42 protein-coding genes and 3 tRNA genes are annotated in these 44,553 nt (G+C 71.5%); 22 read left to right on the top strand and 23 right to left on the bottom strand.

Going from position 1 to position 44,553, the window contains the following annotated elements:
- Window positions 1-347: 347 nt before the first annotated feature.
- Window positions 348-590, bottom strand: a complete 243-nt coding sequence (locus tag HNR73_RS40110) for a hypothetical protein (protein ID WP_239122408.1) — start codon at window positions 588-590, stop codon at window positions 348-350.
- A gap of 174 nt (window positions 591-764) precedes the next feature.
- On the opposite strand from HNR73_RS40110, the gene HNR73_RS25040 reads away from it, so the two are divergent.
- A complete protein-coding gene (locus HNR73_RS25040) occupies window positions 765-1,088 on the top strand; it encodes a hypothetical protein (RefSeq protein WP_184790044.1) in 324 nt (107 codons plus the stop codon).
- On the opposite strand, the gene HNR73_RS25035 is transcribed toward HNR73_RS25040, so the two are convergent.
- Entirely contained in the window at window positions 1,085-2,401 is a 1,317-nt protein-coding gene (locus HNR73_RS25035; protein ID WP_184790043.1) for an MFS transporter, read from the bottom strand. The genes HNR73_RS25040 and HNR73_RS25035 overlap by 4 nt on opposite strands.
- Window positions 2,402-2,573: 172 nt before the next feature.
- On the opposite strand from HNR73_RS25035, the gene HNR73_RS25030 reads away from it, so the two are divergent.
- The 3 genes from HNR73_RS25030 to thpR all read left to right on the top strand — a co-directional run bounded on the left by HNR73_RS25030 (window position 2,574) and on the right by thpR (window position 4,391).
- Window positions 2,574-3,326, top strand: coding sequence for a maleylpyruvate isomerase family mycothiol-dependent enzyme (locus tag HNR73_RS25030; RefSeq protein WP_184790042.1), 753 nt, complete (start codon window positions 2,574-2,576; stop codon window positions 3,324-3,326).
- Window positions 3,327-3,438: 112 nt separating this feature from the next.
- On the top strand, window positions 3,439-3,801 hold the full coding sequence (locus HNR73_RS25025) for a hypothetical protein (protein ID WP_239122409.1): 363 nt from the start codon (window positions 3,439-3,441) through the stop codon (window positions 3,799-3,801).
- On the top strand, window positions 3,798-4,391 hold the full coding sequence (thpR, locus tag HNR73_RS25020) for an RNA 2',3'-cyclic phosphodiesterase (protein ID WP_184790040.1): 594 nt from the start codon (window positions 3,798-3,800) through the stop codon (window positions 4,389-4,391). Before HNR73_RS25025 ends, thpR begins: the two co-directional genes overlap by 4 nt.
- On the opposite strand, the gene HNR73_RS25015 is transcribed toward thpR, so the two are convergent.
- Genes HNR73_RS25015 through HNR73_RS25005 form a run of 3 tightly spaced genes read right to left on the bottom strand, consistent with a single transcriptional unit; the run spans window position 4,388 to window position 7,677 of the window.
- On the bottom strand, window positions 4,388-5,746 hold the full coding sequence (locus HNR73_RS25015) for an ankyrin repeat domain-containing protein (RefSeq protein ID WP_184790039.1): 1,359 nt from the start codon (window positions 5,744-5,746) through the stop codon (window positions 4,388-4,390). The genes thpR and HNR73_RS25015 overlap by 4 nt on opposite strands.
- Before the next feature lie 9 nt (window positions 5,747-5,755).
- Window positions 5,756-6,685, bottom strand: a complete 930-nt coding sequence (locus HNR73_RS25010) for an ankyrin repeat domain-containing protein (protein ID WP_184790038.1) — start codon at window positions 6,683-6,685, stop codon at window positions 5,756-5,758.
- A gap of 41 nt (window positions 6,686-6,726) precedes the next feature.
- A complete protein-coding gene (locus tag HNR73_RS25005; protein ID WP_203687026.1) occupies window positions 6,727-7,677 on the bottom strand; it encodes an NADP-dependent oxidoreductase in 951 nt (316 codons plus the stop codon).
- A 148-nt stretch (window positions 7,678-7,825) separates the two neighbouring features.
- Between HNR73_RS25005 and HNR73_RS25000 the strand changes: the two genes are divergently transcribed.
- Window positions 7,826-8,251, top strand: coding sequence for a winged helix-turn-helix transcriptional regulator (locus HNR73_RS25000; RefSeq protein WP_184790098.1), 426 nt, complete (start codon window positions 7,826-7,828; stop codon window positions 8,249-8,251).
- 10 nt (window positions 8,252-8,261) lie between these two features.
- Here the strand turns inward: HNR73_RS25000 and HNR73_RS24995 are convergent, their stop codons facing one another.
- Window positions 8,262-9,191 carry an NADP-dependent oxidoreductase gene (locus HNR73_RS24995; RefSeq protein ID WP_184790037.1) on the bottom strand — a complete coding sequence of 310 codons (930 nt, stop codon included), beginning with the start codon at window positions 9,189-9,191 and terminating at the stop codon, window positions 8,262-8,264.
- Window positions 9,192-9,304: 113 nt separating this feature from the next.
- Between HNR73_RS24995 and HNR73_RS24990 the strand changes: the two genes are divergently transcribed.
- Window positions 9,305-9,739, top strand: a complete 435-nt coding sequence (locus HNR73_RS24990) for a winged helix-turn-helix transcriptional regulator (RefSeq protein ID WP_184790036.1) — start codon at window positions 9,305-9,307, stop codon at window positions 9,737-9,739.
- Between the two features lie 115 nt (window positions 9,740-9,854).
- Entirely contained in the window at window positions 9,855-10,193 is a 339-nt protein-coding gene (locus HNR73_RS24985; protein WP_184790035.1) for a YbaB/EbfC family nucleoid-associated protein, read from the top strand.
- 69 nt (window positions 10,194-10,262) lie between these two features.
- On the opposite strand, the gene HNR73_RS24980 is transcribed toward HNR73_RS24985, so the two are convergent.
- The gene (locus HNR73_RS24980; protein WP_239122410.1) at window positions 10,263-10,820 is read right to left on the bottom strand and encodes an HNH endonuclease family protein; all 558 of its coding nucleotides are present in this window, start codon (window positions 10,818-10,820) and stop codon (window positions 10,263-10,265) included.
- A 299-nt stretch (window positions 10,821-11,119) separates the two neighbouring features.
- Here HNR73_RS24980 and HNR73_RS24975 point away from each other — a divergent pair, with 299 nt between their 5' ends.
- Entirely contained in the window at window positions 11,120-11,857 is a 738-nt protein-coding gene (locus HNR73_RS24975; protein ID WP_184790033.1) for a D-Ala-D-Ala carboxypeptidase family metallohydrolase, read from the top strand.
- 345 nt (window positions 11,858-12,202) lie between these two features.
- Here HNR73_RS24975 and HNR73_RS24970 read toward each other — a convergent pair whose 3' ends face one another.
- The 7 genes from HNR73_RS24970 to HNR73_RS24940 form a co-directional block, all read right to left on the bottom strand.
- Window positions 12,203-12,616 carry a MaoC/PaaZ C-terminal domain-containing protein gene (locus HNR73_RS24970; RefSeq protein ID WP_184790032.1) on the bottom strand — a complete coding sequence of 138 codons (414 nt, stop codon included), beginning with the start codon at window positions 12,614-12,616 and terminating at the stop codon, window positions 12,203-12,205.
- Window positions 12,616-13,014, bottom strand: a complete 399-nt coding sequence (locus HNR73_RS24965; protein WP_184790031.1) for an FAS1-like dehydratase domain-containing protein — start codon at window positions 13,012-13,014, stop codon at window positions 12,616-12,618. Before HNR73_RS24965 ends, HNR73_RS24970 begins: the two co-directional genes overlap by 1 nt.
- A gap of 4 nt (window positions 13,015-13,018) precedes the next feature.
- Window positions 13,019-13,186 (bottom strand): 50S ribosomal protein L33, encoded by a 168-nt coding sequence (rpmG, locus tag HNR73_RS24960; protein ID WP_184790030.1) that lies wholly within the window; start codon window positions 13,184-13,186, stop codon window positions 13,019-13,021.
- A 490-nt stretch (window positions 13,187-13,676) separates the two neighbouring features.
- Window positions 13,677-13,749: transfer RNA gene (locus tag HNR73_RS24955), tRNA-Met, on the bottom strand.
- A 35-nt stretch (window positions 13,750-13,784) separates the two neighbouring features.
- Window positions 13,785-13,857 (bottom strand) — tRNA-Thr (locus HNR73_RS24950).
- Between the two features lie 90 nt (window positions 13,858-13,947).
- Entirely contained in the window at window positions 13,948-16,500 is a 2,553-nt protein-coding gene (locus HNR73_RS24945; protein ID WP_184790029.1) for a putative bifunctional diguanylate cyclase/phosphodiesterase, read from the bottom strand.
- Window positions 16,501-16,550: 50 nt separating this feature from the next.
- Window positions 16,551-16,700, bottom strand: coding sequence for a hypothetical protein (locus HNR73_RS24940; RefSeq protein WP_184790028.1), 150 nt, complete (start codon window positions 16,698-16,700; stop codon window positions 16,551-16,553).
- A gap of 708 nt (window positions 16,701-17,408) precedes the next feature.
- Between HNR73_RS24940 and HNR73_RS24935 the strand changes: the two genes are divergently transcribed.
- From HNR73_RS24935 to HNR73_RS24915, 5 genes are all read left to right on the top strand, one after another.
- Window positions 17,409-18,317: a DUF4132 domain-containing protein gene (locus tag HNR73_RS24935; protein WP_184790027.1), complete on the top strand. Its 909-nt coding sequence runs from the start codon at window positions 17,409-17,411 to the stop codon at window positions 18,315-18,317.
- Window position 18,318: 1 nt separating this feature from the next.
- Window positions 18,319-22,881, top strand: coding sequence for a hypothetical protein (locus tag HNR73_RS24930; protein ID WP_184790026.1), 4,563 nt, complete (start codon window positions 18,319-18,321; stop codon window positions 22,879-22,881).
- Window positions 22,882-22,967: 86 nt separating this feature from the next.
- On the top strand, window positions 22,968-24,089 hold the full coding sequence (locus tag HNR73_RS24925) for an ATP-binding protein (RefSeq protein ID WP_184790025.1): 1,122 nt from the start codon (window positions 22,968-22,970) through the stop codon (window positions 24,087-24,089).
- 5 nt (window positions 24,090-24,094) lie between these two features.
- On the top strand, window positions 24,095-27,433 hold the full coding sequence (locus tag HNR73_RS24920) for a DUF5682 family protein (protein ID WP_239122411.1): 3,339 nt from the start codon (window positions 24,095-24,097) through the stop codon (window positions 27,431-27,433).
- Complete coding sequence (locus HNR73_RS24915; RefSeq protein WP_184790024.1) at window positions 27,433-29,139, top strand: hypothetical protein; 1,707 nt, start codon at window positions 27,433-27,435, stop codon at window positions 29,137-29,139. The genes HNR73_RS24920 and HNR73_RS24915 overlap by 1 nt, the downstream gene beginning before the upstream one ends.
- Window positions 29,140-29,201: 62 nt before the next feature.
- On the opposite strand, the gene HNR73_RS24910 is transcribed toward HNR73_RS24915, so the two are convergent.
- The 3 genes from HNR73_RS24910 to HNR73_RS24900 form a co-directional block, all read right to left on the bottom strand.
- The gene (locus tag HNR73_RS24910) at window positions 29,202-29,963 is read right to left on the bottom strand and encodes a hypothetical protein (RefSeq protein ID WP_184790023.1); all 762 of its coding nucleotides are present in this window, start codon (window positions 29,961-29,963) and stop codon (window positions 29,202-29,204) included.
- A gap of 79 nt (window positions 29,964-30,042) precedes the next feature.
- A complete protein-coding gene (locus tag HNR73_RS24905) occupies window positions 30,043-30,792 on the bottom strand; it encodes a hypothetical protein (protein ID WP_184790022.1) in 750 nt (249 codons plus the stop codon).
- 118 nt (window positions 30,793-30,910) lie between these two features.
- Window positions 30,911-31,666, bottom strand: a complete 756-nt coding sequence (locus HNR73_RS24900) for an SDR family NAD(P)-dependent oxidoreductase (protein ID WP_184790021.1) — start codon at window positions 31,664-31,666, stop codon at window positions 30,911-30,913.
- 76 nt (window positions 31,667-31,742) lie between these two features.
- On the opposite strand from HNR73_RS24900, the gene HNR73_RS24895 reads away from it, so the two are divergent.
- From HNR73_RS24895 to HNR73_RS24885, 3 genes are read left to right on the top strand one after another with little or no spacing between them, the layout of a single operon-like run.
- Entirely contained in the window at window positions 31,743-32,330 is a 588-nt protein-coding gene (locus HNR73_RS24895) for a TetR/AcrR family transcriptional regulator (RefSeq protein WP_184790020.1), read from the top strand.
- A gap of 36 nt (window positions 32,331-32,366) precedes the next feature.
- Complete coding sequence (locus HNR73_RS24890) at window positions 32,367-32,885, top strand: PadR family transcriptional regulator (protein WP_184790019.1); 519 nt, start codon at window positions 32,367-32,369, stop codon at window positions 32,883-32,885.
- Window positions 32,882-33,661 (top strand): alpha/beta fold hydrolase, encoded by a 780-nt coding sequence (locus HNR73_RS24885; protein WP_184790018.1) that lies wholly within the window; start codon window positions 32,882-32,884, stop codon window positions 33,659-33,661. Before HNR73_RS24890 ends, HNR73_RS24885 begins: the two co-directional genes overlap by 4 nt.
- A 55-nt stretch (window positions 33,662-33,716) precedes the next feature.
- Here HNR73_RS24885 and HNR73_RS24880 read toward each other — a convergent pair whose 3' ends face one another.
- From HNR73_RS24880 to HNR73_RS24870, 3 genes are all read right to left on the bottom strand, one after another.
- Window positions 33,717-34,136, bottom strand: coding sequence for a peptidase inhibitor family I36 protein (locus tag HNR73_RS24880; RefSeq protein WP_184790017.1), 420 nt, complete (start codon window positions 34,134-34,136; stop codon window positions 33,717-33,719).
- 399 nt (window positions 34,137-34,535) lie between these two features.
- Window positions 34,536-34,616, bottom strand: a tRNA-Tyr gene (locus HNR73_RS24875).
- Window positions 34,617-34,687: 71 nt separating this feature from the next.
- A complete protein-coding gene (locus tag HNR73_RS24870; protein WP_184790016.1) occupies window positions 34,688-35,161 on the bottom strand; it encodes a GNAT family N-acetyltransferase in 474 nt (157 codons plus the stop codon).
- 159 nt (window positions 35,162-35,320) lie between these two features.
- Here HNR73_RS24870 and HNR73_RS24865 point away from each other — a divergent pair, with 159 nt between their 5' ends.
- The gene (locus HNR73_RS24865; protein ID WP_184790015.1) at window positions 35,321-36,589 is read left to right on the top strand and encodes a prenyltransferase/squalene oxidase repeat-containing protein; all 1,269 of its coding nucleotides are present in this window, start codon (window positions 35,321-35,323) and stop codon (window positions 36,587-36,589) included.
- 3 nt (window positions 36,590-36,592) lie between these two features.
- Here HNR73_RS24865 and HNR73_RS24860 read toward each other — a convergent pair whose 3' ends face one another.
- On the bottom strand, window positions 36,593-38,887 hold the full coding sequence (locus tag HNR73_RS24860) for a HelD family protein (RefSeq protein WP_239122412.1): 2,295 nt from the start codon (window positions 38,885-38,887) through the stop codon (window positions 36,593-36,595).
- 241 nt (window positions 38,888-39,128) lie between these two features.
- On the opposite strand from HNR73_RS24860, the gene HNR73_RS24855 reads away from it, so the two are divergent.
- Genes HNR73_RS24855 through HNR73_RS24845 form a run of 3 tightly spaced genes read left to right on the top strand, consistent with a single transcriptional unit; the run spans window position 39,129 to window position 41,681 of the window.
- Window positions 39,129-39,728, top strand: coding sequence for a winged helix-turn-helix domain-containing protein (locus HNR73_RS24855; RefSeq protein ID WP_184790014.1), 600 nt, complete (start codon window positions 39,129-39,131; stop codon window positions 39,726-39,728).
- Window positions 39,725-40,972, top strand: coding sequence for an MFS transporter (locus tag HNR73_RS24850; RefSeq protein ID WP_184790013.1), 1,248 nt, complete (start codon window positions 39,725-39,727; stop codon window positions 40,970-40,972). The genes HNR73_RS24855 and HNR73_RS24850 overlap by 4 nt, the downstream gene beginning before the upstream one ends.
- 40 nt (window positions 40,973-41,012) lie before the next feature.
- Entirely contained in the window at window positions 41,013-41,681 is a 669-nt protein-coding gene (locus tag HNR73_RS24845) for a DUF4241 domain-containing protein (protein WP_184790012.1), read from the top strand.
- Here HNR73_RS24845 and HNR73_RS24840 read toward each other — a convergent pair.
- On the bottom strand, window positions 41,678-42,121 hold the full coding sequence (locus HNR73_RS24840; protein ID WP_184790011.1) for an SRPBCC family protein: 444 nt from the start codon (window positions 42,119-42,121) through the stop codon (window positions 41,678-41,680). The genes HNR73_RS24845 and HNR73_RS24840 overlap by 4 nt on opposite strands.
- A gap of 384 nt (window positions 42,122-42,505) precedes the next feature.
- Between HNR73_RS24840 and HNR73_RS24835 the strand changes: the two genes are divergently transcribed.
- Together HNR73_RS24835 and HNR73_RS24830 are read left to right on the top strand one after the other, a co-directional pair.
- Window positions 42,506-43,372, top strand: coding sequence for a hypothetical protein (locus HNR73_RS24835; RefSeq protein WP_184790010.1), 867 nt, complete (start codon window positions 42,506-42,508; stop codon window positions 43,370-43,372).
- Window positions 43,373-43,463: 91 nt separating this feature from the next.
- On the top strand, window positions 43,464-44,114 hold the full coding sequence (locus tag HNR73_RS24830; RefSeq protein ID WP_184790009.1) for a hypothetical protein: 651 nt from the start codon (window positions 43,464-43,466) through the stop codon (window positions 44,112-44,114).
- Here HNR73_RS24830 and HNR73_RS24825 read toward each other — a convergent pair.
- Window positions 44,030-44,553, bottom strand: a 524-nt coding sequence (locus HNR73_RS24825; RefSeq protein WP_221331120.1) for a hypothetical protein, incomplete at its 5' end; no start/stop codon positions are given. The genes HNR73_RS24830 and HNR73_RS24825 overlap by 85 nt on opposite strands.

Here is a 44,553-nt window from a genome sequence, read left to right as displayed (position 1 = left end):
CCGCCCGAACCAGCACAGCCCGATCCCATACCCGCCAGGCGGTCTCGTTCGCACCGCCCGAACCAGCACAGCCCGATCCCATACCCGCCAGGCGGTCTCGTTCGCACCGCCCGAACCAGCACAGCCCGATCCCATACCCGCCAGGCGGTTTCGTTCGCACCGCCCGAACCAGCACAGCCCGATCCCATACCCGCCAGGCGGTCTCGTTCGCGCCGCCCAAACCAGCAGAGCAGGTTCCCCGTGTCCGCTCCCAACGCTCTGACCGCCCGCCGTGTCCCGGCTCCGGGTACGCATCCGGCGGTCGCGAAGTACGACTACGCCTCGGCTTACGAGTTGTCGTTGCCGTTTCAGCCGCCGCCGGCGCGGTGGTGGGCGAAGGCGGTGTTCGAGACGATGCCGCCGTGGTTGGGCTGGTCGGTGCGTTCGGCCTGGCGTTTCGGGCTGGGTTTGAAGCTGGGTTCGCCGGAGTCGCCGGAGCTGGTGGCGGGGTGGCCGGTCATCGCCGACAACGGTGTGGAGTTGGTGATGGGCGCGTCGTCGTGGGGGATGGACACGCAGAACATCGTGACGGTTTCGCATGGGCGGGTCATGTGGGTGACGGTGGTCCGTTACCGCAAGCCTCTCGCCCGTCTGCTCTGGGCGTCGGCGACGCCGGTCCATCACTTGTCGATCACGCGGCTGCTGACTCGCGCGGCCCGGTCGTTGACCTAGACGGTCCGGAGGTCCCGGTGGCACGGAAGCGACATGAGCCGAGGCGTTTCCTGGTGGTGGCGCGCACGGCGTCGGGGAACTATCCGCATCCCATCGAGGTGGCGGTGTTTCCGTCGGGCGCGGACTCGATCGTGGCGTTCTCGGTCGGTCCGCATGCCGCGAACGGGGGCGGGCAGGTCCCCCTCGCGAACGTCGTCGACGGGGAGGGTGCGGGGTTGAATCCGGCCTTCGCGGTGGAGTTCGAGGCGGCGGACCTGCACTGGCTGGTCCCGCTGCTCCTGCGTCTCGCGGCCGGGGAGGACGTGTCGGACGAGATCAGGGCGGCCTACCGTGAGCGTCACGGTAAGCCGCCGGAGACGATGGCGATCGGCCGTTAGGCCGCCTTCTCCCACTTGATCCCGTTGGGGAAGCTGACGGTCTCCTGCCCGGGTTCGGTGAACACCAGGTGCGGCCGGGGCCGGCGTTCGAGGGAGACCGCGACGCCGCGGCGGCGGCTGCGGTAGAACAGCGCGGTCAGCCCGGCGAGCAGCGACAGGGCGCCGCCGACCCACAGGCCCGAGCGGGGCCCGAGCAGTTCGGCGAGCCAGCCGACGACCGGCGCGATGATCGGCGCCGAGCCGAGGAACACCATCACGTACAGCGCCATGACGCGTCCGCGCATCCGCGCGGAGACGCCGAGCTGGACGCGCTGGTTGGCGGCCTGGGCGAAGAAGACCATGAGGAAGCCGGTCGGGACGAGCAGGGCGACGGCGATGGCGAAGCTGGGCGCGAACCCGGCGAGGATCTCCAGCACTCCGAAGCCGATGGCCGCGCCGAGGACCAGGTACACGCTGGGCCGTTTGCGCCGCTTGGTGCCGCCGAGGGCTCCGGCGAGCGCGCCGAGGGCGAGGGCGGTGGTGAGCAGGCCGAAGGCGGCGGGTCCGGTCTGGAACTCCTCCTTGGCCATGAGGGCGAGGGTGACCTGGAAGTTGAAGCCGAAGCCGCCGACGATGAGCACGAGCGCGAGGGGCAGCAGCAGGTCGGGGCGGCGCCGGACGTAGGCGAGGCCTTCGCGGACGGTGCCGACGGGGCCGGTTCTGGGCGCGCGGTGGAGTTCGGCGGGGTTCATCATCGCCATGGTCACGACGGTGACGAGGAGGGTGACGGCGTTGATGAGGAAGATGGGCCCGATGCCTATGAGCGCGATGAGGACACCGGCGATGGCGGGGCCGACGATGCGGGCGCTGTTGAAGGTCGCGCCGTTGAGGGCGAGGGCGTTGGGCAGGAGTTCGGGGCCGACGAGTTCGGAGGCGAAGGCCTGCCGGGTCGGGATCTCCTGGGCGCTGACGACGCCGAGGATGAGTGAGAAGGCGTAGATCTGCCACAGCTGGATCTGGCCGCTGATGACCAGGACGGCGAGCAGCGCGGTGAGCACGAACCAGATGGCGTTGCACAGCTGGAGGATCCGGCGCTTGTCGAAGCGGTCGGCGAGTTTGCCGGCGTAGAGCGCGAAGACGAGGGTCGGCGCGAGCTGGAAGGCGGTGACGAGGCCGAGGGCGGCGCCGGAGTTGCCCGAGAGGTCGAGGGCGAGCCAGTCGAGGGCGATGAAGCGCATCCAGGTGCCGATGAGAGCGATCAGCTGTCCGGTGAGGAAGAGCCGGAAGTTGCGTACCTTGAGTGATCTGAAGGTGTCTGCCAGCTGATGTCTCATTGTGGGCGTTACGCCTCCCAGAAGTAGAGAGCCTTACTCGTGAATGCCCACTGACATTAGCGCGCCTACCTCGCAATTAAAAGGGCAATGTTATGACCATCACCCAATGGTGGTCCTTACATATCGGCCAACCCGCCGTTGCCGGTTGCGATGCCGTGTCATGGTGGAGCGCATGGAGTGGTCCCGCTACACCGCAAGTCTGACCGCCGACGCGGCCCGCCTGGCCGAGGTCGTCGACGGTCACATGGACGCCAAGGTGCCCAGCTGTCCGGAATGGACGGTCACCGACTTGGTGCACCATCTGGGGGAAGTCTACGAGCACAAGACGCTGTGCATCAAGCTCGGCGCCGAGCCCCAGCCGTGGCCGCCGGAGCGCGCGGCGACGGCGCCGCTGACCCGGATGCGCACCGGACTCGGGCACCTGCTGGCCGAGTTCACCGGCCGTGAGGCCGCCTCACCCGCCTACACCTGGTACGACCCCGACCAGACGGTCGGCTTCTGGGCGCGCAGGATGGCCCAGGAGACCGCCGTCCACCGCGCCGACGCCGAACTGGCCGCCGGCGTCGCGATCACGCCGATCGCCGAGGACATCGCCGTCGACGGCGTCGACGAGCTGCTCACCATCTTCTTCGCCTGGGCCTTCGCCCGCTGGCCCGAGGAGTGCGCGCCCGTCGTGGCCGAAGGCACCGGCGAGGCCGTGGTGATCGCCACGGGAGACCGCGAGTTCACCGTCCGGGTCACGCCCGAATCGGTCACCGTGACCGAGGGCGACACCCCCGCCGACCCCGCCGTGCGCATCAGCGGCGACCCCACCGACGTCCTGCTCTGGCTCTGGCGCAGGGTTCCCGACGACAAGGTCACCATCGAAGGCGACGCCGAAGAGGCCGAGCGACTGCACCGAATGCTCGCGTCCTTCACCCAGTGAGACCGCTGGACGACGCAAAGGGCTTGCGCACGGACGTAAGCTCAAGTACGTGAACGTGCTACGCGCACTAGTGGTGGTGCTGGCGTTGGTTACGCTGGCCAGCCTTCCGTGCGTGATCGCCTGGTTGGTGGTGAACGCCGACGAGATGACCGAACGCGCCGAGGCAGCCAAACGAAAACTGCCCAAACTCCGCCCGATACCGCAACCGCCGATCGAGGAGATCGCCGCCGAGCTGCGCCGCCTGTCGACGGCGCTCGCCCGCACGAGCTCCGAAGCCCGCAGGGCCGTCCTGCGCGAGGACCGTGACCGGGCCCTGCGCCAGGCCTGCGCCGCTCTCGGCGTCGACCAGCACCTCGACGGCCTCGACGGCCTCGACCTGGAGATCGAACGGGTCCGTGTCACCGGGGCGCTCCAGCGCGCCGGACTGCACATCGACGAGACCCGACGGGAGCCCAACCGCCAGGACCGTCAATGACGACGGCACGGCTGTTCGTCGCCGTCTACCCACCGGCCGAGGTCGTCACCGACCTCGGTCCGGTGGCCGACGGCCTGCACTCGGCACGCTCGCGCCCGATGCCCCACCACCAGTGGCATTTCACCCTTGCCTTCATCGGCCCCGTCGACGGTGAACGCCTCGCCGACGTCCGCGCGGCCCTGAGCACCGCCGCCGCCGAGGTCCGCTACTCCCCGCCGATCCGCCTGCGCGTCGCCGGTGGCGGCACCTTCCAGCGCGACGGGCGCTCGACCGTCCTGTGGGCGGCCGTCGAAGGCGACACCGGGCCCTTGACGGCCCTCGCCGAGACCGTCCGCGCGCACCTGTCGACGCACCGGATCGGCTTCGACGAACGCCCCCTCAAGGCGCACCTCACCCTCGCCCGGCCGGGCGGTTCGGTCAGCGGCGACGAGCTCGCCGCCGACCTGGACGCCCTGAAGGCGTACCGCGGGCCGGCGTGGAGCGTCGGCGAGATCGCGCTCGTGGAAAGCCGCGGCGACAACGGGACCGTGCACTACGAGGTGCTCGACCGCTGGAGCGTGGTGTTAGCGCGGAGGCGACGGGCGGGTTAGGGGCGCGCCAGGAACTCCTCCAGGACCGCGGCGACCTCATCGCGTTCCAGTTCGCGCGCGATCTCCAGCGGCGTGCGCGCCCGCAGCCCTGCCCTGAGCACACCCGGGTCGCCGGGAACCGGGATCCGCGGATCCGCGCCCGCGTCGAGCAGCATGCGCGCCTTGACCGGGTTGACGGCCATCGCGGCGAGGTGGAGCGGGGTGAACCCGTCCAGACTGCGGACGTCGACGTCCCCGGCCGCGTCGACGAGCAGGCGCAGGTTCGCCTCCTCGGCCCCGAACGCGGCCACGTGCAGGGGCGTCAGACCCTTGATGCCCAGATTGGTCCCGGATCCGCGCCGGCCTGGGTCGGCGCCCCTGTCCAGCAGTTCGGCGATGATCTCGGGGCTCCCGAACACGGCCGAGTCGAGCGGGGTCCGCCCGCCACCGCCTTCGGTGCCGACCTCGGCGCCGAAGGCCAGCAGCATCCGGACGACCTCGACGAGTTCGGGACTCCGCGCGCTCGCCATCTGGGGAAGCGGACGGTTCCCGTACTTGTCGCTCACGTTCGGGTCGGCCCCCGCCTCCAGGAGGATCCGCACGAGCTCGGCGGCGATCGGCGCGGCATCGTGGGCTCGCCAGTCGAACCCGTCGAGCGCTCCCGTCAGGGGCGTATCCCCGACCCGGTACTCCCGCCCGAACAACCGTTCCTTCTCCACGAAGGTGTGCAGCGACGGGATCTCGCGCACGACGGCGGCGTTGACGTCGGCTCCGGCCTCGACGAGCAGCTCGACCAGCTCGACCGACCGACCCGTGAAGACGGCCATGTGCAGCGGGGTGATGCCGGTGTCGTTGACGGGGCCCAGCGAGGCTCCCGCGGCCAGCCCTGCGCGCACGGCCTCGATGTCGCCGACGGCACAGCTGCGAATGAAGGCGTACTTCGCGGCGGGTGGGCGCTTGACCTTGATGCCCGCGAGCCGCTCGGAGAGGGTTTCGGCCCACGGAACGGGCTCGTCACCTTCGTGGTCGACGCGGTAGGTGAGCGGGTCGCCGGACGCGGCGGCCTCGTCGAGGTCGACGACGATGTACCACTGTCCCTCGTCGTAGCCGACGGTGTACCAGGCCCGGTCCTCCCGAACGAGACCCTTCTCCGTCTCGCACTCGGCGGGGATGTGCACCTCCCAGCCGAACTCGTCCTTGGTGAGCAGCACGTGCTTCGCGGGCCACTCGACGGCGAGCAGTGCCTGCACCGACGGTGGTACCGGGCGCGGGCCGACGGGCGTGTCGACGATCTGCTCGCCGGGCGCGAAGCCGGCGGGTATCCGGCCTTTGAGCCGGGTGAGCTGCTTGTGGACCTTCGGGGAGAGGTGGGACATCGCGCGATCCTATGTGGACGGTGCGACGGTCTCCCGCATGAGCCGGGCGGCCTCGGCGGCCTGCGGTCCGGGGATGCCTCCGGCGATCTCCAGCGGGGTGCGGCCGACACTGTCCGGCCGTTCCGGGTCGGCACCGGCGGCCAGCAGGAGCGCCACGACCTCGGTCCCGCGCGGCAGATGCCGGGTGAAGAACGGGTGCGTGCTCCACGCGGCGCCGTGCAAGGGAGTGCCGCCGGTGCGCAGGCGGAGACCGCGAAGCCTTTCGTCGCCGACGATCAGGGCGAGCGCGGGCTGCAAGGACGCGACGGTCGCATGCACGTCGGCGCCCGCGTCGAGCAGCGCCGACACGATCTCCGGCGAGCCGCCGCACAGCGCGGCCAGGTGCAGCGGGGTGTAGCCGAGGTCGTCCAGCCGGCCGACCGGCGCGCCCGCCGCCAGGTCCTCGCGGACGGCGGCGAGGTCGCCGTAGGCGCAGGCGCGCGCGAGCCGGTGACGCTCGGCGGGCGCGGGCTTCGCCGTGAACCTCGCCAGCCGCTCCGACAGGCGCTTCGGCTTCGGCGGGCGCTTCCCGCCGGTCCGTTCGACGCGGTAGGTCCACGGGTCGGCCGTCCCGTCGGCCTCGGCGAGGTCGACGACGAGTTCGTGGCCGGAGTCGTCGTGGCCGATGGTGTGCCAGTGCCGCACGGGTTTCAGCAGCTCCGCCGGGGTCTCCCGCGCGTCCGGGAGGTGCGCCTCGTGGAACACTCCGCCGTCCTTGGTGAGCAGGATGTGCCGCGCGGGCCACTCGACGGCGAGGAGGACCCGCAGCGCGGCGGGCAGCGCGTGCGGCCCGGCGGGGGTCGGTGCCTCGGTCGCGGCGGGGACGTCTTCGGGGATCCGGCCGCCGAGGCGGCGAAGCTGGAAGAGCAGATCGGCCGACGGGCCGGGGATGTCGCTCATCGCGGCAGCCTAGCCCGCGCGAGCGACATCCCGGTTTCCGTCTAGGGCAGCAGGACCAGGCGACCGCGCAGGCCGCCCCGGTCGAGCCGCTCGTGCGCGGCGGCGGCCTCGGCCAGCGGATACGTCGCCAGCACGCGCGGGGTCAGCACGCCGCGCTCGACCATCGACACGAGCTCGGCGTAGTCGCCGGGATCGGCTTCGCACCAGACGTTCACGACCCGCACGCCACGCTCCGGCCGGGCCTCACCGGGCAGCGTCACCTGTACGTACACGCCACCGTCCGCGGCGGCGGCTACCGCCTCCTGCCCGACCATCGCCGCGTCGAGCACTCCGTCCACACCGGACGGTGCCACTTCTCGCACCCCGGAGGCGATGCCGGTGTCCCGGGCGACGAACCCGCGTGCGCCGAGCGCGCGGACGGCCGCCTCGTCGGCGGCCGACGCCAGTCCGATCACCTCGATCCCCCGCGCCGCCGCCAGCTGGACCGCGAACCCGCCGAGGCTCCCGGCGGCGCCGGTGACCAGCAGGGTCGCGCCTTCACCGAGATCCAGCAGCCGCAGGGCCTGCAGTGCCGTCAGACCGTTCGACGGCAGCGTCGCGGCGGTCACCGCGTCGAGGCCCTTGGGCACCGGCGCCAGCTCGACGGCGTCGAAGACGGCGTACTCGGCGTAGGTGCCCAAAGGCTTGACCAGCGCACTGTGCAACCCGATCACGCGGTCGCCGACCGCCAGACCGGGTACGCCGGCGCCGATCGCGTCGACTGTCCCGGCCGCGTCATGGCCGAGGCCCGCGTACTCAAGTCCGGCGCCACCCTCGCGCTCGGCCATGAAACCCCGCCGGATCACCGCGTCGACCACGTGCACGCCGATCGCCTCGATCCGCACCCGCACCTGTCCGTCGCCCGCCTCGGGCAGCGCGACATCGGCCGCTTCGAGCGCCTCCGGACCGCCGTAGGACCGCAGCACCACGGCCCGCATCGTCTTCTCACCCATGTGCCGTCACTCCTCAGTGGACTCACCGGCCGGGCGCGCGCCCGGCCGAGCCCCAAGCTATGGCGGCTACTCTCTTTTCGAAAGAAGGAACTCTGAAGTGCCCAACTCCCCCGCGAGGAGTGCCGTGACCACCACCGCGCCGCCCCCGATGCCGGTCCCCTCCCCCGGCGAGCTCCCCGGAGAGTTCGTCTACGACGCAGCACTGCCGAACTGCCCGGCCCGGCAGCTGCTCGACCAGATCGGCACCCGGTGGTCGAACCTGATGCTGATCGCGATGACCGACGGGCCTCGCCGCTACACCGAGCTGCTGCGCTTCGTCCCGGGTGCGAGCAGGAAGATGGTCACGCAGACGCTGCGGATGCTGGAGCGCAACGGAATGGTCGAGCGCACGATCACCCCGACCGTGCCGGTGCGCGTCGACTACGCGCTGACCGGGCTGGGCCGGTCGCTGCTCCCCCTGGTGTGGGCGGTGAAGGTGTGGGCGGAGTCCCATATGGACACCGTGGCCTCGGCCCGCGAGGACTATGACGCGCGAGAGACCCCGCCGGTGAGCGAACTCAACCGGCGGGGCTGACGGCCCCGGCCTAGGGTTCGAGGACGAGCCGGCCGCGCAGTCCGCCTTCGCCGAAGCGTTCGTAGGCGGCGGCGATGCCGGACAGCGGGTAGGTCCCGGCGACGCGCAGGTCGAGGCCCCCCGCGTCGGCGAGGGACACCAGCTCGGCGAGCGCGTGCGGGTCGGCGTGGATGAGGATGTCGTGCACGGTGATGTTCCGCAGGCGCGGGACCGTGCCGACGAGCATGGCGATCCCACCGCCGTTGCGGACGGTGTCGAGGGCGGCGATGCCGATGACGGCGGCGTCGACGGCACCGTCCACACCGGACGGATGGATCTCGCGGACGGCTTCACCGGCGTCCTCGCCGCGCCGGATCACGTGCGCGGCCCCGAGGGAGCGCAGGAGTTCCTTGTCGCCTTCGCCGCCTTGGGCGAGGACTTCGATGCCGCGCGCGGCGGCCAGCTGGACGGTGAAGGCGCCGAGGGTGCCGGCCGCGCCGGAGACGAACAGGGACTGCCCGGCCTTGAGGCCGAGGGCGGCCAGGGCCTGCCAGGCGGTCAGTCCCGGGAGCGGGATCGTCGACGCCTCGGCGGGTGTGGCCGTCGCGGGGGCCTTGGCGAGCTGGCCGGTGTCGGCGATCGCGTACTCGGCGAAGGATCCGCGAGGGGCGCCGACGCGGTCGAGGATGCCGATGACCTGGTCGCCGACGGCGTAGCCGGTGACCTCCGGCCCGACGGCGTCGACCGTGCCGGCGAGATCCCAGCCGAGGCCGGTCTCGGCGCGTGCGGGGGCGTTGCCGACCTGGTGCATGATCCCGGCGGCGGTGGCGACGTCGACGGGATTGACCGCAGCGGCGGCGATCCGCACGCGGACCTGCCCCCGGCGGGGTTCGGGTGTGGCTACGTCGATGACCTGGAGGACCTCGGGTCCGCCGAACGAGTTGATGACCGCGGCGCGCATGTGCACTGCTCCCTTGATGTGGATCACTTCCGGTTACGCGGGCAACGTTATGGCGGCTACTCTCCAACGGAAAGAAGGCACCTGGAAGTGCGTACCCCACCAGGAGGAGAGCGATGCCCACGCTGACGGCCGCCGCCCGGCGCGAGCGGGAACGAGACAGCTACAACGCCTACCTGGCCGAATGCCCCTCCCACAACCTGCTCGCACAGATCAGCAGCAAGTGGGTGACCTTGCTGCTGGCCGCGCTGAGCGCGGGACCGCTGCGTTACAGCGACCTGTCGCGCGCGATCCCGAGCGTCAGCCAGAAGATGCTGACGCAGTCGCTGCGGACGATGGAGCGCGACGGACTGGTCGTCCGCACGGTCACCGCGGCGGTCCCGGTCCGCGTCGACTACGAGCTGACCGCGCTCGGCGGCAGCCTCGTCGGGCTGATGACTCAGGTGAAGGACTGGGCCGAGTCGCATATGGACAACGTCTATGAGGCACGCCGGGAATACGACTCCCGCGCCGCCGCCGAACCGGTCGCGACACTGAACAAGCGGGGGTGAAATACCCGATAGGCGAAATCGCCCACTCGGGCCCCCGATACGACCGAACGTCCACAGTATTCAGTGACTGTCGGGACTAGCCTGGGGCAACACGTCTTTCGAGAAGGAGTACGGCATGGGGGACGTACGCACCACCGTCGAAGAACAGCTCGGTGCCGTCACCGAGTTGCGCGCCACTTTAGGATCCCTCGTCATCGCCGCGTCGAACGCCGACCACTCCGTCGTCGTCCACGTCGACACCAACGGCCGGGTCGCGGGCCTCGAACTCAGCCCCGAGGCCGTCGGACGCGGGCACGAACTACTCGCCGAGGAGATCATGCACGTCATGTGGGCCGGTCAGTGGCAGGTGACCGCCCAGGTGGAACAGGTCGTGCGCGATGCACTGTCGAACGACCCGGAACTCGCCCGCACCATCCGCCGCGCCTACGACCTGCGCGACGACCGCCCTTTGTAGACCGCCGGAACGAGACGGACGGGAGGGCGGCGGCCGCCGCCCTCCCGTCCGGTGCCGGGTGTTTCCTCGCTAGATCGCCGTCTCCACGGTGATCGTGGTGTTCTCACAGTCGGCCGACAGTGTTTCGAGCGCGGACTGCTCGGCCTCGTCGACCGAGAGGCGCCAGCGCAGCTTCACCGCGACCCACTCCTCGATGTACCGACACTGAACCTCGGCGACAGAGGGCATCCACTCCGCCGGGTCCTGGTCGGACTTCTCCTGGTTGACGTTGTCGGTGACCGCGATGAGGTCGCGGTCGTCGCCCAGGTCGTTGGCGTACTGCTCGCGCTGGTCGGCGTTCCAGTCGTAGCCACCGGAGTCCCAGGCCTCGGCGAGCGGGACGAAGTGGTCGATGTCCAGATCGGCGGGCATCGTCCAGGTTTCGCCGTCGTAGTAGGAGAACCAGCTGCCGCCGGACAGCTGGCAGTCACCGGACACGTCGGGTGCCTCGACCGCCTCGGCGATGAGGACCTCGTAGCGGGTGTTGCAGCCGTCGCCGTCCTCGTCGGTCCAGAGTTTGAACAGGTCCCGGTCGTAACCGGTCCGGTCCTCGTCGGCCACCGGCAGCTGGGCGATGGCGTCGTTCAACGGGAGACTGATCGTCTCGGCTTGCGCGGGATTCGATAGAAGCACGCCGCAGGCGGTCAAAGTGACCGCACACAGCGTACCCACCAGTGCTCTCTTCATCGGCGATTCTTTCCTTGTGAGGGAATGGATCGGGGTTCGGGCACGGACGTGTCCCATGATTACGAAGCATTTCCATATCCACAAGTTTTGAAACGTCTAAAGAGGACCCCGCCTACCGGTAGGTAAGTTGTCTTGACACACCACCGGGCTGCGTGAAAACCTTCGCGCACAGATCCCCGCCCAATGGAGGCACCGAGAACATGCGCAAACGCGTCTTACGAGTCCTCTCCTCGATCGTCCTCGCCCTGTCGGCCACGCTCGTCGTGGTCGTGGGCTCGTCGGCACCGGCATCCGCCGACGGTTGCTACACGTGGGGCCGCACCCTCTCGCAGGGCATGAGCGGCGCCGACGTCACCCAGCTGCAGATTCGCGTGTCCGGTTACCCCGGCTACGGTTCCGTCCTCGCCTTGGACGGTTCCTTCGGACCCGCGACGAAGTCGGCCGTCGTCCGCTTCCAGCAGGCCTACGGCCTCGCCGCGGACGGTGTCGCCGGACCGAACACCTTCAACAAGATCTACGCGCTGCAGGACAACGACTGCACGCCGATCCACTTCACCTACGCCGAACTCAACCACTGCAACTCGACCTGGGCGGGCGGCAACGTCTCGGCGGCGACCGCCAAGCAGAACGCCCTGGTGAGCATGTGGAAGCTCGAAGCGCTCCGGCACGCCCTCGGCGACCAGTCCATCCGGGTCACCTCGGGCTTCCGGAGCGTCGCGTGCAACAACGCCGCCGGAGGTTCGGCCACGAGCCGCCACCTCTACGGCGACGCCGTGGACCTCGGCGTCTCCCCGCACTCGCTGTGCACGCTGGCCAAGCAGGCCCGCAGCCACGGCTTCAGGGAGATCCTCGGCCCGGGCTACCCCGACCACAACGACCACACGCACGTGGCCAACCGGTCGAACCAGTTCTGGTCGGCCCCGAGCTGCGGGATCTAACGCGGCGGCCGGGTGTGGGCCGGTGTGTCGCGGACACGGGTCGCGGATGCGACCGGTGATCGCGGCTCCGGCAACGGCTCACGCCCGGCTCAGGCCGACGGCCCCGCCGGAGGTGACGGGCACGGTTCGCGTCCGGCTCCGGTGGCGTGCGGTTCACGGCCGCGATGAACGTGGCGGCCGTTCGCCGGCACTCGCTGCCGTCGGACGGCCGCTGTTCACCGCGAGCCGAGCACGCGAACGCCTCCCGGGCGGTGAGCGAAACACCCCCGTGACAGCAAAAAGCCGAGGCATCAGCCCCGGCCCCGCCTCCGCCGCGCACCCGCGCGGCGGCCTGACATCTCAGTCCTACCCGACGCGCACCGTCGCCCTCGCGGGCGCCAGCACCTTCTCCCCACCGCACGTCACCGTCAGGTTGACCTCGACGGCACCGTCCCCGAGCAGCTTCCGCACGGCACCGGCCACGCGAACCTCGGCGCCGCCGTCGGCCGGTACGACCACCGGCTTGGCGAACCTCGCCGTGTAGTCCTCGATCGAGGCGTCACCGGCCCACTCGGTCACCGCGCGGGCGGCCAGGCCCATCGTGTACATGCCGTGCGCGATCACGCCCGGGAGTCCAGCGGCCTGGGCCGCCGCGTCGTCCTGGTGGATCGGGTTCTGGTCGCCCGAGGCGTCGGCGTAGGCGACGAGATCGGCGCGCGTCACCGTGAAGGCGACGTCGAAGACCTCGGCCCCGACGCTCAAGTCGTCGTACCGCGCCATCAGGCGTCTCCTCGCACGAACAGCGTCGTCCACACCGTCGACACCGGCTCGCCGTCCACGGTCACCTCGGTACGGGTGGTGAGGACGTCGTTGCCGGCGACGGTCTTGATGCTCTCGACGTGCACGAGGCAGCTGATCGCGTCGCCGGCCCGGACGGGACGGACGTGCGCGAAGCGCTGCTCACGGTGCAGGACGCGAGTGAAGTCGAGCCCGAAGTCCGGGTCGTCGATCAGCCGGTCGGCCGCGGGGAGCGTGTGCGAGACGAGGAACGTCGCGGATGCGACGGCCCCGTCCGACTTCGTTCCGAGCGCGGCGGCGAAACCGCCGATCTCCTCGGCGGTCACGACATGCGGCTCGGTCGCCGGGAGGGTCCGCCCGACGTACGAGGTGTTGAGCAACGCCCTAGCGGGTCTCGCGGTGCGCGGTGCTCTTGTTGCAACGGGCGCAGTACTTGTTGAGTTCGAGCCGGTCGGGGTTGTTCCGACGGTTCTTCTTCGTGATGTAGTTGCGCTCCTTGCACTCCACACACGCCATCGTGATCTTGGGTCGGACGTCAGTAGCCTTCGCCACGGCGGAGTGCCTTCCTACTACGGTGGTGCTTCAAGACAGCAAGTCTGACCACCGTGAAGGCGGCCAGCACGCCACTCTACCAGTGGCTCCCGCACCCCCGCCAATGGCGTGCGTGGCGGCCGCCACAGGTGGCCGCGACCACCTCCGACGTCGGCCGCCACGGCGCCGACGAGGGCGGTGGCGGCTCTCAACCGCCCCCGGGGGCGCCGATCACACCCGCACCCCCCGGCGCCACGACCAGGCCCTTTCGGCCTGACCGCACGGGCGCGTAAGACCACGATCGTCATGGACTTCGCCGCCGCCGGCGAGGTGTCGCCGATGATTCCCGCCGGGCCCGCGCCACCCTCCGGCGCCGGGCCGGTCGCCGACCACTCCGGCGCCCCGGCACCGCACGTGTCACCCGCGCCCGCACGGGCGGTCAGGCGACCGCCGCGAGGTCCCGTAGACGAAAAAAGACCCGGCCCGTCTTCTCAGACGTCCGGGTCATCTGTAGCGGTGGGCGGACTTGAACCGCCGACACAACGATTATGAGCCGTTTGCTCTACCACCTGAGCTACACCGCCAAGTGCCGGCCAGATGGCCGGAAGTGGAATTTCAGAGCCCCTTTACGGAATCGAACCGTAGACCTTCTCCTTACCATGGAGACGCTCTGCCGACTGAGCTAAAGGGGCATTTCACCGCCCCAGTGGGGCGCGCCTGGATAAGGGTACATGAGCCCGGCACCCGCGCGAAACCGGGTATCGCCGTGCTTCGCGACGGTCTCAGATCGCCCGCAGCCGGCGCACCGGGTTACCGTCTTCGCCCAGCTCGGTGGCCGGTGCCGACTCCTCGGCCTGGGCGTTGAGCCAGGCTTCGAGACGTTCGGAGGACAGGGGCCGCGAGAACAGGAAGCCCTGCCCGATGTCGCAGCCGATCTCGGTCAGCAACGCCAGGGTCATCTCGCTCTCGACGCCCTCGGCGACCACCGACAGCCCGAAGTGCCGCGAGAGGTCGACCACGGCCCGCACGATCGCGAGGTCGCCGGCGTCGGTCGCCATGCCCTGCACGAAACCCCGGTCGATCTTGACCTCGTGCACGGGCAGCCGTCGCAGGTACGACAGGGACGAGTAGCCGGTGCCGAAGTCGTCGACCGACAGCCGCACGCCCAGCTCGTGCAGCCGGTGCAGCGTCGGGAGCGGACGGTCGGGGTCGCCGACCATCCCGTCCTCGGTGATCTCCAGCGTCAGCCGCTCGGGCGGGACGCCGTACTCGGCGAGGAGCCCGTCGACGACGGTCGGGAACTCCGGGTCCGCGACCGTGCGCGGCGACAGGTTCACCGCGACCGTCAGCGGCCGTCCCTGGATCGCCCAGTCGCGGGCGTGCTTGAGTCCGGCCCGCAGTACGAACTCGGTGAGCCGCGCCAGCTGCCCGGTGTGCTCGGCGACGGGCACGAAGTCCTCCGGCGGCACCTCGCCGTGCGTCGGGTGGTGCCAGCGGGCGAGGCACTCGACGCCCAGCACGGTCCTGCTCGCCAGGTCGATCTTGGGCTGGTAGTGGACCGACAGTTCGCCGGTGTCGAAGGCCCGGCGCAGGTCGCTGGCCAGCCCGAGCCGGCGCACGGAACGCGATTCGAGGCCGACGTTGAACAGCTGCACGCCCGAGGAGACGTTGCGGGCGGCGTAGGTGGCGACGTCGGCGCGCTGGAGGAGACCGTCGGCGGAGTCGCCGTGCTCGGGGTGGACCGCGACACCGACGGCGGCGTCGACGTCCACGTCGAGGTTCCCCAGCGCGAACGGCTGCTGGAGGCCGGTCCGCATGCCACGGGCCAGTTCCAGGGCGCGTTCGGTGTCGGCGGTGCGGAAGATGACGGCGAACTCGTCACCGCCGATCCGGCCGACGTGGGCCGACTCGGGAGCGAGTTCGCGCAGCCGGCGGGCGACCTCGATGAGGAGTTCGTCCCCGGCGGCGAAACCGAGGGAGTCGTTGACCTCGCGCATGCCGTCGACGTCGAAGACGAGGACGGCGACGAACTCGCCGGGGACCTCGCGGCTGATGGACTCTTCGAGGGCCAGCATCGAGCGGCGGCGGTTCGGCAGGCGCGTGAGGGAGTCGTGGTAGGCGTCGAAACGAAGCCGGTCGACGAGGCGGGAGTTCTCCACCGCGACGCCGACGTGCGCGGTGAGGGTCTCCAGGAGCGTCTGGTCGGCGTCGCTGAACCGCATCAGGGCGCTGCCCAGTTTGTTGGTCACCGCGAGGCAGCCGAAGACGACCTTGCCCGACCGCATCGGCACGATGATGGTCTCGCGCACGTGGGTGCCGTCGAGCCTGCTGCGCAGCTCCGGATCGCCGATCTTGTCGCTGACGAAGAGCGTGGCGCCTTCGGCGAAGACCGCGTGGCGGAGGTTCTCGGGCACCGGGCTGGTGTCGATCAGCCCGCGGTCGTCGAGGCGGGCGGAGAGCAGGAGTTCCGGGAAGCGCGCGTCGGCGGGGACCCACACCGTCGCGCTCTCGGCGCCCAGCAGCGAGCGGACGCGGCCGAGCATCACGTCGATGAGGCGGCCGCTCTGGGTCGACTCGGTGACCGCGCGGGTGAAGTCGTTGAGGTCGGACAGCGACCTGCGCTGCTCCTGGAGGCGTGCGAAACCGCGGTAGGCCGCGACGATCGCGGCCATCAGGACGGCGAGGAGCACGCCCGCCCACGGCGTCGACGAGAGGATCAGGATGACCAGGACGCCGAGGATGCCGTTGAGGAGCGTGATCGTCAGCGACGCGACGGTGGAGCGGAGCAGCTCCTCGATCCCGCCCCAGCCTTGCGCGACGGTGATGACCATCGTGACGCAGGTCGCCGTGACGACACCGGAGAGGAGGACCGCGAGCAGCAGCGCCGCCCAGGTGGCCGGATCGGTCGGGACGTCCGGTTTCAGGCCGAGGACGAGCAGGCCCGCACACGCCGCCCCCGCCGTCTGGGAGACGACGTTGAAGACGAACTGGACGAGCCGCTGCCGCCCGGTCACGTAGCGGACGCCGTAGACGACGACACTGGCCGCGAGCCGCACGATCACCGCCCAGAAGGGCGGCAGGAAGAAGAGTGCGAGCACGAAGGGAATGTCGGTCGCGGTGTTGGCGATGGTCTGCCGGCCGATGGTGAACCGGAGCGACACCTGGGTCGTGGCGGCGATCGCCACGCACAGTGCGCCGGCGACCACCCATGCGGGTTCCACCGATCCCCGCCGCCAGGTCAAGGCGACGAGAGCGGCGGCGAGTAGCGCGATGCCGAGCGTGACCGCCCAGGTCGTCGAGGCGTTGTTCTTCCGCCTACCGGCCCGAGCCGTCACGTCCGCCGCCTCCCGTTTAGTTCATCGCTCGGCGTTCGAAAGGCGTCGGTCTACTGCCATTCGAAGTCCGAGTTGGTCGAGACGGCTCCGGTCGCCGATGCGGGCGAGTCCGAGTCGGCGGCCGCACTCACGGCGGCTGCTCCGACGACCGCGAAAGCCACGGCGGCCATGACAACGAGGCGCTTGATGATGCGCGTCATCTCGCTCCTCCTTCTGGTCTTGGGGGGACGTCCATCCGAGGGTGGGCTTAACTTCTGGCCCCGTGCCCACATCGTGTCACAGCTTTCCGCATATCTGAAAGACGGAGCCCCCGCCGTGTGCCGTCGATGAATCAACATACACCTAAATGCCAGGTTTCTCCGCATGCCAATTTTGGCGTGTGGGCGAGCTCTCGCAATGTGTTCGCAGGCAGGTGCCCGGAGTCACCCCGGCCATGTGCGGACAGATCAATACAGGGCAGGCCTTGCGCGCAACACCGGCCTTAGGCCCTTATCTTCCTCGCACGTTTCCTCCGAGTGGTCACAGTGGACCGGCCGTATCCCCGACCCATTCAGGGACCTTGGTGTACAGATCTATATCAATCCACCGGATGACCGACACGGCCGAAAGTCCCACGTGTGCCCGCGAGTTCACGCGGGGTCCGATCCGGGGCGAACAACCACCCGTTCGGACGACCCCGGACGCGTTCCGGCCGGGCGTGGCGAACACGTCACGGTCTTTACCGTCATCTGAACCTTCGCGCCGATCACTCTCGGTCCTTTCGGCGCGTCGCGGAGGGCGCTCCCGGCGGACGCAGAGGCACCGCCCATTCGCGCCCTGTGCATCGGTTCCGACCTGCGCGGGGACCGCCTTCGCTTCCGGCAGCAGCGGAAGACGATCTGTCGGAGGCGCGTGGCACTATGCGTGGCATGCCTGCGAACGACTCCACATCGGACTTTCCCGCCGCCGACGGCGTGACGGGCGAGAGCTGGACCCCGGCCGGTGACGGTTACGAGCTGCGCCTCGACGGCACGCTGCTGCGCTGTCGCAACGCCTCCGGGCGGGAGTTGAAGACGGTCCCGAAGAAGGTCCGGGACTCGACGATCGGGCAGACCCTCCAGGCCGTGCGCGACTGGCTCGTCGAGCACGACCGCGTCTGCCTCGACTCGGTGGAGACCTGGCTGCTGGCGGCGACGCCGCTGCCGGGCCGCCTGATCGCCGAGGTGTGGCCGGACCCGTCCTGGCGGCAGGCGCTGACGAACCTGGTGATCGCCGACCTCACCGAACCGCCGACGGTCGGGCTGCTGCGGGGTGTCGACGCCGAAGGCCGCATCGGCCTGCTCGACCTCGACGCCGAGACCGTCTGGGTCCATCCCGAGCGGCTGCTCATCGCGCACCCGGTGCTCCTTGAGGAGCTCGACGAGTGGCGCGGGCTGGTCGAGGAGCTGGGCGTGCGGCAGGAGATCCCGCAGCTGGCGCGGGACGTGTTCCTCCCGCCGGACGCACTGTCGCCGGAGGTCGCGACCATCATCCGCTTCGCCAACGCGCGCTTCGGCGAGCTGCAGGACGCCTTGAACGTCGCGCAGCGCCACGGTTTCCCGGTCCGGGCGGGCTGGGTCACCTGCCAGGTCGCCGACGCGGGCGCCGCCAGACAGGCCAGATACTGGATCGGCGCCGACGACCCCTGGTCGCCGACCACCACCGGCGAGCTCATCTTCGTCGACGCCGCCGAGGAGCAGGTCCCGCTGGCGCAGGTCGGTCCGATCGCGTGGTCGGAGGGCATCAGGATGGCCGAGTTGATATACGCGGCGCGGTCCAACAGGGAGGGCGAAGCCTGAGATGACCGACACCCCTCCGGTCACCGAGGATCAGGTTCGCGCCCGCCACTACCCCCACCCCGCGATGTCGCGGCCGGTGGTGCGTCTCGTTCCCGACGCCGTCGCCCCCGCGACCGACGTCGAGATGGAGATGCTCGGTTTCCGCGCTCCCGTGATCCACGAGCCGAGTCTCACCGCCCCTCGCCGCCCCCTCGGTTATCCGGGCTGGGCGCTGGTCAACGATCCCGACAACGCCGCCGTGGCCCTGTCGGCGGCCAAGGCGATGCGCACGGCCGCGGCATCGGCGGCGATGAAGCCGTCGATCGCGGTGGAGGCCTACGACAGGATCGGCGCGACGGTGCCGGTCACGCACCTCCCGGCGCTCTACGAGCAGGCCGCGCGGGACTTCCTCGACCGCGGCCGCGAGTACTGGGCGGGCATCTTCTTCAGCAAGGCCCGCGAGGTCGAGATCGTGCACGCCCTCGCCATCGACCCGCACTACCGGCACCTCTCCTATGTCGAGTTCGCGGTCGCGGGCGCGGTCACCGTGAAGGCCTTGAAGGCCTACGCGGGCGAGCTGTCGCACGGCGCGGACCCGAAGGAGGCCTACGACACCTTCCTCGACCTGGCGATGCGCCGCACGAAGGCCGGTGTCCCTCCGTGGACGGGCCTGGTCGTGCAGATGAAGGACCTGGCCAAGAAGGCCGGGATGGACGTCGGCGCCGCCCTTGAGGACATCGCGGCCGACCTGCTGCGGCTCCCGGCGACCCGCCGCGCGCCGGCCGGGTTCTGGACGGCGATGACGCCGGTCCTGTTGCGCCTGGTGGGCCGCGACGAGGAGGCCCGTCGCCGGATCGTCGAGCTGTTCCCCGAGGAGCGCGACTGGTGGTGGGCGCTGCTGTGCCGGTTCGACGCCGCCGGGTCGATCGTCGACGTCCGCGACTGGCTCAAGCGCGCGCACCGGCACGCCACCGGCAGCTACGGCAACGGCAGCGTCCCCGCCGAGCTCGTGGCGCTGGTGCCGAGTCTGGCGCCGCGGGTCGACGAGCCGGTCGAGGTCGGCACGTGGGCGAACCACTACGGCGTCGTCGACGCCGACCTGGTCGAGGCCTGTGTCGCGGCGGGGATGCCGGTCGAGGTCCCCGACGAGCGGGTGCACTTCGCGCTCGGCGGCTGGCGGGCGCACACCGGGCTCAACACCCTCGGCACGCTCGCGGAGTGGCGGCCGCTGCTGACCACGTCGGTGACGGCCTATCTGCGCCGGGAGAGCGCGAGCGGGCTGCTCGGGCACGCCGTGTTGCGGCCGATCGTCGACGAGGTCCTGCACTCGTGGGTCGCACGGGCCGAGAACGCCGGTCTCGCCGACGTCGAGGACGTCCTCGACGACCTGTCCCGTGCCCTCGCCGACTGCCCGGTCTCGCCGGCGCTGACCGCGGCGATCGCGGCCGTCGACGTCGACGGGGCGCTGCTGCGCTGCCTGCGCGCGGGGATCTTCGACGAGTACCACTGGCCGGCTCTAGACGAGGCCGTCGCCGAACTGAAGACGGTCACGGGTCACTCGTCGAGCTGGCCGGTCATGACGGTGTGGGACGAGGCCAAGGCGATCGCGGTCGGACCCGACGGGATCATCGCGCGCTACCGCTTCCCGGCCGGGCAGGAGCGCTACAACATCGGCGTCGTCTACTCCGACGGGCAGTTCCTGGTCCGTTCGTCGTGGGGTTCGGACGACCACTGGTCGGGCAGTCCGCAGGACCAGTTCGACGGCGGCTACGTGCACTCGTCGTTCCTGAACTCGTCGCTGGGTTACGCCTCGCTCAACCCCGACGGGCAGCGCCTGAGCGCCGGGGAACCGCTGCAGGCGGGTTCCTCGCTCAACACCTCCGACGGCAACGCCCCGCACGTCCTCTCCGACGGCGAGGCCTACTGGGACGCCGCCCGCCCCAACGAGGACGGGAGCCCCCGCCGGATCGACCCGAAGACCGGGCACCCGCTCGACGACCAGACCCCGCCGGCGCGGTTGTCGGTGCCCGGGCTGTCCGGGGAGGAGAGGGTCCTCTACCCGCACTCCTCCCTGGCGAGACTGCCGAAGTCCATCGTGGACAGTCCACTGGGGAGTGCCGCCGGGCTCGCCGGGGCCGTGGTGTGGGGCGTGCCTTCACGGTCGACGCCCTACCAGCAGGGCGACACCGAGCTCATCGCGCGGATCAGGCACGTCGACGGCCGCCACGCCAGCGTGCGCACCCGCGCGCGCGACCAGTGGTGGCCGCACAACCTGCTGGGCTTCCCGGGTGGGGACTGGAAGGTGCTGACCCACCAGTCGAACCGGCAGGTCGGCCTGGCCGAACCGGAGTCGGGCGTGACGCACTGGCGCGTCGAGACCGGCGCGGGCGACGGCGACAAGACGTCCTACTGCCAGGCGGCGGCCGGTTCGCCCCTGGTGCCGCCGCCGGCGTTCTGGCACTTCCTCGTGCCGCGCACGGCCGCCGGATCGGCGCAGCTGCGCGGGATCGACGCCGAGTCGGTCACCACGATGCTCGGCACCGAGGAGAAGTACATCGTCCCGGTCATCGAGACGCTGCTGCCCGGCGCCGAACGCCAGATCTGGATCGGCGTGCACGGGCTGGTCGCCCACGCCGCCAAGCAGATCGTCCGCCGCGACAAGCTGATCGAGGTCAAGGCCGCGGCCGTCCCGGCGGTCGACGCGAGCGTCCTGGTCAACGCGACGAAGGGCGTCGTGCACTCCGACTGGGGCGCGCGCTACCAGTCGGCCCTCGAACAGATCATGGGCTTCGGCGACCTGCTCGCCGGGCGCGTCGACCGGCTGGAATCCTCGAAGCCCGGCTTCGAGCTGCGGCTGCACTGGCAGCACCTGATCGGCGACATCGAGGCCGTCGCCTGGCGCGCGGCGAACCCGGCCGTCGACGCCGAGTCCCGTACGGCCCTGCTGGCGCTCCTCGACGTGTGGGCGCAGACTCCGTTCGCCGACCCCGACGTCGCCGTGCGCGTCAGCACCGTCGACCGCAACGCCTACGACGCCGAACTGTCCGGCGGTTCGCTGGTGTCGGCCGACACGCGCTACCTGCGCCACGAGGACATCGTCATCAGCGTCGGCGCCGCCCCGACGGCGATCTTCGCGACCCGCGAGACCGGCCCCGGCTGGGGCACGGCCGAGCGGCTGCGCGAGCTGTCCCGCCTGATCACCGAGAACGGGCCCGTGCCCTTTGATCCCGAGGCCGCGCAGGCCTTCGCCGACGGCACCGGCCTGACCCTGGCGACGGCGAGCTGGCTGCTCATCACGGTCCCGCTCTACGACTCCTGGCCGCGTGACGTCGAGCGCGACAAGCACCTGCGCGACACCGTCGGGATCAAGGCGAAGGCCCTGGCTCCCGGCCGCACGGAGGCCGAGCGGCTCGGCGAGGCCGGTGTGCGGGACCTGTACCGGGGCCTGCTCCCGGAGGACCCGGCCGAACTGTGGGCGCCGGGCGGGATGCGCGCGCTGGCCGAGCGCCTCGCCGAGCGCTACGCCGAACTGCACGGCCGCCGCACGGTCGTCGCGGAGTCCACCGTGGAGGCGATGACCGCCTACAACCCCTCGGCGGCGATCGGCAGCCTACTGGAGCAGATGACCGCGCCGCACGCGCTTTCGGCCCTGACCGCCGACCGGCACGACCGGATCGTCTGGGACGACGGTTCGTCCACTGTGGAGCGTGAGGGCGCACACCTCTCGGACCTGCTCTCGGGCCTGGTGCGGGCGATGTTCACCGCGTACTACGCCCTCCCCGCGGGCGATGTGGTGCGCGCGTCGGTGCCCGAACTGGCCCGGCTGATCCGGGCCCGGCTGACCGCGCCCGGGCTGATCTTCACCGCGTCCCGGCGCTGGTCGGACAGCGCCGAGGTGGCCTCCCTGCGGGCGTCCCTCGGCGGGCGGCCCTATGTGCGCGCCGACGGCAAGCCGGTCGACGACGTCACCGACACCGGGGCGCTGATCGTGGAGTTCCACGGTTCCTACTACGACGTGTTCGTGCGGCCCGCGCTGATCGGCGACACCCCGGAGGGGCGGCTCGCCCGCACCCTGACCACCGGCTGGAACGACCCGCTGCCGATCGTCGACCTCGCCCGCGGGGACGGCCTCGCCGGGATCGTCGCACGCATCGAGTCCGGCGGACTGCCCGACGGCGCCTTCGAGGCCGACCCGTCGCTCTCGGCGCCGGAGCTGGTCGCCGAGGTCGCCGCCGCGCACTCCCTGCCCACCGACGCCGCCGCGCTCTACCTCCAGCTGCTCGCCCTCACCGAACCCACCGACCGCAACATCCGGCGCTGGAACGCCTGGACCCCGGCCCGCCACAAGAAGGCGCAGACCGCACTGGTCGACGCCGGTCTCGTCATCGAGGCCACCCGCGCCCGCGCCGGCCGCAAGGTCTTCATCGCGGGACAGTGGTCGGCGCTCAAGACGCCTATGCTTCCCGTCGAAACCGCCAAGCTCGACCTCTACGGCGACACCCCCTTCGGCAGTGTCCTGCCGTTGCGGCCCATCCCCGACCTGTTCGCCGAGGCCTGGCGCCGACGCCGCGCCGGCGAAGGATGAGCGGCACCGACCGCGTCGCCCGGGAGTCCGGGCGACCGAGCCGCGCAGCGGACACTCCGAGCAGGAATCTCACAGAAAGAGACCCGATGACCGAACAGCCGCAGGTGACCCCGGCCGAGCAGCGTTACGCGGCCGAGCTGGAGTTCCTGGCCGCCTACGACGACGGCCCGCGCCCGCCCGGCTGGCGCCTGACCCCGTCGGCCGTCGTCACCTTCGTCCTGGGTGGACGGACGCTGGAGCTCCCCCGGCCCCACCCCGTCGCACCGCCGACCATGGAGATCAGCCGCAAGTTCGTCGGCGACCGGTCCCTTGTGGAGCGTGCCGTGGTGACCCTCGCCGGAGACCGCGGGCTGCTGCTCGTCGGTGAGCCCGGCACCGCCAAGTCGATGCTCTCGGAGCTGCTCGCGGCGGCCGTGAGCGGCAGCAGCGCGCTGACCGTGCAGGGCACCGCCGGCACCACCGAGGAACACCTGCGCTACGGCTGGAACTACGGCCTGCTGCTGGCCAAGGGCCCGACCGAGGAGGCCCTCGTCCCATCGCCGGTGCTGACGGCGATGCGGCGGGGCACGGTCGTGCGGATCGAGGAGGTCACACGCTGCCTGCCCGAGGTGCAGGACGCGCTGGTGTCGCTGCTGTCCGACCGCCGCATGTCCGTGCCGGAGCTGGGTCTCAACATCTCCAGCACCGAGGGCTTCACCGTCATCGCCACGGCCAACCTCCGCGACCGGGGCGTCTCCGAGATGAGCGCGGCCCTCAAGCGGCGCTTCAACTTCGAGACCGTCCCGCCGATCGGGGATCTGGAGTCCGAAGTGGACCTCGTGCGCCGGCAGGCCGGCGCGGCCCTGGCCCGCCACGGCCAGGACTTCCAGGTCGACGACCTCGTCCTGCGCGCCCTGGTCACCGCGTTCCGCGACCTGCGCTCCGGCCAGGCCGTCGAAGGCTGGCAGGTCGAGCGCCCGGCGACGGTCATGAGCACCGCCGAGGCCGTCGGCGTGGCGACCTCGATGGGGCTCCAGCGCACGTACCTGAGCATCGAGGACGAGACCTCGCTGCTGCCCGGCTACCTGCTCGGCACCGTCCACAAGGACGACCCGGAGGACCGCGGCCGGCTCCTCGCCTACTGGGACACCGCCGTGCGCCGCCGCGCCGAGACCGACGCCCTGCCATGGCGCAAGCTGCACGAGCTGCGGCACGTTCTGGAGGCGTGACCTAGGTGACCCAAGCGTCCGGCCCGGCCGCGCTCGTCGACACCCTCCACGAGTCGCGCATCCCCTACCTGATCGGCGTCCGGCACCACTCGCCCGCGCTCGCCGCGGCCATGCCCGAGCTGCTGGCCGAGGCGGCGCCCGACGCCGTGTGCGTCGAGCTGCCCCTGGAACTCCAGGAGTGGACGGAGTGGCTGGCCCATCCCGAGACCACCGCGCCGGTGGCATGCAGCGTCGCCGACGCCGAGGGGGAACGGCTGGGGTTCTACCCCTTCGCCGACTTCTCCCCCGAGCTGGCCGCGATCCGCTGGGCCCACGCCAACGGCGTCCCGGTGTACGCGATCGACCTGCCCGCCGGATATCCGCGCGCCTCCCGGGCACGCGAGGCCGATCCGCTGGCCGCCGCCTTCCAGGAGGCGGCGGGCGCCTCCGACGGCGATGAGCTGTGGGACCGGCTGGTCGAGGCGCACGCGTACGGCGCCAAACCGGCGACGCTGCGCCGGGCCGCCCTCGCGGTCGGCGTGGCGCTGCGCGGGGAGAGCGAACCGTCCGAGATGGACGGTCTGCGCGAGGCGTGGATGCGGCGGCGGATCGCCGAGACGGGCGCGAAACGGCCGGTCGCGGTCATCGGCGCCTTCCACGCGCCCGCACTCGTCGGGGAGCACACCGAACCGCCGCTGGACGCTCCCCTCGGGGAGGTGTCGTGCGCCCTGGTGCCCTACACCTTCGCCCTGCTCGACTCGCGTTCCGGTTATCCGGCCGGGATCCGGGATCCCGAGTGGCAGCAGGCGGTCTACCTGGCCGCCGGGGACGCCGACGCGGTCTCGCTGCGGTCCGCGCGGGCGATCACCGAGGTCTGCGCGCGGATGCGCGCGGCCGGGCACACCGCCGGGACGCCCGACGCGCTTGCCGGGCACCGGCTCGCGCAGGGCCTGGCGGCGCTGCGAGGGCTGGCCGCGCCCGGTCGCCGGGAGATCATCGAGGCGCTCGGAACCACGCTGGGGCAGGGGGATCAGCTCGGGCGCGCGCGGGCCGTCGCGCTGGCCTGCGAGGAGGTCCTGATCGGGGAACGACGCGGGCGCCTGCCCGAGTCGGCGCCTCGCGGTGGCCTGCTGTCCCACGTCGAGGACCTCTTCGACGAACTGAGGCTCCCCCGCGACGGCTCGGGCAAGACCCTCAAGCTGGCCCCGCACCGGTCGGCCCTCGACCGGCGCCGCCACATCACCCTGAGCAGGCTCGTCGCCGCCGGAATCCCCTATGGACGAACGCGCGAGCTGTCGGGGCTGGCCGACACCGCGGCCGTCGGCCGGGAGTGGACGGTCCGCTGGGAACCGCGGACCTCGGCGACCCTCGAATGGCTCGCCTCCTACGGGGCCACCCTCACCCAGGCCGCGACGGGTCTGCTGCGGCAACGCTGGTCGCGACCCGACGGGACCGCCGGTGAGCGGCTCATACTGCTCAGCGAGTCCGTCGACGCCGAACTGGGTGAGCTGACCGCGTTCTTCCTGGAGCGGCTGCACGCCGACGTGGTGTCCATCGCGGGTCTGCCGGACCTGCTGTCCGCCTATCACCTGCTGACCCGCGCGGGCGGCGACACCGCCGAGGCGCTGCGCGCCGAGGTCGCCGCCGCCGCGATCAACGCCGTCGCGGGCCTCGCCGGTTCCGGGGATCCCGCCGACGCCAAGGCCCTCGCCGAACTGGTCCGCCTCTCGCGGGCCGAGCACGAGCACCTGGGCGCCGTGCGGCTCGCCTGGCAGTTGAAGTCGCTCGCCGGCGACGGTTCCCCGATGACCAGGGGTGCCTCCGCGGCGGCGCTGACGCTGCTCGACCGCGCCGACCGCGACTGGCTCGGCGCGCGCGCCGCCGCGTGGGCCGAGGAGCCCGACGGCGACCGCGCGGCCGGTCAGCTGCGCGGTGCCCTGCTGGTCGCCGGTGACCTCTGGGACGCCGACCGTGCACTGTGGACACCACTGTCGAAACGGCTGGAAGCCTGGACCGACACCGACTTCTGGACCCGGCTGCCGGCCCTGCGAGACGGCTTCGACGCGCTGTCGACGGCCGCCCGCCACCGCCTGTTCACGACCGTGAGCGGCGCCTACGGCACCGACGTGTCCCTCGGCGCCCTCGAAGTGGCCCCGGAACTGCTGGCCGCCTGGGCCGCCGCCGACGCGGCGGGCCGCGCGGCGGTCGGCGACTCCGCTCTCGACACTGTGGACGGTGCCGAGGCGGAAGCCGACCCGGGCGAGGGATCGCCCGAGGACGCGCGGACCGTCGACCGCTGGCGGCTCGTCCTGGGCCGCCAGAGCGACCGGCTCTGCGGCAACGCCCTCCAGGCCGCCCACGCCCTCGACGACCTCTACGGCGCCGGGCACGGTGAAGGCTCCCTCGGGATCGGCGAAGGCGGCGGCGCGGGCACCGAGCGCGCGGCCCCGAGCATCCGCGAATGGGCCGGGGAGCTGGAGCGGCTCTTCGGTTCCCGCGTCCGCGAGGAGGTCCTGGCCAGGGCCGCCGCGCGCGGGCGGCTCGACGCCATCACCGAACTGGATCCCGCGCAGGTCACGCCGTCCATCGACCTGCTCACGCAGGTCCTCAGCCTCGCCGGTTCCATGCCGGAGGCGAAACTCGCGCCCCTGCGCAGACTCGCCGGCCGGCTGATCGCCGAACTCACCAAGGCGCTCGCGACGCGCCTGCGACCGGCCCTGACCGGTGTGACCACGGCCCGCCCGACACGGCGCCAGACCGGCCGCATCGACCTGTCGCGGACCGTCCGGGCCAACCTGCACACCGTCCGCGAAGGCCCGACCCTCGTGCCCGACCGGCTCATCTTCAAGTCCCGCGCGGTCCGCAGCGCCGAATGGGACGTCCACATCCTCGTCGACGTCTCCGGCTCGATGGAACGCTCCACCGTCTACAGCGCCCTCGTGGCCGCCGTCCTGCACGGCGTTCCCGCCCTGTCGGTGCACCTGACGACCTTCTCCACCAGCGTCGTCGACCTCAGCGACCACGTCGCCGACCCGCTGAGCCTGCTCATGGAGGTCTCCGTCGGCGGCGGCACCGACATCGGCAAGGGCCTGCGCTACGTCCGCGACCAGGTCAAGGTGCCCTCGCGCACCATCGTGGCGGTCGTCAGCGACTTCGACGAAGGGGTGTCGGTGAACGCCATGCTCGCCGAGTTCCGGCTGCTGGTCGGCGGCGGCTCGCACGTCCTGGGCCTGGCCGCGCTCGACGACCGCGGGGAACCGGTCTACAACAAGGCGATCGCGGCCCAGATCGCCGCCACCGGCGTGCCCGTGGCGGCCCTGTCCCCGACCGAGCTCGCCGACTGGATCGCCGGGAAGGTGCGCTGATGAGGCCCACAGTCGACGCCGCCCTCCGCGCGGCCCTCACCGAGGCCGGGCCCGCGCGGGTGCGGGGGAAGCTCGACGCCGATCCGGCGATGGCCGAGGCCTGGACCTGGACGCCGGACGGTCCATCATGGACGATCGCGACCGGGACGCAGCTCGTCCGTCTCGACGGCGAGGCGATCACCGAGGCCGGGCAGGTGTCCTGCGACTGCCTGCTGACCCCGCGCTGCCTGCATCTGCTGGCGGTGCTGGCCGTCCTGTCCGCCGGCGACGACGTCGTCGGCGCACCGGAGCCGGAGGCCGTCGCCCTCGAACCGGAACCCGAACCCGAGCCCGATCTGACCGCTCCGGTGCGGCTCACCCCGCGCCAGCGCGAGGCCGCCGACCTCGCCTGGCGGGCCGGGGCCGCGCTTCTGGCCGACGGCGCCGCCCGCGCCGGGACACCGGTCCTCGACGCGCTGCGGCACGTCGCCGAGACCGCCCGCAAGGCCAAGCTGCCGCTGCTGTCGACGGCCGCCACACGCGTCTCGACGGGCCTCGCCGCGCTGTCCTCGGACAGTCCGGCCTTCCGGCTGCCGACGCTGACCGCCGACCTGCAACTCCTGCTGTCGGTGGCGTCGCGCCTGCGCGGCGAACCGAACGGCGCCGACGTGGGCGCGGCCCGCCGGGACTACACCGACCACGGCGGCGGGCGCTTCCTCGGCATCTGCGCCGAACGCATCAGCACCGGCTCCGGATACGCCGGTGTCGTCACGTATCTGGTGGACGCCGACCGTCGCATATGGACCGTCGCCGACGTCCGGCCCGGCGGCCCCGAACGCGTCCAGGGCGCCTACACCGGGACCGCGACGAGCCTGCCCTCCCCTCATGAGCTGTGCCGGAGCGGTGCCTTCGCCACCGGCCTGCGCATGAGTGCCGACGGCCGCCTCGGCCGCGCCGAATCGGCGGAGGTCGCGCGGGTGGCGCACACCCCGTGGTCGGATCCGGGACTCGATCCACTGTGGACCGAGCCGCTCGCGGAGCAGCTCGACCGGATCGTGCCCGTGCTGTCGGCCGATCCCGCCGAACGGCGCGCGGGCGACGACCTCGTCTTCGCCGACGTCACCGTCGGCGAGCTGCGGCCCGGCGCCTTGACCGTCTACTCCGGTGATCTGCCGATCTCGGTCCTCGCGGCGGCCGACACCCGCCCGGCCGTGGGGAATCTGCGGCGGCTGGCCGGGCACGGCGGGCAGCGGGTGCGGATGGTGCTGCGGGCTCACCCGAGCGTGCCGCGCGCGGCCTTCCCGATCGCCGTCGGCGAATGCGAGGAACTGCGCCTGCCCAAGGGCTGGGCCGGCCGCGCGAACCTGACCCTCGACGAGCTGCCGGGCGCGCTGGCGCACCCGATCGGTTCGGCACCGGAGTCGGGCCCCGACCCGCTGGACCCGGTGGCGCGACTGGTGAGCCGCACCGTCCTGAGTGGACGGGCGGCGCTGCGCTCGTCGGCGCTTCCGGCGACTTTGGCGACGCTGCGCAGGCACCGTCTGCCGACGGCCGCGGGTCTCATCGACCGGCTCGCGGCGGCCGCGAACGCGACCGTCGTGCGCTCGACCGGGGAGAGCGCCCCGGCGGCACCCGACGCCCTGGCTTCGGCCTGGATCGCGTGCGGCACCTATGAAGTGGCGGCCCGGCAGGCGCTGATGCGCCGGCTGTGGACGGTCACGGGCTGAGCACGTACGACCGGCCACGGCCGCCTCGCGCGGGCCGTGGCCGCCGTCGTCTCGGCGCTTTTTTAGGATCCGAAGTCGCCGAGCAGCCAGTCCACGATGGTCTCGGTGGTCAGCTCGGTGATCTCCTCGCCCGCAGGCGGAGCGACCTCGTTGGCCGTACCGTGCTCGTTGAAGTTGTAGTTCATGACCAGGTCACCGTCGGGTCCTTCGAGGGTGAACTCGAAGTGCTCGATGTACCCGTCCTTGTTCAGGTTGAGGGAGAAGGCGACCTCGTCGCCGTTGTCGACGGAGTCGAGCTGGTAGGAGGGCACGCCGGTCTTCTGCGGCTCGACGGCGTCGAAGTCGAGGATCCCGCCGAAGCGCATCGGGCCGGTCCGCTCGACCGACACGATCTCGTCGACGAGGGCGGGCACCCACGTCCCCGGCCCGATCATCCCGGCGCCCGCGGCGAAGACCGAACCGCCGGTGGCGAGGTGCCCCCATTCCTCGGGGAAACCGGCGATGCCCTCGTAGCGCATCCACAGTTCGTCGCCGATCAGGACGGCCCGGTTGACGCTCGCGGCCCCGACGGAACTGCGGACGAGCGACAACGACCCTTCGCCGGGGCGGTCGGTCCCGTTGACGTTCTCCTGCCCGGCGAGGCCCGCCACCTCGGCGACGAAGTTGAAGCCCTCGGGCATCTTCGCCACGGCGGCGGCGATCGCCTCGTCGGGAGTGCCCCACGCGGGACCGTCGAGGGTCGCGGTCCTCCCGCAACCGGCGAGGACCGCGGCGACGGTGAGGGCGAGGCAGGCGGACAGCGCGCGGACGCGGACGGACGGCATGAGGGGCACCTCGGGTCGGGGACGCCCATGATGCCCGTCACGGCCGGACGGTGGCAAGTCCATCCACGGTGGACGATCCTCAGGAGCCGGCGAACCACTCCATGGCGTTCTCGTCGGTGACCTCGACGATCTTGCCGTCGGGTTCGGTGACGTCGTTGGGGGCGCCGTGCTTGGTGAAGGAGTAGTCGATGGTCACGTCGCCCTGCGCGGTGTCGTCGATCTCCAGGGTGAGGGTGTTGAGCGTGCCGTCGGCGTTGAGCGAGACGGAGAACTCGACCTCTTCGGCCTCGTCGGGCAGGTCGCGCATGATGGCCTTGTCGATGCCGGTCCTGTCCGGGTCGGCCTCGGTCAGGTCGAGCACACCGCCGTACTTCTGCTCGCCGATCCGCTCGATGGTCGTGATCTGCGCGAACAGCTCGGGGGCCCAGACCGACGGGCCGACGACGTCGGCCGTCTCGCCGAGGAACGCGCCGTCGGCGATGTGCCCCCAGTCCCCGTCCCCGCCGAGGCCGCTGATGCGCATCCACAGCTCGTCGCCGATGAGCCGCAGCTCGGTGGCGATGTTCGCGACGCCGCTGCTGACCTCCTGGTAGAGGCGGAACTTGTGTTCGGCCGGGATCTCCTCGCCGTTGGTCGCGAGCGACACGCTGTCGGCCTCGGTCACGCCGCGGAAGGCGACGCCGTCGGCGAGTCCGGCCGCGGCGGCGGTCACCGCGTCGAGGGGGGCACCCCAGGGTGCGGCGTTCACGGTGGCCTTGGTGCACCCGGCGGCGAGCAGGGCGACCGCGGTGAGGGAAATGGACAGCGCGCGGCGGCGAGGGGTGAGCATGCGGGCACCTCGGGGGAATGTGGGCTGGGCGAAGGGCAAGCCAATGATGCATGGATCAAGGGCGGACCGGCCACTCGCGGCCGGTCCGATCGCCGATCGGTGCCGTCGGCCGTGGCGCCTACAGCAGCGATCCTCCGGTCGCGTCGAGCCAGGAGCCGGTGACCCAGCGGCCGGCGTCGGAGGCGAGGAAGCCCACGACGTCGGCGACGTCCTCGACCTCGCCGACCCGCCCGAAGGCCGAGTACGCGGCACCGGCGGCGCGGCCCTCGTCGGAGGCGCGCAGCCAGGAGGCGTTGATGTCGGTGTCGATCACGCCCGGGCCGACCGAGTTGACGGTGATCCCGCGCGGTCCGAGCTCTTTGGCCAGGGACTTCGTGAAGTGGTCGAGCGCGGCCTTCGTCATGCCGTAGACCGGGTCCTGCGCCCAGGGCAGGATCGCCGCGCCCGAGGAGATGTTGACGACGCGGCCGCCGTCGCGCATGCGGGTCAGGCCGCCCTGGGTGATGAGGAAGGGCGCGCGGAGGTTGAGGGCGATGGCGCGGTCGAAGCCGTCGGCGGTGGCCTCGCCGATCGGGCCGGGTCCGTTGGCGCCGGCGTTGTTGACGAGGATGTCGAGGCCTTCGGCGCCGAGGGCGGCGAGTCGTGCGTCGAAGTTCGCCCACAGCGTCTCGGCGTCGCCGGGGACGCCGAGTTCGGCGTGGACGGTGAAGGCGCGGCCGCCCGCGGCGGTGATGTCGTCGACAGTCTGCTTCGCGGCGGTCTCGTCGAAGCCGTAGTGGACGCCGACGAGCACGCCGTCGGCGGCGAGGCGGCGGGCGATGCCGCGGCCGATACCGCGGGAGGAGCCGGTGACGAGGGCGATCTTGCTGCTCATGATGGCCGATTCTTTCTGTAGTGGTCGTTACGGAAAGACGCTAGCACATATGTAGCGAGCGTTATAGAATCAGGGGGTGCCAGTTACCCGAGGACGCCCCCGAGCCTTCGACCGCGACGAGGCGCTGCGCCGCGCCACCGAGCTCTTCTGGGAGCGCGGCTACGAGACGGCCTCGATCGCCGACCTGACCGCCGCGATGGGCATCCGCCCGCCGAGCCTGTACGCCGCCTTCGGCGACAAGCGCGCACTCTTCGACGAGGTCGTCGCCGGATACAAGGCGACCGCGAGCCCCGTCATGGAGGAGGCCCTGGCCGCCCCGACCGCACGCGAGGCCCTCGACCGGCTGCTGCACGCGCTCGCCGACGACTACACCGACCCGTCCCATCCGCCCGGCTGCCTGGTCATCAGCGCGGCGGTCAACGTCGCCGACGGCGACGTCCGCGCGTCCCTGCGCGCCGACCGCGAGGCCAGCAAGGCCGCGATCGCCGACCGCATCGCCGCCGACGCCGGCCGCCTGGACGAGGGCACCGACCCGAAGGAGCTGGCGACCTTCTACGCCGCCGTGGTGCAGGGCATGTCGACACAGGCCTGCGACGGCGCGAGCCGGGAGGAACTGCACGCGATCGCGACGTCGGCGATGAGGGCGTGGCCCGCCCGGCCCTAGTTGACAAATCCACTAGGTGACATGTCTACTAGAGGCATGGTTCTGTCACGCATCATCCTGGGGCTGCTCGCGCTGTCGCCGATGACCGGCTACGACCTCAAACGGCACTTCGACACCACCGCCGGGCACTTCTGGGCGGCCGACAAGGCACAGATCTACCGCACCCTCGCCCAGCTCGTCACCGAAGGCTTCGCCGAGGTCGAGACCGTCGCCGGGACGAGCGCGCCGAACCGCCAGGAGCACCGCATCACCCCCGCCGGCCGGGCCGCCCTCGCCGCCTGGCTCGCCGCCGAACCCGAACGCCACCTGGAGCGCGACCCCTTCCTCGCCCGCGTCTTCTTCGGTGACGGTCTCGACGACGACGCCCTCCGCGCGCTCTTCGCGCGACGCCGGGAGACCACCCGCGCGCTACTCGCCGACTTCGAGGCGACGCGCGCCGAGACCGGGGCACCCGACCGCGCCGCCCGCCTGCGACTGGCGACGCTGGACAACGGCATCGCGCACCTGCGCACCGAACTGGCCTGGCTCGACACCGTCGAGAAGGAACTGACGTGAACGGCTTCCCGGAGACGCACCCGCCCCGGTCGGCCACCACGGCCCCGCCGCTCGTGCTCCTGCACGGAGGCAACGTCGCCAACTGGATGTGGGAGCCCCAGCTCGACGCCGTCGCCGACCGCCTCGTGCTCACCCCCGACCTGCCCGGCTTCGGCACCCGCGTCGGCGAGGACTGGCCGGGACTCGACGACGTCGCCGACGACGTCGTCGCGCGGGCGACGGAGAACGGCGCCGACGGCCGCTTCGACCTCGTCGGCCTCTCACTCGGAGCGGTGACCGCACTGCGCGTGCTCGCCCGCCACCCCGGCCGCGTGCGGTCGGCCATGCTCACCGGCGCCCCACTCGCCCGGCCGGGGCGCGGCGTGCGGCTGGTCGCGCGACTGCAACTGGCGTTCTGGCGCCGCCGCTGGTACTGGCGCGCCCTGGCCGCCGGGATGCGCCTCCCCGCCGACGCCCGCGACAGGTACGTCGGCCACGGGCTGTCGGTCCGCAAGGAGACCGCGCGGGCGATGTTCACCGACGTCTACGCCGGTGGCGTCCCCGACGGCCTGCGCGACTACGAAGGGCCCCTGCTCGCCATCGCCGGAGAGAAGGAGGACGCCGTCGTCCGCGAGTCGCTGACGGCACTCGCCGCAGCGGCTCCGCAGGCCCGGCTGCGGCTCGCGCCGGGCATGCACCACGTCTGGAACGTCGAGGACACCGGCCTGTTCAACGACGTCCTGCGCGGATGGCTGGACGGGACGGTGGACCCGCGGCTGGCGGGGGTGGGCGGTTGAGCCCGGCCGGCCCCGGCATGGGGCCGGCCGGGCTCTCGCCCGGGTCGGCGGAGGGCTATCCCCCGACCGACCAGCGAGCGGTGCCCAGGTTGACGATCTGGTTCCCCGGGTAGATCCATGCCGCGCTACCGGTGCAGTTCGTGCCGGTCCAGAGCTTCTGGAGGCTGTCGGTCCGGTTGTAGGCCGACATGACGCCGCGGAGGCCCGTCAGACCTACGATCCCCGCGAAGGTGCACCTCCCCGGGCTGGTCTCGTAGAGCCTCGTCCACCCGGGCAGACCGCCGCCGTTGGTCGCGATGTAGATGCAGATCACCCCGGACGGGCAGTCCGCGAAGGCCATCGGTTCGACGTCCGCCGCGGACACGGCCCCCGGGCCGGCCGCACTCGCCGGCGCGGCCGGCCCGACTCCCGCCAGCAGTGCCACGGCCAGCAGCACGGCGGCGAGGAGCGTGGTCGAGGTTCGCCTTGCCGTCATCAAGACACGTTCCCTTCGTGTGTTCCGACTGGCCGACGGACCCCGCGGCAGGCGACGCACGCGCCTTCCTCCCGTTCGCGGCGGACCGTCGGTTCGATGCCCTGATCATCACCGAAGGCCTGCTGCACCGAAAGCAGGTGGATTGACACGCTTCGATAGATTCTCGCCACGGGGACGGGCCGCGCCCTCGACCGACCGCCCAAGACCTCACCGGACGACGGCCGCACCGAGAGTTCGTTGACGCGAGTGCCGTCGCAGGTGAAGGTGACACCCCACCGGGGGCTCGCCGAACCACGGCCGCGCCCGTTCGCGCGGCCCCCCGGCTCCGGCGGCGAAGCCCGCGCACGAAAAGCCCCCGACCTGAGTTTCCCCAGGTCGGGGGCTCTTTCTCACTACCTGTGGCAGGTGTTGGATTCGAACCAACGTAGGCGAACCGGCAGATTTACAGTCTGCTCCCTTTGGCCACTCGGGCAACCTGCCTAACGCCTTCGCGAACGAAGGCGCGGCACACAGGATAACCACACGCCCCCGAGCCCCCGCAAGCGGGTTGCTCACATGCTCAGCCGCATCGCCGGATCCGAGGTCCGCACGAACCCCAGCGACCGGTACAGCGGTTCGGCGTCCACCGACGCGCGCAGGTCGACCTTGCCGACACCCCGCTCGCGGTACCAGGCCAGCGTCGCCTCCATGCACAGCCGCGAATAGCCCCTGCGGCGGTAGGCGTCGTCGGTGGCGACGCTGAAGATGTACCCGACGCGCCCGCTCGGGTTCTCCGGCGACGCCAGGCGCTGCTCGACGACGGCGAGGACACAGGCGGCGAGTTTGCCGGGCTCGCCGGGGCGGTCGACGGCGAAGGCCGCGAGGGCGGCGTCGGCACCGGGGAGACGCTCGCGCAGGATCTCCGCCGACGTCTCCTGCCACGGCCCCGGCTCGGGCTCCACCCCCGCCATCCCGGTCAGCATCACTCCCCGGAGTCGCACGAGTTCGTCGATGTCAGCAACGGTCGCCCGGCGCGCAGTGATCATGTGCGGCACGGTAGCGCAGTACGGCAAGACGCGCGAGACCCGTGAACGGTGAACCTTCCGACACCGCACATCCGTTACGCCACCGGTACTTCACCCCGTGTTCGTCCGACAGTCCACTGTGGGCACAACGGATATCCTCGGGACAAGGGGGGATCGCTGATGGCCATCCGCAAACGCCGACCCCATGCCCGCGAGATCGACGAATGCCTCGCCCTGGCCGCCACCTGGCTGGGCGACGCCTACCTCACCGGCGAGCGCGCCTGGCCCGCCAAGTCCGGCCAGGCGCATCCCTCGGTCTGGGGTGGCACGACCGACGCCCTGCGCGCCCTCATCGCGCTCGCCGACCACCACCGCCCGCGCCCGCCGTACCTGCCCGACATCGACGTCGCCGACGTCGCCGAGTGGCTGCGCGCCCGCCAGGAGCCCTCGGGCGCCTTCGCCTCGATCGGCACGCCCTACGCGGGCGCGGAGTCGACGGCGCTGGTCCTGATCGCGCTGTGCGAGCAGACCCGCAAGCATCCCGACGACGCCGTCCGCCGTGCCCTCGCCTTCCTGGAGTCCTGCATCGACGACGGCGGCGGTGTGGCCACGACCCCGCGCGACCGCACCGAACCGCGCGTCCTGCCGACCGCCCTGACCCTGTGGGCCTTCGCGGTCTGGGACCACGACGAGGCCACGCGCAAACGCCTGATCAACCACCTCTTCAGCTGCCAGGACGGCACGACCTGGGGCTGGGGCGTCAACAGCCGCGCGCGACCGAACGCGGCGACGACCGCGCAGGTCATCATCGCCCTGCGCGGGGCGCGCTACCCGGAGGCGAAGTACACCCACGCCATCGACTTCCTGCTCGGCCAGCAGCTCCCCGACGGCAGCTGGATCAACAACCTGGAGGAGTGGGTCGCCTCCCCGAGCAACAGCGTCAACTACTGCTTCAACGACGGCACGGCCTGGGCGCTGACCGCGCTGACGGGCGTCGACGGCCGTCGCGCGCGGGCGGCCTGCGCCTCGGCCGCGCGGCACATCCTCGACACGCAGACCAAACAGGGCGAGGGCGGCGGCGCCGACGCGGGCTCCTGGCTCTATGACGCCTACAGCACCAACCGCTACGTCTGGCTGACCGCGCAGAACATCATCGCGCTGCACACCTGGGCCGGCGGTCTGCCCTCGGTGTCCCTCGACACGGCGGCGAACGCGCGCTTCAAGGCGGTGCGCTGGCTGCTGAAGAACGCGCAGAACGTGGTCCTGTTCGGGCTGCTGCTCTATGTCCTGTCCCCCGACCTGGCACCGCTGCTCACGCCGGTGCTGTCGAAGGTCCACATCGGCTGGTCCTCGGTCCGCGACAACCTGATCTCGACGGGGTTGTGGACCGCCGGGGCCGGCTGCGCGCTGTGGCTGTGGCGCGCGCTGCGCGGGGACCGGCGGTCCTGACGTTCACTCGCCCGGCCGGGTGAGACCGGCCGGGAGCTCTCCACTGTGGACGATGCCGAGCCGCTGCGTCGCGCGGGTGAGCGCGACGTAGAGGTCGGACAGGCCGCGCGCCGACTCGGCCACGATCGCGGCGGGCTCGGCGAGCACGACCGCGTCGAACTCCAGTCCCTTGGCGCGCTTGACGTCGAGGACGACGACCGGGCTCTCCAGGTCGACCTTCTCGCCGACCGCGGTGCCGGGGACCGCCGCGGCGACCGCGGCGCCGAGCTCGGTCAGCGAGCCGCTCGGCACGATGACGGCGAGCCGTCCGTCGCCGACGGCGGCGGCCTCGCGGGCGACGAGCGCGGGCAGGGCGGCGGCGAGGTCGTCCACATGGGACGTCCACGGCTCGGTTCCGGTCTCCCGCACCGATGTGGGCACTTCGAGGGAGGGGTCGAGCTCGGCGAGCACGGAGGCGGCGAGGTCCATGATCTCGGCCGGGGTGCGGTAGTTGACGGTGAGGTGCTCCAGTCGCCAGCGGTCGTCGACGTAGGGCGACAGCACGTGCTCCCAGGAGGTCGTGCCGGCCTCGTCGCCGGTCTGGGCGACGTCGCCGACGAGGGTCATCGACTTCGAGGGGCAGCGGCGCATCAGCAGGCGCCACACCATCTCCGACAGCTCCTGGGCCTCGTCGACGATGACGTGACCGAACATCCAGCGGCGGTCGGCGGCGGCCCGTTCGGCGACGGTGAGCCGTGCCTCCTCCTCGTGGCGGCCGGCGAGTTCGTCGGCGTCGATGAGGTCGAAGGCGGTCAGGACCTCCGACTCGATGTCCTCGAACTCATAGGACTCCGAGCCGGCCGCGATGTCCAGCACGCCCTGCGCGTACGCGATCCGTTCGCGGCGGGCCTTTTCGCGGCGGGCCTTCTCGCGCATGACGCGCTCGTCGTCGCCGAGCAGTTCGGCGGCCTCGTCGAGCAGGGGGACGTCGGCCGGGGTCCAGCCGCCGCCGGGTTCGCGGCGCAGGGCCGCGCGCTGGGCGGGGGTGAGCATCGGTGTGGCCGCTTCGAGCAGGTCGTCCCACTCGTAGAGGTCGTCGAGGAGCCGCTGCGGCGTCAGCACCGGCCACAGTTCGTCGAGTGCGGCGAGCACGGCGCGGTCCTCGGCGAGTTCGGCGCGCATCTCGGCGAGGTCGCCCTCTTCGAGGAGGTTCGGGGCGTCGGGGTCGAGGACGTCGGCGCCGATGCGTTCGGCGATCTGGCGGGCGAGGCCGTCGACGACGATCTCGGCGAAGATCGCGCGGGCCTGGTTGTGCGGTTTGAGGGAGCGCCGGGCCTGTTCGCGGGCGCGTTCGGCGACGGCGGGTTCGATCCAGACCGGGTCGCGTTCGACGAGGATCTCCATGGGTTCGCCGGGGACGCGCTGGCGGTCGGCGACGGCGCGCTCGACGACCTCGGCCATGACGATGGATCCCTTGACGGAGGCGGCTTCGGGGCCTTCCTCGCGTTCGGCGACGACGCCCGGGAAGAGTCCACCCACGGTGGACAGAAGGGCGCTGGTCTCGCCGAGGGAGGGCAGGACGCGGCCGATGTAGCCGAGGAAGGTCGTGTTGGGCCCGACGACCAGCACGCCGCGCTGGGTGAGTTCGCGGCGGTGGGTGTAGAGGAGGTAGGCGGCGCGGTGCAGCGCCACGGCGGTCTTGCCGGTGCCCGGGCCGCCCTGGACGACCAGGATGCCGCGCACGTCGGCGCGGATGATGCGGTCCTGTTCGGCCTGGATGGTCTCGACGATGTCGCCCATCCGGCCGGTCCGGCGGGCGTTGAGGGAGGCGAGCAGGACGCTCTCGCCGGTGACGGCGTCGTGTCCGCTGGTGTCGACGGCGGTCAGGTCGAGGACCTCGTCGTCGATGCCGGTGACCGCGCGGCCGCTGGAGCGGATGTGGCGGCGGACGCGGACGCCTTCGGGCGAGGCGACGGTCGCGAGGTAGAAGGGGCGGGCCGCGGGGGCGCGCCAGTCCATCAGCAACTGCGCGCGCTCGGGCGAATCCTCGTAAAGTCCGCGTCGGCCGATATAGCTTCGTTCCGCGTTGTCGAAATCGAGTCGCCCGAAACACAGTCCGTTTTCCAGACCGCCGTATTCGGTGATGTCGTCGTGGTATCCGGCGGCAATGCTGTCGCGTTCACTGCGGGCCTGGTGGGTACCTCCGGACTGGAGAAGTACCTGGTCAAGGCGACCGGATGCGTTCTCCCGCATGGCGTCGAGCCGAGCGTAGAGTTTGTCGACGTACGCCTGTTCACGTTCGATTTCCTCGCTTGACAACGAGACTCCATTCTGTTACAGTTCTCGAAGTCGACAGTTTCTTCGTGTCGATTCCGCATGCGCACGGATGGCAAATATAGCCTTTCCCTTCACCGCATGCCAGCCTCTTCGGCCTCTTCCCGGTACGTGCTTTCCATTACACGCGCGCGCCCGCACCCCGCTCCGTCCGGCCGGGGCGTCCCGCACGCCAACTTCCAAAGAAGTCTTTGCAACTGACCCTTTGCAAAGCTATGTTGGCAACATGAGCGAACCCGAGACCCCGCCCACGAGCGGCCACGACCCCGACAAGGACGTGCTCCTCGACGCCCGCCGCATCCGCGGCATCGCCCACCCCCTGCGCGTCCGCATCCTCGACCTCCTCCGCCGCGGCGGCCCCGCGACCGCCACCGGCCTCGCCGAGCGCCTCGGCCAGTCCAGCGGCGCCACCAGCTACCACCTGCGACAGCTCGCCACCTACGGCTTCGTCGTGGAGGACCCCGACCGCGGCACCGCCCGCGAACGCTGGTGGAAGGCCGTGCACCGCTCCACCGTCCTCAACGACTCCTCCCAGGTGGACCCCGCCGACGCCGAGACCTACCTGCACGCCGTGGTCGACGCGACCGCCGACCGTGGCCACCGCTTCGTCAACGAGCTCTACGCCCTGCCCGAGGAGTGGCGCGGCGCCTTTACCCTCAACAACGTCTCGCTGCGCCTGACGCCCGAGGAGTCGCTGCGGCTGATCGAGGAGGTCACCGCCGTCCTCGACCGCTACCGCCACTTCGACGCACCCGACGCGCCCGCGGGCGCCGAACACGTCGCCACGACCTTCAACCTGCTCCCCCTGGCCGGTGATGCACGGTGAGACGCCTGCCGCTCATCGGCTTCCTCACCGCGCACGGGGTCTCGGCCGCCGGTAGCCGCCTCACCCTCGTGGCCCTGCCGTGGCTGGTGCTGTCGACGACGGGATCGGCCACGCAGACCGGCCTCGTCGCCTTCGTCGAACTGAGCCTGTACGTCGCCGCCAGCGCCTTCGGCGCACCCCTCGTCGACCGCTTCGGGCGCCGCCGGGTCGCGGTCGGCTCGCAGCTGATCAGCGCCGCCACCGTGGCGTGCGTGCCGCTGCTGTTCGACGGCGGGCACCTCGCCTTCTCCGGCCTGCTGGGCATCGTCGCCGTCGCCGGGCTCGCGCAGGGCATCGCGTCGAGCGCCACACACGTCCTGCTGCCCGACGTCATCGAGGCGGCGGACGCGTCGATGGAACGCTCCCTGTCGGTGTTCGACGGCATCGACCGGCTCTCGACCCTGCTCGCCGCACCCGCCGCGGGAGTCCTGATCGCCTGGATGGGCGCGGTGAACGTGCTGTGGCTCGACGCCGCGTCCTTCCTCCTGTCGGCGGCACTCCTCGCCTCGTTCGCCCGCACACCCGGCAAGGCGCCGTCCACAAAGGACGCCGAGCCGTACCTGACCGCGCTGGCGAAAGGCGCGCGATACATGTTCGGCGACCGGCTGCTGGTGGTGCTGTGCGTCATGCTGACCTTCACCAACATGGCCTCGCAGGCATTCACGGTCGTCTTCGTGCCGGTCTGGATCCGCGACAACTTCGGCGATCCGGCCATGCTCGGCATGATCGCCGGGTCCTTCGGCGTGGCCGCCGTGTGCGGGAACGTGCTGTTCACCTGGCTCGGCCCGAAACTCCCCCGCCGCTGGACCTTCGCGATCTGCTTCCTCATCGCCGGCTCCCCCCGGTTCTTCGCCATGGCCTTCACCGACGACATCGCCGTCGTCCTCGCCGTCTCCTTCGCCTCCGGACTGGCCACCGCCTCGCTCAACCCGATCATCTCGGCGGTCATGTTCGCGCGCATCCCCGAGGAGCTGCGGGCGCGCGTGCTCGGGCTCAGCGGCGCCCTGTCGTGGGTCGGCATCCCGCTCGGCGCGCTCCTCGGCGGACTCGCGGTGTCCGGTTTCGGACCGAGCGGCGCACTGCTCGCCGGCGGCCTGCTGTACCTCGTGGCGACGCTATCGCCCTTCGTGCAAGGAATCTGGCGGGGCATGGATCGCGGGGACGAACCGGTACGAGAGCGTGAACTCGCCCGAACCGCCGTGTGAGGATCCCCCACATGTCGCATCTGCGGCCTAGGATGCCGCTATGTCGGAAACTCCCCGCACATTGCGCACCGGCGGTTTCGACGAGCTGTTCGTCGCCGGGCGGAAGGTCGAGACGCCCCGGGTCTCGGCGACGATCGAGCTGGTCGGCCTCGGCGAACTCGCCCTGCCGACCGGGCGGCTGTCGGCCTGCGATCCGATGGTCTTCTGGGAGCTGGAGCCGTTCACCGTCGAGCTGCCCGCGGGCTCGCACCCGGTGCGGCTGAGCGTGGCGCTGCTCGACAGCGTGCACGGGCAGGCGCAGCCGAGCGCGCACCGGCGCGTCGCGGCCGCGCAGGTGCTCGTCGGTGCGAGCCCGGCCGTGAGCTGGGAGATGGCGGTGACCGAGGGGCAGGATCCGGCGACGCTGACCGGGGACCTGTACTTCGGGTACGGCGTGGACGCCGGGACGGGCGCGTTCATCGACGCGTCGGGAAGCAAGGCCCTCGACCGCATCAACGACGCCGACAGCGAACACGACCTGGAGGACGCCCTCGCCGTGGCGGCCGCGGGTCCCGAACCGCGGCTCGGCGCGAACGTCACCGACGAGGTGTCGGGACTCAACGTGGTCGTCTTCCCGTCGGGATGGGGCGACGGGGTCTATCCGACGTGGATCGGACGCGACGCCTCGGGTGCAGTGGTCTCGGTCGTGACCGACTTCCACGTGCTCTAGGCCTCGGCGTAGGCCTTCAGTTCGGCGAGTTCCTGCTCCCAGCCCTTGGTGTTCTCCTGGGCGTGCTCGGCCTGTGCGGCGGCCGGGCGGGAGAGGAGACCGAAGCCGGTCTCGGCGACGGTGAGGCGCGTGCCGCCGCCGTCGGCGGTGAGGGTGAAGTCGACGAGCGTCGAGTTGCCCTGGCCGGGTTCGACGTCGGGTTCGGCGGCCCAGCGGAACGCGAACGCGCGCGGCGCCTCGACCTTGGTGATGACGGCCCGGAAGTCCCCGTAGGCGGCCCACCCGAGTGCCATCGCGCCGCCCGGCCGCAGGTCGACCGATGCGGAGTCGCCGAACCAGCCGGAGATGTGCTCCGCCGTGGTGAGGACCGCCCAGACGCGCTCGACGGGGGCGTCGACGTGGATTTCCCGGGTGATGCGGGTGGGGACGACGGTGTCCATGTGGCTCGCTCCTTGGTCGGCGTGCTGCCGCGGGTTGGGCCTGCGGCCTGATGGTTGCACACGGGGGGTCGCCGGGTGGGCGGAACGGCTGGCCGTGCCCGGGGCGGGCTCGCGAAGAGAAGGGCTCTGACCTGCGATGTCATCCACCGGCGGGCGCCGGGCCGGTCCGGCCGGACTCCCGGGCGACGGTCCCGGCGTCCGGACTTTCCGCCACCGCCCCACCCCGTTGAGTGACCCAGGCCACCCCCTAACATCACATACGAGTCCACTAAGGACAACCTTAGGTCCGGTCCCCGACACAACCCTTCCGGTCACGTCCCAACTCTGTTGAGTTAGATGGACCGCCCCCTTGACCCCGATCAGGCTTCAAAGAAGGTGCCGGCAATGACACGCAGTCTGGAAAGGCTCGCTCGTCGCGAAACCGAGTCGGCGACCGACCGCGGCGGCCGCCTCACCGAGATCACCGCGATCCTCAGCGACGGGCCGGTGTCGATCGACGTCCCGCGCATCGCCCAGCTGGTGGATCCCAAGCGGGTCAAGCCGTTCGACGGCGGCAAGCTCGCGATCCCTTACGCCGAACCGGAGTGGGACGACTTCAAGCCCCCGCACTCCAACAAGTTCGGCTCCTCGCTGCCTTCCTACAAGAAGGCCCACCAGATGTCGGTGCTCAAGTACCGCCTGGCCCTCACCGACTGGCGCAAGCGCGAACGCGCCCGGATCGAGGAGTACAACGTCGCCCGCACCGCGTACGAGCAGGGCATCGAGCGGCGCATCGACACGCACAACAAGCGCGCCTTCCGGGTCATCCACGGCGTGCGCAACGGTGACCCCGAGGCGGTGGTCGTGTACTCGAACGCCGCACTGGCCGAGTCGACGTTCCCCGAGTGGCTGCGGGTCGGGCGCACGCTGTCGTACCGCCCGTCGGCGCGCGAGCTGACCATGACCGTCGAGCTCCCGCCGCGCGAGGTCCTGCCCGGCGGAACCTTCGACGAGCGCGCGGAGATGTACGAGGCGCTGCTCGTCCTGCTCACGTTGCGCTGCCTGCGCGACGGCTTCCTCGCCGGTCCGCCCAGGATCGTCAACAGCGTGCGGATCGTCGGTGTCGTCGGGAATCGGCGGCTCGTCGCGGTTCGCGCCGAACGCGCCGCCTTCGGCGACCTCAACCTTGAGTCGATCGACCCGACCTACGCCCTGACCCAGCTCGGCGCGCAACTGTCGCCGGACCCGTACGGGCTCGTCCCGATCGGCTAGCGAAAGCGCACTTCCGCCCGAAATGTCAGACCCCTTCTCTACTCTCCGTGCGAACACCGCTCCACACCGTTCGCACTCGGAGAGGACCGCCATGTTGTACATCGAAGCGACCCCGGAGGACACCGAGGCCTACGTCTCGCGTTCGGAGCTGGCCAGGCGCGGGTGGACCCCGGCGATGATCAGGGACCTGCTCGACCCGCCCGACCAGACCCACCCCAACCCGGTGATGAGCAGCCGCGCGCCGATGCGCATGTACGCGCTGTCGCGGGTGGGGAAGGTCGAGGCGACCGAGGAGTTCCGTGTCCGCCGGGACCGGGGCCGCGTGCTGTCCGAGATGGCCGCCGAGCGCGTCGCCCGGCAGCGCGAACGCTGCCGGGAGAGCGCCGAGCGGCTGGAGGTGACCGTGCCCCGGCATCCGCCGGACGAGCTGGCCGCGCTGGCGATCGCGCACGAACGTGAGCGCCCGCTGACCGACGAGCGGCTGCACCGCTGGCAGGTCGAGTACCTGCGTTCGCGGCTGCCCTCGCCGGAGGAGCTGATGGAGGCGCTCGAAGGCAGGCCGGGGCGGCGGGAGGCCGTGCGGGTCCTGCGCGGGCGCGTCGCCGCGGCGATCACCGAGGAGTACCCGTGGCTGGCGGAGGCGGTGTGGGAGCCGCGTCAGCCCCGCCGCCGCGCCTCCGGCGCGGGGAGGCAGTCGTACCCGCCGCCGCCGTTGGAGGCGACCTCGGCGGCCAGTTCGTAGCGGTTGCAGCATTTCTTACCGATCACGACGTCCCGGAGGTGCGCGTAGAGGTACATGACGCCGAAGACGAGTCCGTAACGCCGCCACTGCGCGTCGCGGTGATGGGTCTCGTGCGCGACGAGCCCCCGCCGTAGCCGGGCGGGCTCGTAGGACGTCACGAAGGTGTCGCCGAGCTGGGTACCGCCTTTGGCGTGCAGCCGAAGGCGGCCCTCTCGGCACACCCGAAGACCCTGGACGGTTGCGCACTCGCCACCGGTGGCCCGGATGAGCCGCTCGACGACCGCGCCCAGCAGACGGGACTGGGCCGCGGCGAAGCGCCGGGTGGGGGTCGGGGTGGGGGTGGGCTCCCGCTCCCGCTCCCGCTCCCGCTCCCGCTCCCGCTCCCGCTCCCGCTCCCGCTCCCGCTCCCGCTCCCGCTCCCGCTCCCGCTCCCGCTCCC

It is taken from the genome of Phytomonospora endophytica, from assembly GCF_014202425.1.
Lineage (GTDB): Bacteria > Actinomycetota > Actinomycetes > Mycobacteriales > Micromonosporaceae > Phytomonospora > Phytomonospora endophytica.
This window is presented reverse-complemented; position numbering and strand designations above follow the sequence as displayed.

What these genes read in the sequence shown, in the direction of transcription:
- HNR73_RS24865 (WP_184790015.1), top strand. Translation starts at nt 35,321, where the DNA reads ATGGCCATCCGCAAACGCCGACCCCATGCCCGCGAGATCGACGAATGC.
- HNR73_RS24910 (WP_184790023.1), bottom strand. Translation starts at nt 29,963, where the DNA reads ATGCCGTCCGTCCGCGTCCGCGCGCTGTCCGCCTGCCTCGCCCTCACC.
- HNR73_RS24935 (WP_184790027.1), top strand. Translation starts at nt 17,409, where the DNA reads ATGCCTGCGAACGACTCCACATCGGACTTTCCCGCCGCCGACGGCGTG.
- HNR73_RS24870 (WP_184790016.1), bottom strand. Translation starts at nt 35,161, where the DNA reads ATGATCACTGCGCGCCGGGCGACCGTTGCTGACATCGACGAACTCGTG.
- HNR73_RS25015 (WP_184790039.1), bottom strand. Translation starts at nt 5,746, where the DNA reads ATGTCCCACCTCTCCCCGAAGGTCCACAAGCAGCTCACCCGGCTCAAA.
- HNR73_RS24975 (WP_184790033.1), top strand. Translation starts at nt 11,120, where the DNA reads ATGCGCAAACGCGTCTTACGAGTCCTCTCCTCGATCGTCCTCGCCCTG.
- HNR73_RS24930 (WP_184790026.1), top strand. Translation starts at nt 18,319, where the DNA reads ATGACCGACACCCCTCCGGTCACCGAGGATCAGGTTCGCGCCCGCCAC.
- HNR73_RS25000 (WP_184790098.1), top strand. Translation starts at nt 7,826, where the DNA reads ATGCCGGTCCCCTCCCCCGGCGAGCTCCCCGGAGAGTTCGTCTACGAC.
- HNR73_RS24990 (WP_184790036.1), top strand. Translation starts at nt 9,305, where the DNA reads ATGCCCACGCTGACGGCCGCCGCCCGGCGCGAGCGGGAACGAGACAGC.
- HNR73_RS25010 (WP_184790038.1), bottom strand. Translation starts at nt 6,685, where the DNA reads ATGAGCGACATCCCCGGCCCGTCGGCCGATCTGCTCTTCCAGCTTCGC.
- HNR73_RS24925 (WP_184790025.1), top strand. Translation starts at nt 22,968, where the DNA reads ATGACCGAACAGCCGCAGGTGACCCCGGCCGAGCAGCGTTACGCGGCC.
- HNR73_RS40110 (WP_239122408.1), bottom strand. Translation starts at nt 590, where the DNA reads ATGACCCGCCCATGCGAAACCGTCACGATGTTCTGCGTGTCCATCCCC.
- HNR73_RS24845 (WP_184790012.1), top strand. Translation starts at nt 41,013, where the DNA reads ATGTCGGAAACTCCCCGCACATTGCGCACCGGCGGTTTCGACGAGCTG.
- HNR73_RS24905 (WP_184790022.1), bottom strand. Translation starts at nt 30,792, where the DNA reads ATGCTCACCCCTCGCCGCCGCGCGCTGTCCATTTCCCTCACCGCGGTC.
- HNR73_RS25030 (WP_184790042.1), top strand. Translation starts at nt 2,574, where the DNA reads ATGGAGTGGTCCCGCTACACCGCAAGTCTGACCGCCGACGCGGCCCGC.
- HNR73_RS25005 (WP_203687026.1), bottom strand. Translation starts at nt 7,677, where the DNA reads ATGGGTGAGAAGACGATGCGGGCCGTGGTGCTGCGGTCCTACGGCGGT.
- HNR73_RS24855 (WP_184790014.1), top strand. Translation starts at nt 39,129, where the DNA reads ATGAGCGAACCCGAGACCCCGCCCACGAGCGGCCACGACCCCGACAAG.
- thpR (WP_184790040.1), top strand. Translation starts at nt 3,798, where the DNA reads ATGACGACGGCACGGCTGTTCGTCGCCGTCTACCCACCGGCCGAGGTC.
- HNR73_RS24830 (WP_184790009.1), top strand. Translation starts at nt 43,464, where the DNA reads ATGTTGTACATCGAAGCGACCCCGGAGGACACCGAGGCCTACGTCTCG.
- HNR73_RS24880 (WP_184790017.1), bottom strand. Translation starts at nt 34,136, where the DNA reads ATGACGGCAAGGCGAACCTCGACCACGCTCCTCGCCGCCGTGCTGCTG.
- HNR73_RS24940 (WP_184790028.1), bottom strand. Translation starts at nt 16,700, where the DNA reads ATGACGCGCATCATCAAGCGCCTCGTTGTCATGGCCGCCGTGGCTTTC.
- HNR73_RS24985 (WP_184790035.1), top strand. Translation starts at nt 9,855, where the DNA reads ATGGGGGACGTACGCACCACCGTCGAAGAACAGCTCGGTGCCGTCACC.
- HNR73_RS24995 (WP_184790037.1), bottom strand. Translation starts at nt 9,191, where the DNA reads ATGCGCGCCGCGGTCATCAACTCGTTCGGCGGACCCGAGGTCCTCCAG.
- HNR73_RS24970 (WP_184790032.1), bottom strand. Translation starts at nt 12,616, where the DNA reads ATGGCGCGGTACGACGACTTGAGCGTCGGGGCCGAGGTCTTCGACGTC.
- HNR73_RS24915 (WP_184790024.1), top strand. Translation starts at nt 27,433, where the DNA reads ATGAGGCCCACAGTCGACGCCGCCCTCCGCGCGGCCCTCACCGAGGCC.
- HNR73_RS25035 (WP_184790043.1), bottom strand. Translation starts at nt 2,401, where the DNA reads ATGAGACATCAGCTGGCAGACACCTTCAGATCACTCAAGGTACGCAAC.
- HNR73_RS24840 (WP_184790011.1), bottom strand. Translation starts at nt 42,121, where the DNA reads ATGGACACCGTCGTCCCCACCCGCATCACCCGGGAAATCCACGTCGAC.
- HNR73_RS24890 (WP_184790019.1), top strand. Translation starts at nt 32,367, where the DNA reads ATGGTTCTGTCACGCATCATCCTGGGGCTGCTCGCGCTGTCGCCGATG.
- HNR73_RS24900 (WP_184790021.1), bottom strand. Translation starts at nt 31,666, where the DNA reads ATGAGCAGCAAGATCGCCCTCGTCACCGGCTCCTCCCGCGGTATCGGC.
- HNR73_RS24835 (WP_184790010.1), top strand. Translation starts at nt 42,506, where the DNA reads ATGACACGCAGTCTGGAAAGGCTCGCTCGTCGCGAAACCGAGTCGGCG.